Below are 57,137 nucleotides of genomic sequence, written 5' to 3'. Positions count from 1 at the left end.
GCCACCGGGGGCAGCGACAGCGAGGCGGTGCGCCGCGCCGCCGTGGACTCCGTCCACGCCGCGGGCTACCCCGACTGCACCGAGAAGCGGCTGCTCGACCTGTGCACGGCCCTGCGCGCCGACACCTCGGCCGAGTGCGGCGTCGGCGTCGAGATCGAACTGCACGCGACCCTGGGCCCGTTGGTGCCGCACCTGGCGGAGCCCGGCCGCGTCGGCCTGCTGTTGCAGGGCGCCCGCATCGCCCTCGCCGACGGGCCTTACGTCCCGGCCGAGCGGGCCGTGCTCTCCGCCCTCGGCAGCGCGCTCGACTTCACCGCGGAAGAGACGCAGCGGCTGCTCGCCGCCGCCCCCGAGCGGAGCTGAGCCCACCCGCGGGCACGGCTCCCACCGCCTGACGGCAGGCCCCGGGTGCCGTTCAGAAGCCCAGGCGGCGGAGCTGCTTCGGGTCCCGCTGCCAGTCCTTGGCGACCTTCACATGCAGGTCGAGGAAGACGGGGGTGCCCAGCAGCGCCTCGATGTGCTTGCGCGAGCGGCTGCCGACCTCCTTGAGCCGCTTGCCGCCCGGGCCGATGACGATGCCCTTCTGGCTGGGCCGCTCGATGAACAGGTTGGCGTGGATGTCCAGCAACGGCTTGTCGGCGGGGCGGTCCTCGCGCGGCAGCATCTCCTCGACGACGACGGCGATGGAGTGCGGCAGTTCGTCGCGTACCCCCTCCAGCGCGGCCTCCCGGATCAGCTCGGCGACCATGACCTGCTCCGGCTCGTCCGTGAGATCGCCGTCGGGGTAGAGCGGCGGGCTCTCCGGCAGCATCGGCGCCAGCAGATCCGCCAGCAGCGAGACCTGGCTGCCCGCCGTGGCCGAGACCGGCACGATCTCGGCCCACTCGATGCCCAGCTCCCGGCCCAGCCGGTCGACGGCCACGAGCTGGGCCGCCAGCGTCTTGGAGTCCACCAGGTCCGTCTTCGTGACCACCGCGACCTTGGGAGTGCGCTTGAGCTTGGCCAGCTCGGCGGCGATGAAGCGGTCACCCGGGCCGGTCTTCTGATCGGCCGGGAGGCAGAACCCGATGACGTCCACCTCGGCCCAGGTGGTGCGGACGACGTCGTTGAGCCGCTCCCCCAACAGCGTGCGCGGCTTGTGCAGCCCGGGGGTGTCGACGAGGACGAGCTGCGCGTCCTCGCGGTGCACGATGCCGCGCACGGTGTGCCGGGTGGTCTGGGGCCGGTTCGAGGTGATGGCGACCTTCGTGCCCACGAGTGCGTTGGTCAGGGTCGACTTGCCGGCGTTGGGGCGGCCGACGAAGCAGGCGAAGCCGGCACGGTGCGGCGGGCGGGAAGGGCTGGTCATCCCCCCATTGTCCCTCCTCTCCGAGCTGGGTTCGCCGCCGGGTGCTGTGACCCGGCGGCGACACGCGTCGACACCGGCGCGCCCGTCGGCTCGCTCGCCTCGGGCGTCTCGGCCGCCGGCAGGCTCACCGGCCCGGGAGGCGAGGCCGGTCAGCCCGCGGTGAGTGTGGCGCTCAGGGTGCCGTCGGGGGCGGCCAGCAGGACCGGCGTCGTTCCGCCCAGGTCGGCGACGGCGGCGAGGTCGGTGCCGGGCAGCGTGCCGGCGTCGGAGACGACCGCGGCGGCCTCCAGGGACCGCGCGCCGGAGGCCACGGCCATCGCGACGGCGGTCTGGAGCGCCGTCAGCTCCAGCGAGGGCAGCGTCACCGTGCTGGCGACGTAGGTGCGGCCGGTCTCGTCGCGGACGGCGGCACCCTCGGGGACGGAGTTGCGGGCGCGGGCGCTGCGCGCCAGCGTGATGATCTTGCGGTCCTCGGGATCGATGGCCTGGGCGTCAGTCATGACCTTGAGCTTACTGGGGCCGTGGACGGCCCCGGCTTGCCGGTGAGCGGAGGCACGGCCCGCCCACCGCCGGGCCCGCCGGGGCGCTCACAGCCGGGTCGCGCCCGGGAAGGAGCCGGCGGGTGAGGGCGTGCCGCCCGCGGCGACGGTGCGCAGCTTCTCCAGCGCCAGCCGGGCGAGGGGCACGATGCCGCGGGCGTCGGAGTCCTCCCGCCCCGCGCGGGCGAGGTGCACGGTGTGGGCGCCGAGACGGGCGTAGACGGCCTCGGAGACGACGGTGCCCGCGCGGCTCCCGGACTCCGTCCGCACGAAGCGCACGACCACGCTCTCGTCCCCGAGCCGCGGCGCGTCCAGCGTCTCGGCGTGGTACATGACCTCGCGGCCGCCCGCGTCCGGGCCCTCGGTGACCGGGAAGGCGGGACACTGCCCCGCGGCGGCGCGGAAGGAGGCGAGGGCGTTCCGGGCGTCGTCGACCCCCGCGTGCGTGCCGGTGCGCGCGACGACGAACGGGCCGACCTCGGTACGGGCGAACCGGGCCAGGCCGCCGGTGCCGGGCGGGTCCCGGAAGAGGGCCCGGCAGGGCCCCTCCGCGGGCTCGGGCACGCCGATGCCGCGCCTCCGGGCGGCGTCGGGGGTGTCGGCGGCCCAGCCGGCGGGCAGGTCGGCGAGGCTCAGCACGGCGAGCCGCAGCCGCTCCTCGCTCAGCGGTCCCGCCGCGAGGCCCGGTGTGCCCGGCTGTCCGCCGGGACCGGTGCTCCCCGCGCAACCGGCCGCCAGCGAGCCCGGCCCGGCCAACAGGGCCAGGACGAGCGCGGCGCGGATCGGGCCCGAACGAAGGTGCCGCAGGTACGCGTGCATGGGTCCATGGCGGCACGCGGGCGCGGCCGCGGCCAGGGGCGTTCACCCGGCCGGGTGAAGGGTGGCGCTCCGGGCTACTCCCCGTCGTCGTCCGGCTGCTCGGCGTCGACACGCTCGACCAGGACACGGTCGATGCGGTTGCGCCGGCCCGCCGTGGACTCCGCGGTGAGCCGGAGCCCGGCGAGCCGCGGGTCGGCGGGCTCCTCGGAGAGGTCGACCACCACCGCGGCGCCCGCGATGGGCACCCGGCCGAGGAGCTTGGCCAGCAGACCGCCGACCGTCTCCACGTCCTCGTCGTCGAGGTCCGGCAGGCCGTAGAGCTCGCCCAGGTCGCCGATGTCCAGGCGGGCGGTGACGCGGAACCGGCCGTCGCCCAGCTCCTCGACGGGCGGCAGCTCGCGGTCGTACTCGTCGGTGATCTCGCCGACGATCTCCTCAAGGATGTCCTCGATGGTGACGATCCCGGCCGTGGAGCCGTACTCGTCGATGACGACGGCCACGTGATTGCGCTCGGTCTGCATCTCCCGCAGCAGGTCCCCGGCGTTCTTCGTGTCCGGGACGAACGCGGCCGGGCGCATCGCCGTGGACACCAGCTCGGACTCGGCCTCACGGCTGATGTGGACCTTGCGGGCCAGGTCCTTCAGGTACACCATCCCGACGACGTCGTCCTCGTTCTCGCCCGTGACGGGGATGCGCGAGAAGCCGGAGCGCAGAGCCAGGGTGAGGGCCTGCCGGATGGTCTTGAACCGCTCGATGGACACCAGGTCGGTGCGCGGGACCATGACCTCCCGCACGAGGGTGTCGCCGAGCTGGAAGACGGAGTGCACCATGCGGCGCTCCTCGTCCTCGATCAGCGACTCCGACTCGGCCAGGTCCACCATGGCCCGCAGCTCGGCCTCCGAGGCGAACGGCCCCTTGCGGAAGCCCTTGCCGGGGGTGAGCGCGTTGCCCAGGAGGATCAGCAGCTGGGGCAGCGGGCCGAGTACCCGGGCGAGCGGCAGCAGCACGTAGGCGGCGGCCGTGGCGGTGTTCAGCGGATGCTGGATGCCGATCGTGCGCGGGGAGACGCCGACGGCCACGAAGGAGACGAGCACCATGACGCCCATGGCGACCACGAGCGCCTGCCAGGGCTCGGCGAAGTAGCGCAGGCAGGCGTAGGTGACGAGGACGCCGGCGGCCATCTCGGAGGCCACCCGCAGCAGCATGGCCAGGTTCAGGTAGCGGACCGGGTCGGCGGCGACGGCGGCCAGCCGGTCGCTGCCGCGCCGGCCGCTGCGCACCGCCTGCTCGGCCCGGAAGCCCGTCGCCCGGGAGAGCCCGGCCTCGGCGCAGGCGGCCAGCCAGGCGAGCACGGTCAGGGTGACCGCGACGGTGAGGATCTCGGCCATCGTCCGCCCGGCCTCAGGTGAAGGTGGGGGCCGGTGAGGGCCCGGTGAGGCCCCGCTCCGCCCGCCAGCCGTCCACGATGGCCTGCTGGAGGCCGAACATCTCGGCCTTCTCCCCGGGCGCCTCGTGGTCGTACCCGAGCAGGTGCAGCACGCCGTGCACGGTGAGGAGCTGGAGCTCCTCGTCCGTGGTGTGCCCCGTCGGGGCCTGCTCGGCCTGGCGCGCCGCGACCTCGGGGCACAGCACGATGTCGCCGAGCAGCCCCTGGGGGGCCTCCTCCTCGTCCTTCGCGGGCGGACGCAGCTCGTCCATCGGGAAGGACATGACGTCCGTCGGCCCCGGAAGGTCCATCCACTGCACGTGGAGGCGCTCCATGGCGGCGGAGTCCACCACGATCACCGACAGCTCGGACAACGGATGGATGCGCATCCGGGCGAGGGCGTACCGGGCGATGTCGAGGAGCGCCTCCTCGTCGACGTCCTGCCCGGACTCGTTGTTCACGTCGATGGACATGTGCTCGCTGATGCTCTCCGTCGTCTCGGTCTGCGGTGCGCGCAGCTTACCGAGCGCCCCCGCCAGCGGGCCCGCCGCCGTTGTTGCGGACGTCGTAGCGCTCGTAGGCGTCCACGATACGGCCCACCAGCTTGTGCCGGACAACGTCCGTGCTGGTCAGCTCGGCGAAGTGCACGTCGTCCACACCCTGGAGGATCTCCCGCACCTGGCGCAGGCCGGACTTCGTGCCGCCCGGCAGGTCGACCTGCGTGACGTCACCGGTGATGACGACCTTCGAGTCGAAGCCGAGCCGCGTCAGGAACATCTTCATCTGTTCCGGGTTGGTGTTCTGCGCCTCGTCCAGAATGATGAAGGCGTCGTTGAGCGTGCGGCCACGCATGTAGGCGAGCGGTGCCACCTCGATCGTCCCGGCCGCCATGAGCCGCGGGATCGAGTCCGGGTCGAGCATGTCGTGCAGGGCGTCGTACAGCGGACGCAGATACGGGTCGATCTTCTCGTACAGCGTGCCGGGCAGGAAGCCGAGCCGCTCGCCCGCCTCGACCGCGGGCCGGGTCAGGATGATGCGGTTGACCTGCTTGGACTGCAACGCCTGGACGGCCTTGGCCATCGCCAGATAGGTCTTGCCCGTGCCCGCCGGGCCGATGCCGAAGACGACGGTGTGCTGGTCTATGGCGTCGACGTAGCGCTTCTGGTTGAGCGTCTTGGGACGGATGGTGCGCCCGCGGTTGGAGAGGATGTTCTGCGTGAGCACCTGGGCGGGCGTCTCGCTCAGGGCGCCGTCGCGCTCCTCGCGGAGCATCGCGATCGAACGCTCCACCGCGTCCTCGGTCATGGGCTGACCGGTGCGCAGGACGAGCATCATCTCGTCGAAGAGGCGCTGGACGAGGGCCACCTCGGCCTCGTCACCGGTGGCACTGATCTCGTTGCCGCGCACGTGGATGTCGGTCGCCGGGAAGGCTTCCTCGATGACGCGGAGAAGTCGGTCGCCGGAGCCGAGCACCGTCACCATCGGATGCTTGGCGGGAACGGCGAAGCGTGCCTGTGCCTGAGATGCCTGGGAAATGGATGTCTGCGTCATGGGCCGGCTCTGGGCCTTGCTCATCCCTCTCTGTCGCGGCGATGCGTTGCGCTACCCAGGTTACGCCGACGGGGCGGCACGCCCACCCGATTTACCGGCTCTATCGTTACGGGGTGCGTGTACTGCTGGTCGAGGACGACGACGATCTCCGCTTCGGTGTGGCCGCGGCCCTGCGCAGCGGGGGCCTGGCCGTCGACGAGGCATCCGACCTGCCCGGAGCCGACGAGGCGCTCTTCGTGACCGCCTACGACTGCGCGGTGTTCGACCGGATGCTGCCGTCCGGCGACGCGGCGGCCTACGTGGAATCGTTGCGGCGTGACGGGCGGTCCGTACCGGTGCTGTTCCTCACCGCGCGCGACACGGTGGACGACCGGGTGGAGGGCTTCGCCCGCGGGGGCGACGACTACCTGGTCAAACCGTTCGCCGTGCCCGAACTCGTCGCCCGGGTACGCAGCCTGTGCCGCCGTTCGCAGGCCGTGCGGCCAGCGCTCCAGTGTGTCGCCGACCTGGAGGTGGACACCGCCCGACGGCAGGTGCGACGCGCGGGCGTCCTGCTGTCGCTCACCCCGCGCGAGTTCGCGGTAGCCGAGCTGCTGGCCTCCCGGGCCGACCAGGCCGTCTCCCGGACCGAGCTGATAGAGCGGTGCTGGGACGAGATGGCGGAGCCGCGGTCCAACGTCGTGGAGGTGCTCGTGTCCCAACTGCGGCGCAAGCTGGGCGAGCCTCCCCTCATCCACACCGTCCGCGGAGTCGGCTACCGCTTGGCTCCGCCGGGCACGTGAAACGGCCTCTGGACGCCCGCCTGCGACGGGTGCGCACTCCGACACCCGCCCAGCGAGTGCGGCGCCTGCGGCGCCGCATCACCCTGGTGTTCGCGCTCACCAGCGCCGCCGGCCTCGTCGCGATGGCCGTTTTCGCCGTGCGCGGCGACGACGCGCGGTGGCGCGAACAACTCGACCACACGATGAACGCCGATCTCAGCTGGGCCCTGGGGCTGCTGGAGGCCGACGAGGCGGGCGGGCTCGACGTCGGCGTCCTCCTCGACACCATGGGCACCACGTGCCCGCCGCTGACGGTGTTCACCGCCGAGGGCTGGTCGGCGGACGCGGACGCCGACGCCCCCGAGGTGGAACTGTCCGTCGAGCACGCCCCGGACCAGCCCTGCCTGTCCGTGGCCAGCCCGGACCTGCGGGAGGTCGCGACGTCCGCCGTGCGCGTCGGGGACGTCGCGGGAGCCGACCGGCACGCGTCCGACGGCGCGCCCGTACGGGTGTTCGCCCTGGCGTTCTACGCGCTGGAGGAGGAGTACGAGCAGCCGCAGGGCGCCCTCGTGATGGTCTCCGAGGCCACCGCCCAGCGGGCGGACCACGAACGGTTCACCCGGTCGGTGGCGGCCGGCTGCGCCGTGCTCGTGTGCCTGTCGGCCGCCGTCGGCCACATGCTGTCCGGACGCGCCGTACGCCCCGCGCTGACGGCACTCAGCCGGCAGGAGACCTTCCTCGCCGATGCGGCTCACGACCTGCGCACCCCGGCCGCCTCCCTGCGCACGCTCGCCGAGACCGCGCTCCGCGGCGACACGGACCCCACGGAAGTGCTGCGGCGCTCCCATCGGCTGGCGAAGTCGATGGGCGACCTGGTGGACGGGCTGCTCACTCGTGCCCGGCTGATGACCGGCGTCGTGACCCCCGACCGGGAGCCGCTGCGGCTGGACCAGTTGGTGGAGGCCGTGGTCGCCGAGGCGCCCACGGAGAGACATCGGGTGACGGTACGGGCGCAGGAGACCATCGTCGTGGCGGATCCCGAGCTTCTACGGCGCGCGGTGGCGAACCTGCTGGACAACGCCCTCACCCACGGCCACGCGCCGGGCGAGGGCGCCGACGTGCTGGTCGACGTCCGCCAGGACGGCACGGTGACCGTCGAGGACTCCGGTCCCGGACTGCCACCCCAGGTCGGGGACGACACCCTGTTCGAACGGTTCCGCAGCGGGTCCGGCTCCACCGGGCTCGGGCTGTCCATCGCCTCGTGGGTGGCCCATGCGCACGGCGGTCGCCTCATCGCGGCCCGGCCGGAGCACGGGGGTGCCCGATTCGTGCTCCGGCTCCCCCGGAACGGCTGACGGGCGGGGCCTTTCCTCACCGAATCCTCAGCATGGCGCGGCGATGCTCTGGTCGACCGACCGACAGCTCGAAGGAGCGTCTCGTTGAACCGTGCCATCCGCCGCCGGGGCCTCGCCGTCACCGCGGCCCTGAGCGTCCTCGTCCCCCTCTCACTGTCCGGCTGCACCTCGGCGTCCCCGGACCGCCCGGACCGGCCCCGGTCCTCGGCGGCCCCCGACCCCGCCGACCGGCCGGAGCTCGCGTCGTTCTACCGCCAGAAGCTGGACTGGACCGAATGCGGCACGTACCAGTGCGCGCAGCTGACGGTCCCGATGGACTACGCGCACCCGCAGGACGGCCGGACGTTCGTCCTGCCGGTGGCGCGGGCGGCCACGGCCGACCCGGACAGGCGCGTCGGCGCCCTCGTGGTCAACCCGGGCGGCCCCGGCGCCTCCGGCGTGGCCAGCCTGCTGGAGGAGGGAACGGCCGAGTCCCTGGGCGCCTCGACGCGCGAGCACTTCGATGTCGTCTCCTTCGATCCGCGGGGTGTCGGGGCGAGCTCCCCGGCTCTGACCTGCGAGGGGAAGGAGGGCGACAGCGGCGGGGCGGTGGACGAGGATGATTTTCCGGCCGGAACGCAGGCGCTGTACCCGAGGACGGCGGAGGAGCAGGCGGCGGCCGTCTCGGCTGCACAGGCCGAAGCCGAGGCGTGCCGGAAGCACAGCGGCGACATCCTGCCGCACGTGGGCACCGCAGACGTCGCACGCGACCTGGACGTGCTGCGGGCCGCACTCGGTGAGAAGAAGCTCAACTACCTCGGCTGGTCGTACGGCACCAGCCTGGGCACCTCGTACGCCGAGCAGTTCCCGCACCGGGTCCGCGCCATGGTGCTGGACGGGGCCGTCGACCCGTCGCTCGACTGGGAGGAACGTGCGACGAGCCAGTCTCTCGGCTTCCGGAGGGCCGTCGAGGACTACGCCGAGCGCTGCGCCGATCTCGTCGGAGACTCCTGTCCCGCCGCGACGCCCGCGGGCATACGGAATCTGGTCAACGGGCTGTACGAGCGGGCCGCCCACAGCCCCCTGCCCGTGGACGGCGGCGACATCGGGCTCGACGCCACCGGGGTACTGAACGTGGTCACGCTGGCCATGTACAACCCGGAGAGCCAGTGGGAGGGCCTCTCCGAGGCCCTGTCCGCGGCGGCGTCGGGAGACGGGACGATGCTGGCCGCTCTGCAGTACGAGGAGGCCGAGGAAGCCGAGCCCGGGGAAACCGAGCCCGGGGAGGCCGAAGCCGGGGAGGCCGAAGCCGGGGACGGGGCGACGGCCTCGACGGACGGCGACGGCGACGGGGCCCCCGTCGACCCGGTGCCCGGTGACAACGAGTACGCGGCCCTGACAGCCGTCAACTGCCTGGACGTCCCTCACCCGCGTGACGACCGGGCTTACTGGGACGCGCTGGAGGACGCGCACGACGCGGCCGGTCTCTACGGCACCTCGGGGGTGCTGACGGAGCTGACCTGCAAGAGCTGGCCCTCCGGGACCGGACGCCCGCACAAGGTACGGGCGGAGGGCGTTCCCCCGGTGCTCGTGGTCGGGACCACGGGGGACCCGGCGACCCCATACGAGGAGGCCGTCAGTCTGGCCGAGCAGTTCCCCGGCGGCATGCTGCTGACCTACGAGGGGCTCGGGCACACCGCCTACGGACGCAGTGGCACGTGCGTCACGCGGAACGTCGACCGGTACCTCGTCGCGTTGCGTCCCGTGCCCGCCGGCACGGTGTGCTGAGCCGGACGCTCACCGACGCGGGAACCCGATCGTGGGGACCGCGCGGCGCAGCGGAGCGACGCCCTCACCGTCGGTGAGCAGTCGACGGAGGAAGGCGTAGCGGCACGCCGTGCCGGAGTCGGTGGCGGGGCAGGCGTGGACGCGGTGGCACCAGGCCGCGATCTCCGCCCAGCTCGGCGCGGACAGTGAACCGCCGAAGTGCCGCACCGACAGGGCGGCCGCGAGCCCGGCGAAGGCGAGCCGGTCGGCGAGGGGCCACTCGGCGAGGGAGGCCATGACGAACCCGGCCACGAACACGTCGCCCGCGCCCGTGGTGTCCAGGGCCTCCACCGCGATGCCCGGCACCTCGGCCGTCTCCCCCGTCCGCCCGTCGGCCGCGTAGGCGCCCTCGGGGCCCAGCGTCACCACGGCGAGCGGCACGTGCTCGGCCAGTGCCCGGGCGGCGGCGCGCGGGCAGGTGGTGCGGGTGTAGCGGACGGCCTCCTCCGCGTTGGGCAGGAAGGCCTCGCAGTACCGGAGGTCGGGGAGGGCTGCGAGGTCCCAGCGGCCGGTGCCGTCCCAGCCGACGTCGGCGAAGACCCGGGCGCCCCGCTCCGCCGCCCGGGCGATCCACGCCTGGCCGACGCCCGGCGTCAGCGAGGCCACCGCCGCGCGGGTCGGCGGCGGGTCGACGGGCGGCGCCTGCCGGGGCGGTGCCTCGTGCCCGTGCGAGACCATCGTGCGCTCGCCCTCGTACGCCATGGACACGGTCACCGGGGAGTGCCAGCCCGGCACCGTGCGCGACAGGGAGAGGTCCACGCCCTCGCCCTGGCTCAGCTCCTCCCAGCAGTACGCGCCGTACACATCGTCGCCGAAGGCCGCCGAGAGCCAGGTGCGCAGGCCCAGGCGGGCGAGCGCGGTGGCCATGTTCGCGACGCCGCCGGGGCTGGACCCCATGCCGCGCGCCCAGGACTCGGTGCCCCGCACCGGCGCGGAGTCCAGGCCGGTGAAGACGATGTCCAGGAAGACGGTCCCGGTCAGATACACGTCGCAGGCCGGGTCCTGCGGAGTCCGCACGGCGGCGAGTGGATCGAGCATGCCGCCAGTGTGCCGGACGGCCGGTACCGTCCGTCCCATGCGACTTTCCATTCTGGGCGGTGGCGGATTCCGGGTCCCGCTGGTGTACGCGGCGCTGGCCCGTGAGCGGAGCGGGATCGAGGAGGTCGTGCTCCACGACACCGACCCTGGGCGGGTCGGGGTCATCCGCTCGGTGCTCACCGGGATCGACGGCGGCCCCCGGGTCCGGGTCGCCGAGGGGCTGGACGAGGCCGTGCGCGGCGCCGCCTTCGTCTTCTCCGCCATCCGCGTCGGCGGCACGGCCGGACGGGTGCGGGACGAACGGACCGCGCTGGCCGAGGGCGTCCTGGGCCAGGAGACCGTGGGGGCGGGCGGGCTGCTGTACGGACTGCGCACCGTACCCGTCGCCCGGGAGATCGCCCGGCGCGTGCGGGCGCTGGCCCCGGACGCCTGGGTCGTCAACTTCACCAATCCGGCCGGGGTGGTGACGGAGGCGATGTCCGCCGTCCTCGGCGACCGGGTCATCGGCATCTGCGACTCGCCGGTGGGACTCGTGCGCCGGGCGGCCCGCGCGGCCGGGGCCGACCCCGACGCCGTCGGCTACGACTACCTCGGCCTCAACCACCTGGGCTGGTTGCGTTCCCTGACCCGGGGCGGGCGGGAGCTGCTGCCCGGGCTGCTCGCGGACCCCGAGGCGCTGAACTCCTTCGAGGAGGGGCGGCTGTTCGGGGCCCCCTGGCTGGCCGCGCTCGGTGTGCTCCCCAACGAGTACCTGCACTACTACTACTTCCGCCGGGAGACGCTCGCGGCGGCCCGCGCGGCCGGGGAGACCCGCGGCGCGTTCCTGGCCCGGCAGCAGGACGCGTTCTTCACCCGGGCCGCCCGGGACCCGGCGGCGGCCCCCCGGCTGTGGGAGGCCGCGCGCCGGGAGCGGGAGGAGACCTACCTGGCCGAGGCGCGCGCCGCCTCCGGCGGCTGGCAGCGCGACACCCGCGACCTCGACGGCGGCGGCTACGACCGCGTGGCCCTCGCGCTGATGCGGGCCATCGCCGAGGACCGTCCCCGCAGGCTGATCCTCAACGTGCGCAACGCGGGCACGGTGGCGGCCCTGCCGGACGAGGCCGTCGTGGAGACCGTGTGCGAGGTGGACGCGCGCGGCGCCCGGCCGCTGCCGAGCGCCCCGCCCGGCGCCGCCGAGCTGGGGCTCATGCTCCAGGTGAAGGCCAGCGAGCAGGGAGTGATCACCGCTGCCACGGACGGCTCCCGCCGCACCGCGCTGCGCGCGCTCGCGCTGCACCCCCTGGTGGACTCCCCCGCCGTCGCCGACCGCCTGCTGGCCCGCGTCCGGTGGCCGTGAGCGCACGCGCACCCGCCGGGCGGACGGCCTACCCGCGGCGCAGACGTGGCCCGGAAGCCCGAACAGGACCCGCGGGACCGACCGGCACGCCGCAGGCCTCCTGGCGCCCCGGCACACCGGTGCGGCGCGCTGCGGGGGAACGCGTCAGCGGAGTCGGCCGAGGTGGATCACACTGACGCGGGCCTGGCGGTCACTGACCTCACACATGTGCACACTTATGCGCACCACTGGCGTCAACGTCGGCGCGGCAGCGGGACGCGCAGGAGGTCGCGGGCGACCGTCAGTTCGCCGGTGAAGCCCGCGGCGCGGGCCTGGTCGGCGAAGGCGGACACGTCCGGGTAGCGCTGGGAGAAGTGCGTCAGGACGAGGTGCCGGACGCCGGACTCGGCCGCCAAGCGGCCCGCCTGACCGGCCGTCAGATGGCCGTGCTCCGTGGCCAGGGCCTCGTCCCCGTCGGCGAAGGTGGACTCGACGACCAGCAGGTCGCACCCCTCGGCCAGGGCGAACGCGCCGTCGCACAGCCGGGTGTCCATGATGAAGGCGAACCGCTGGCCGCGCCGGAGCTCGCTGACGTCGTCCAGGTGGACGCCGCGCAGCGTCCCCTCGCGCTGGAGCCGGCCCACGTCGGGGCCGGAGATGCCGTGGGCGGCCAGCCTCCCGGGCAGCATCCGGCGGCCGTCGGGCTCGACGAGCCGGTAGCCGAAGGACTCCACGGGATGGGAGAGGCGGGCCGCCGAGAGGGTGTAGGACGCGGTGCGGGCCAGGACACCATCGGCCGCCACGGGCTCCTCCCGCAGCGGCACCGTCTCGCGGTAGGCGGTCGCGTAGCGCAACCGGTCGAAGAACCGCTGCCCGCTCGCCGGGTAGTGCGCGGTCACCGGGTGCGGGACGCCGTCCAGGTTGACGCGCTGGATGACGCCGGCGAGGCCGAGGCAGTGGTCGCCGTGGAAGTGGGTGACGCAGAGCCGGTTCAGGTCGTGCGCGGCGACCCCGGCACGCAGCATCTGGCGCTGGGTGCCCTCGCCGGGATCGAAGAGCAGCCCTTCACCGTCCCACAGCAGCACGTAGCCGTTGTGGTTGCGGTGCCGGGTCGGGACCTGGCTGGCGGTGCCGAGCACCACCAGTTCACGTACGGACATGCGGGATGGCGACCGATCAGCCGGGCGGCCACTGCAGACCGCGGCCCGCCAGGACGTGCGCGTGGGCGTGGAAGACGGTCTGCCCTGCGCCCGAGCCGGTGTTGAACACGACCCGGTAGGACTCGGCGTTGTCCTCCGAGGCCACCTCACCGGCCTCCCGCAGCACGTCGGCGGCGAGGCCGGGGGCGGCGGAGGCGAGGGTGGCGGCATCCGCGTAGTGGGCCTTGGGGATCACCAGGACGTGGGTGGGTGCCTGGGGGTTGATGTCCCGGAAGGCGACGGTCGTCTCGGTCTCACGCACGACCGTCGCCGGCACCTCACCCGCGACGATCTTGCAGAACAGGCAGTCCGCCTGCGGTTCTCCAGCCATGCCCGGACTCTACCGCGCCCCGAAGGGGCGCGGGGAACTGCGCGACCAGCCACGACGCACCGCCAGGCAGCGGCGCGCGGGCCCCGGCAGGGCCCCCGGGGTGCCGGGGGCAGAGCCCCTGGCACCGGCAAGGGGCGGGACAGGGGGTCAGTCCCAGCGGCCGGTACGGCCCAGCAGCAGGGCCGCCGCCGCGGTGCCGGCGGTGGAGGTGCGCAGGACGCTCGGGCCGAGCCGGTAGGGCCGGGCCCCCGCCTCCGCGAAGGCCGCCAGCTCCTCCGGGCTGACCCCGCCCTCGGGACCGACGACGAGGACGATGCCGCCCTCGGCCGGCAGCCCGGCACGCGCCAGCGGGCTGCCGCCCTCCTCGTGCAGCACGGCCGCGAACGCGGCCTCGGCGAGCAACGGCGCGAGCTGGCGGGTCGTCATGGGCTCCGTGACGTGCGGGAAGCGCAGCCGCCGCGCCTGCTTACCGGCCTCGCGTGCGGTGGCCCGCCACTTGGCCAGGGACTTGGCGCCGCGCTCGCCCTTCCACTGGGTGATGCAGCGGGACGCCGTCCAGGGCACGATGACGTCGACGCCGGTCTCCGTCATCGTCTCGACGGCCAACTCGCCCCGGTCGCCCTTGGGCAGGGCCTGGACGACGGTGAGCGCGGGCCGCGGCTCCGGCTCGGTGCGCAGCTCCCGGACGTCGACCTCCAGCCGGTCCTTCCCGGTGGCGGCCGTCACCGTGCCGAGGCCGCCCGTTCCGGCGCCGTCGGTCAGCACGACCTCCTCGCCCGCTCGCAGCCGCCGCACCGAGACGGCGTGCCGCCCCTCGGGCCCCTCCAGGACCACGGGGCCGGTGCGCAGGCACCCGGCGTCGACGACGAAGACGGGGGCCGTCACGCCAGGCCCCCCGGTGCGGGCTTCTTCCCGGCGGGCGGCCCGGCGCACGCGGCGTCCAGCTCCTCGGCCAGGAGGGCGACGAGCCGGGCCGCGGGCAGTTCGCGGGCGAGCCGGTGGCCCTGGCCCGCCCACAGCGCCATGCCCTGCGGGTCCCCGGCGGCGGCCGCGGCCCTGCGCAGGGGCGCGGTGAGGTGGTGGACCTGTGGGTAGGCGGCCGGGGCGTAGGGGCCGTGCTCCCGCAGGAAGCGGTTGACCAGGCCGCGCGCCGGGCGGCCCGAGAAGGCCCGGGTCAGCTCCGTGCGGGTGTAGAGCGCGCTCGTCAGCGCGGCCTTGTGCAGCGGGTGGGCCCCGGACTCGGGGCAGGCCAGGAACGCGGTGCCCAGCTGTGCGGCGCTGGCCCCGGCCGCGAGGACGGCCGCGATCTGGGCGCCCCGCATGATGCCGCCCGCCGCGATGAGGGGCAGCGGCACCGTCTCCGCGACCTCGGCCAGGAGCGGCAGCAGGGCCCGCCCGGCACCGGGGGCGTCGGCGTGCGGATCGTCGTGGTGGACGCCCAGGTGTCCGCCCGCCTCGACGCCCTGCACGCACAGGGCAGCGGCTCCGGCCCGGTGGGCGGCCCGCGCCTCGGCGGGCGAGGTGACGGTGACGACGGTGAGCGTCCCGACGGCGGCCAGCCGCTCCAGCACCGCGGGGTCCGGGCAGCCGAACGTGAAGCCGACCACCGGCACCGGGTCGTCCAGCAAAACGGCGAGCTTGCCCTCGTAGCCGTCGTCGGTCCCCTGCTCCGGATCGCCCAGCTCCGTCTCGTACCACTCGGCCTCACCGGCGAGCTGCTCGGCGTAGACGGCGATCCGCGCCGAGGCGTCCTTGCCCGGCACGCCGGGGGCACCCGTCGGGCTGGGCGTCTCCGGCTGCCCCGGCACCGGCGCGGGCTGCGGGACGAACACGTTGACGCCGAAGGGGCGCGCGGTGAGCCGCCGCAGCTCCCGGATCTCCGCGTACACGGCCTCGGGCGTCTTGTACCCGGCGGCGAGGAAACCGAGACCGCCGGCCTCGCTCACGGCGGCCGCCAGCTCGGGCCGGGAGCCGCCGCCCGCCATCGGCGCCTGCACGACCGGATGGTCGTACAGGGCACCGAGTGGGGGCGGGGAGACGGTCACCGGCCGGTCACCGGCCGCTCCAGGCGTCCTTCAGCCGGGAGAACAGGCCCTGCTGGCCCGGCTGGAACTGCCCCGTGGGCCGCTCTTCTCCGCGCAGCTTGGCCAGCTTGCGCAGCAGCTCCTCCTGCTCGGCGTCGAGCTTGTTCGGCGTCTGCACCTCGACGTGCACGATCAGGTCGCCGCGCCCGCTCCCGCGCAGGTGCGTCACGCCCCGCCCGTGCAGCGGGATGGACTGGCCGGACTGGGTGCCGGGACGGATGTCGACGTCCTCCAGGCCGTCGAGCGTCTCCAGCGGGCACTTGGTGCCCAGGGCCGCCGCCGTCATCGGGATGGTGACGGTGCAGTGGAGGTCGTCGCCGCGGCGCTGGAAGACGGGGTGCGGCTTCTCGCGGATCTCGACGTAGAGGTCGCCCGCGGGGCCGCCGCCCGGGCCGACCTCGCCCTCTCCGGCGAGCTGGATGCGGGTGCCGTTGTCCACGCCCGGCGGGATCTTGACCGTCAGGGTGCGGCGGGAGCGGACGCGCCCGTCGCCCGCGCACTCCGGGCACGGGGAGGGCACGACCGTGCCGAAGCCCTGGCACTGCGGACACGGCCTGGATGTCATGACCTGGCCGAGGAAGGAGCGGGTGACCTGGGAGACCTCCCCCCGGCCGCGACACATGTCACACGTCTGGGCCGAGGTGCCGGGCGCGGCACCCTCGCCGCTGCACGTCGTGCAGACGGTGGCGGTGTCGACCTGGATCTCCTTGGTGGTGCCGAACGTGGCCTCCTCCAGATCGATCTCCAGCCGGATCATGGCGTCCTGGCCGCGGCGGGTGCGCGAGCGCGGTCCGCGCTGCGCGGCGCCGCCGAAGAAGGCGTCCATGATGTCGGAGAAGTTGCCGAAGCCGCCGCCCGCGCCGAAGCCACCGGCGGCACCGCCCGCCGGGTCCCCGCCCAGGTCGTACATCTGCTTCTTCTGCGGGTCCGAGAGGACCTCGTAGGCGGTGTTGATCTCCTTGAACCGCTCCTGGGTCTTCGGGTCCGGATTCACATCCGGATGCAGCTCCCTCGCCAGGCGGCGGAACGCCTTCTTGATCTCGTCCTGTGATGCGTCGCGCTGCACGCCCAGGATCGCGTAGTAGTCCGTCGCCACTTACGACTCCGCGAGAAACTGTCCGACGTAACGTGCCACTGCGCGTACCGCTCCCATCGTTCCGGGGTAGTCCATGCGGGTCGGTCCGACCACGCCGAGCTTGGCGACCGTCTGGTCGCCGGAACCGTAACCGACCGAGACGACGGACGTGGAATTGAGCCCCTCGTGCTCGTTCTCGTGCCCGATCCGCACGGTGACACCGGGGTCGGTTGCCTCACCGAGCAGTTTGAGCAGGACGACCTGCTCCTCCAGCGCCTCCAGTACCGGCCGGATCGTGAGCGGGAAGTCGTGGCCGAAGCGCGTCAGGTTGGCGGTGCCGCCGATGACCAGACGTTCCTCGGTCTCCTCCACCAGGGTCTCCAGCAGCGTCGCGACGACGGCGGCGACCGCGCCGCGGTCCTCCCCGTCGAAGGAGTCCACGAGGTCCTGGACCAGCCGCGGCACCTCGGTGAAGCGCTGCCCCGCCACCCGGCTGTTCAGCCGGGCCCGCAGGTCGGCGACCGACGCCTCGCTCACCGGATCCGGGCAGTCCACCATGCGCTGCTCGACCCGGCCCGTGTCGGTGATCAGCACGAGCATGACGCGGGCCGGGGCCAGCGACAGCAGCTCCACGTGCCGCACCGAGGAACGGGTCAGCGACGGGTACTGCACCACGGCCACCTGCCGGGTGAGCTGCGCCAGCAGCCGCACGGTGCGCCCGACGACGTCGTCCAGGTCCACCGCGCCGTCCAGGAAGTGCTGCACGGCGCGCCGCTCGGGCACCGACATCGGCTTGACGCCCGCCAGCCGGTCCACGAACAGCCGGTAGCCCTTGTCCGTGGGGATACGGCCCGCGCTGGTGTGCGGCTGGGCGATGTACCCCTCGTCCTCCAGCGCGGCCATGTCGTTGCGCACGGTGGCCGGGGAGACGTTGAGGTTGTGCCGCTCGGTGAGCGCCTTGGAACCCACCGGCTCCTCCGTGCCCACGTAGTCCTGGACGATGGCACGCAGCACCTGGAGTCGGCGTTCGCTGAGCATGGTGGCGCACCTCCCGTCCGGCCGTGACCGGGTCTCTTGCTGGGTCTTCCCTGGCTCTTTCCCGCCCCTGGCACTCGGCATCCCTGAGTGCCAATCCGGGACCAGTGTACGGCCGGGTACCACGACCCGGGCAAGGGCGGCCGGACCCGAAGGTACCCCGCGTCGGGCGAAGTGGCGCCGGTACGACTAGCGTCGGCCCTATGACGGCACAGGGAAACGCGCTGTGGGAGGAGCTCGCCCCCGGCGTCGTGCGCCGCCGCATGCCCGGCTGGGACGAGACGGTCGGCGCCGTGCGCGGACGGGACGGGGTGCTCGTCGTCGACACCGGCGCGTCGCTCCGCGCGGGAGCCGAGATCCGGCGGCAGCTGCGCGACCTCTTCGGCCTCCCCGTCACCCACGTCGTCCTCACCCACCCGCACTTCGACCACGTCCTCGGCACCGCCGCCTTCGCCGGGGTGGAGGTCTACGGGGCCGTCGGCCTGACGACGCGGCTCCCCCACCTCGCCGACGAGCTGCGCGCGGATGCCGTCCGGCACGGCCTCGCCCCCGAGGAGGCGGCGGACGCCGTCGACCTCCTGGTGGCCCCGCACCACCAGGTCTGCGGCGAGCTCACGCTGTCGCTGGGCGGCGGACGCCGGGTCATGCTGGCCAACGTCGGCCCGGGCCACACCGGGCACGACCTCGCGGTCCTCGTCCCCGGCCAGGCTCCCGGCGAGCCGGAGGTCGTGTTCTGCGGCGACCTGGTGGAGGAGTCCGGCGAGCCCCAGGCGGGCCCCGACGCCCACCCCGCCGTGTGGCCCGACGCCCTCGACCGGCTCCTCGCCCTCGGCGGCGAGGACGCCCTGTACGTGCCCGGCCACGGTGCCGTCGTCGACGCCGCCTTCGTCGCCGCCCAGCGCGACCAGCTCCGCCGCCGCCCGGCCCCGCCCCCGGCACCCGGCCCGGCGCTCGGCTGAGCCCGCCTGCGGGCAGAATGCGCGCATGCGCAGCGACAATCGTTACGACAACGTGGACTTCACCGCGCCGTGGAAGCGGCGCACGGCCGCTCCCGAGGTGCCGGCCGACGCCGGGCTCGTCGTCGAGGAAGCCGCCACCGGCTTCTGCGGCGCCGTCGTCCGCTGGGAGAAGACGGCCGAGGGGCCGACGGTCACGCTGGAGGACCGCTTCGGCAAGCTCCGCGTGTTCCCCACGACACCGAGCGGGTTCCTCGTCGACGGCGCGCCCGTGACCCTCGTCGGCCCGCGGCGGACCGCTCCGGCCTCCCCGGCCGCCGGGCCCCGGCGCACGGCCTCCGGTTCGATCGCGGTGCCCGGAGCCCGGGCCCGGGTCGCCCGGGCGGGCCGGATCTACGTCGAGGGGCGGCACGACGCGGAGCTCGTCGAGCGGGTGTGGGGCGACGACCTGCGTGTCGAGGGCGTCGTCGTGGAGTACCTGGAGGGCGTCGACGACCTGCCCGCCGTCGTCGAGCGCTTCGGCCCGAGCGCCGACGCCCGCCTCGGCGTGCTCGTCGACCACCTGGTGCCGGGCTCGAAGGAGTCCCGGATCGCCGCGTCGGTGAGCGGCCCCCACGTCCTCGTCGTCGGCCACCCCTTCGTGGACGTCTGGGCCGCCGTGAAGCCCGCCTCGCTGGGCATCGAACGCTGGCCGGAGGTGCCGCGCGGCCAGGACTGGAAGACCGGTGTGTGCCGGGCGCTCGGCTGGCCGCCGAACACCGGCGCCGCCTGGCAGCGCGTCCTGGCCGCCGTGCGCTCCTACCGCGACCTGGAGCCCGAGCTCCTCGGCCCGGTCGAGCGGCTCATCGACCACGTCACGGTCGGTGGCCCGACGGGCTGACCGACGCGACACCGCCGGGCCGGCCGACGGCCGAACCACACGCGGCCCGACGAGCCGGCCCGATCACGGACAATGGACGCATGCCCTCCGCACTCCCCGACGGCGAAGCCGTGCCCGAGGACGGCGCCCTGCCCGCCGCCGCCCTGGCCGACGGCGCCGACCGCCCCCTCGGCTTCTACCTGCACGTCCCCTACTGCGCCACCCGCTGCGGCTACTGCGACTTCAACACCTACACCGCGAGCGAGCTGCGCGGCTCCGGCGGCGTGCTGGCCTCCCGCGACAACTACGCCGCGACGCTCGCCGACGAGATCCATCTCGCCCGCAAGGTCCTGGGCGACGACCCGCGCCCCGTCCAGACCGTCTTCGTCGGCGGCGGCACCCCCACCCTGCTGCCCGCCGCGGACCTCGGCCGCATGCTCGCCACCGTCCGCGACACCTTCGGGCTGACGGACGACGCGGAGGTCACCACCGAGGCCAACCCCGAGTCCGTGGACGCCGCCTACCTGGCCGAGCTGCGCGCCGCCGGTTTCAACCGCGTCTCCTTCGGCATGCAGAGCGCCAGGGACCACGTCCTGCGCGTCCTCGACCGCACCCACACGCCGGGCCGCCCCGAAGCGTGCGTCGCCGAGGCCCGCGCCGCCGGCTTCGAGCACGTCAACCTGGACCTCATCTACGGCACCCCCGGCGAGTCGGACGACGACTGGCGCGCCTCCCTGGACGCCGCGATCGGCGCCGAGCCCGACCACGTCTCCGCCTACGCCCTGATCGTCGAGGAGGGCACCGGGCTCGCCCGGCGCATCCGCCGCGGCGAGGTCCCGATGACGGACGACGATGTCCACGCCGACCGCTACCTCATCGCCGACGAGGCCCTCGCCGCCGCCGGTTACGCCTGGTACGAGGTCTCCAACTGGGCCCGCACCCCGGCCGCCCGCTGCCGCCACAACGAGCTGTACTGGACGGGCGCCGACTGGTGGGGCGCCGGACCCGGAGCACACAGCCACGTCGGCGGGGTGCGGTGGTGGAACGTCAAGCACCCCGGCGCCTACGCCCAGGCCCTCGCCGAGGGCCGCTCCCCCGGCGCCGGCCGCGAACTGCTCACCGACGAGGACCGGCGCGTGGAGCGCATCCTCCTGGAGCTGCGCCTGGAGGCCGGCTGCCCCCTCGACCTCCTGGCCCCCGCGGGCGCGGCCGCGGCCCGCCGCGCCCTGGCCGACGGTCTGCTCCGCGAGGACGCCTACGCCACGGGCCGCGCCGCCCTCACCCGCCGCGGCCGCCTCCTGGCCGACGCCGTCGTCCGCGACCTCGTCGACTGACGCCCACGCGAGCCGAGGGCGGCCCGAGCCGGCCCGGGCGGCGTTCAACGCTCCAGGAACGCGAAAAGCTGCTCCCAACGGTCGGTGATGGCCTGGGGCGAGTACCGCTGCACGTTGGCGCGTGCCGCGTCGCCCATGCTGTCCCGCAGATCGGCGTCGGCCATGAGACGGCTCATCTGCCGGGCGAGCTCAGAGGTGTTGCCGGGACGGGCTAGCAACCCGTCCACACCGTCCTGGATGATCTCGTGTACCCCGGGAGCGCAGTCGAACGCCGCGCATGGGACGCCGCAGGCCATGGCTTCGAGCAGGGCCAGGGGGAAGCCCTCGCCTCGGGAGGACTGTACGAAGACCGAGGAGCCGTGCAGCGCTCCCACGACGTCGCTGGTCTGGCCGGCCCATTCAACCGAGTCGTCCAAACCCAGGCCGGTGCACTGGGCTTTGAGAGCCGCTTCGTCCGGCCCTGAGCCGTAGATGCGCAGCCGCCATCCGGGGTTGTCGGGCGCTGCCTCGGCCCAGGCGTCGAGCAGCATGTCGATCGCCTTCTCGTGTCCAAGGCGGCCGATGCTGCACACGACCTTCTCCGTCCGCGGGGAGGCGGACTCCGGCATCACCGGCAGCGGATTCGCCATGAACCCCGTGTTGTTGAGCCCCTTGCCCACCCAGAGGTCCGCGTCTTCCTGGGTCAGAACGAGAAGGCGGTCAACGTCCTTGTAGTACTTCTGCACGCGCTGGAAACGGGATGACTGGCGGGTGGACTCATAGGACTCATGGCTCATTCCGATGACCGGATGCCCGGCCGTGTCCGCCAGCGCAACCCACTCCATCGCCCAGACCTGGGTGACGATGATCATCGCGCCGGCGGGGGCCGCCCGGAAGAGGCCCGACAGACGATGAGCGGCTTCCCGCATGCCCGCTACCCTCGCGGCCTCGCGCTGTCGGGCCACGATGTTGGCCCGGTCTCGAAGCGTGCGGGCCTGCCACCGGGCGGGGGGACGGACGTCGTACAACGTCACGGTGTCAAACAGCGGGTTGTCGCCCAGGTCCATCGGGGCCTCGGGCGGGGCGATCCCGATGACGGTCACCCGGTGCCCGCGCTCGGCGAACAAGCGGGCCATCTGAGTCTGCCAACGGGCGACGCCGCCCAGTTCGTTGACCTCGTTCGCCACGAAGTAGATGTCACGCTGAGTCATCGAGCGCCCCCCACCCGGCCGAAGAACCGGTCCACGATCTGCGCGGCGGCATCGCCGCGGTCGTACTCGCCGTACTTGTCAAGGAATTCCTTCAGTGGCACCGCGTACCGCACGCCGATGCCCTCGAGGTCGGACAGTGCCTCGAAGAGCTCGGTCTCGGTGCGGACCACCGGACCAGGGGCCTCACTGGGAAGATGGAAATACGTGCCGCGAATGTCTTGGGCGTACTCCTCCCAGTCGTAAGCAAAGAAGATCATGGGCCGCTGGAGCAGCGAGTAATCGAACATGACAGACGAGTAATCCGTGATCAGGGCATCGGCAAGGATCAGGAGGGGAGAAACGTCCGGCTCCTTGCTCACGTTGATGACACGCCCCTCAACGGACGGCGGAAGCGTCACCGAGTTGAGGTAGTGGGAGCGGATGAGAAGCGTGTAGCGATCGCCGAATCTTTCGACGAACTCCTCAACGTCGAAGGGGCACTGGAACTTCCGCACCTTGCCGTTGCTCTGCGCGCGAAAGGTCGGGGCGTAGAGCAGGACTGGGCGGTCCAGTTTGATGCCGAGTCGCTCCGCCGTCCGGACCGCCTCGGGGTCGGATGCCTTCCTGTCCCGCGCCCTGACGAGAGCGTCGTTGCGCGGGTAACCGACTCGCAGCAGCTTCTCCTCAGGAATGCGGTACGCGCGGGCGAGAGTGCGTACGTCATGCTCACCGCGGACAACAAAGTAGTCGAACCTGTCCAGCGCCTCCTGATAGGCGCGTTGCTCATGTTCGGGCAGCATCCGGTATCCGGGCTCGTGAAAGCCCATCTTCTTCAAGGGCGTTCCATGCCAAGTCTGGATGTAGGTGGTCTCCGGCCTCTTGGGCAGCTTGAGGGGGAACCCCTGGTTGTCGATCCAGTATTCGGCTTGTGCCAACGCCCGCAGGTACTGCCATGACCAGCGGCGGACGAGCTCCACTCCCTCCGGGACGTCCTCCGGGCGCGCACCGGCGTACGACCAGATCGGCGTAATCGGCACGCCACGGCGCCGCAGCTCCTCGAGGATGGCCCGCGGACTGTCGCTGTACTGCTTGCCGAGGTGGCTTTCGAAGACGATCGTGCCCTTGCGAACGGGCAGCAGGCGCAGCATCCGACGGTAACCCTGGATCTTGCGCTGTCCGGAGTTCAGATCCTTGCGGACCGCCTGAACCTTCCTCACCACGGACTTGGCAGCGTTCGCGGGGGTACCGTGCAGATTCCGGCCGACCAGTTCCCTGGTACGTTGCGCGACCCTGGTTTGTTGGCTGAGGCGGAACGCGAGGTGGCCGTTGGCCGAGACATGCGGTTCTATGTGGTCGGCCACGATCCGGCTCAGGCGCGGGCGGACACGGGAGCCTACGGAATCTTCGAGTTCGGCCCCTTCAGCCGTCAGGCGACTCGTCGTACGCCGCCCGTCCACCGTGAGGTGCATCCGAACGTCCCACACCTCGTCCACGACTCCGAGAGGGCGCAAACGGTGCCCCAGGGGCACCGCGGCCCGCCACGTTACGAAGTCACCGGTGTGGACAAGCCGCCGCACCGGGAAGCGGAACGTCTGGAGGCTTCGGCGGCGAGCACGGAACTCCAACTCGGCCGCAATATCCGCGCCTTCCGGTATCACGCCCAGCGGATTAACGACCTCTCCTTCGAGGATGATGCCGGCCGGCCGCTCCGCGTACCCGGTCAGGCGGTTGCGCAAGAACATCCGGTCGACGGACCTGCTGTGGTACCCGAGGTCCGTCACGTCAAGGACCTCGCGGGCATGCGCGTCCTCCAGATGCTCCGGGCACCAGTAGACACGGCCGTCCCGCTTGACGAGGGGCGAGGAGATTTTCCGCTTGTTGATGAGGGTGTCGATTGCCGGCATGAGGTTCTTCCAGTCCTCCCGGAGCAGGAGGCAGGCGCAAAGCGCGTGGATCGGACTCAACGCGTCGTATGCCTCTTTGGAGAACCCCTCGACGTATTCCCGGGCCATCTCGGCGAATCGGTGGCGGTAGTCGTCATCCAGGAACGGAAGGTCTCGCAGGTACAACACCAGGTCGTGCTTCAGGAACTTGCGATCCTTGTGCAGCTTCAGACCGTCGAGGCCCCGGGAGGCGAGGATCGCGTCGATGCGCCGGTGAATCTCGATTCTGTCTGCGAAATTGTTGATCTCGTGACGCCGGTTGCTGATCGACTTCTGCTCCGCCTTCTCCGCGACGTTCCAGAAGTAGACCGTGTTGGGTATCAACGTGATACGAGAGGCAGCGAGATACGCTTCGGCGGAGAAGAGCAAATCCTCATAGTGGATGCCACGGGGAAACGTGAGCCCCTTCTCCAGCAGCCATTCACGTCGGTAGCACTTGTTGGTGGACAGCGTGTCGAAGACCATCAGGTCCGGGAGGTCGGAGATGGACTCCAGCGTGCGGGTCTGACGGTACAGCCACTGGTACCACTTAGCGGTCTTGCCCGTGCGACTGTCAACGTGCACGCGTGTGCACAGACCTGAGACGAGATCGGCTCCCGTCCGGTCAGCCGCCTCCAACATGTTGCGGCAGGCGTTCACCTCGAGGGTGTCGTCGCTGTCCAGGAACATCACGTAACGACCACGGGCAATGGCCACACCTTGGTTCCGGGGCTCACCGCAGCCGCCACTGTTCTCCGGCAGTTGGATCGCCCGTACTCTGGGGTGCTCTGCGGCGATCGCCTGGGCGACCTCGTACGAGCCGTCTGTGGAGCAGTCGTCGGCGATGACGACCTCGACGTTCTGCAGGGTCTGATCGAGCACGGAGTGCACTGCCGTCGGAAGACGCGCGGCATCGTTGAACACGATCACGACGACGCTGATGTCCGGCGTACCGTCGTTGGCATAGGGCACTGACACAGTTACCTCTGACTCGAATCCGTGGCTGTCCGGGCGCTTGGTGTGCTGGCGTCTTCGCAGGCACGGTGCGCCGAGCCCCGGATCGGCAGAGCCGTGGGGCATCAAGGCGTACCGTCCATCCGAGCGCCGGTGAGGCATCCCTCCATGCTGGGACCGCAGAGTGCAGGGGCCCCGGGGTCACCGGTGAGCCGGCGCTCTACGGACAGCCTGGGCCGCCCCGCCGCGCTCAGGGCAGGCTCGACGAGCATGAAGCGCGGCAAAACCCTCCCCTTGATCTGCTAGTACGCCACATGAGGGCACGCTCGGTGATTCCTCACTGAAGAGACGACACCCGACGGCAAACAGTTGCCGAGCGTTATCCATTCGTGATCTAATCGACCCCTGAAGTGGGGCACTTAACCTTCCCGAAACGCGGCAGCACATGGTATCGCACCACTGCTGGGCCCTGCTCTCCACGCCGACCACCACCCCAGCGCGGCGACGTGGACACAGCACACGGGCAGCGCCGACGAGAACGTCAGCTGAACATGGGACGTTCACCTGAATCGGCGTGAAGGTCGCCCCCGAGGCCCGTCTGGACGCATGCGGAAGGCCCCGCGTTCCCTGGGGAGGGAGGCGGGGCCTTCGGGTGGTGCTGGTGCGCCGCACCCGCGTGGCGAACGCAGGCCGCGTGCGGCGCGAGTCGTGCTTCCGCCGGTGACCCGGAGCGGGCGGCTGATGAGAGGGCAGCCGGGGTCCGTCACCGGAACAGGGCGGAGGGGGCCGCCGAGGCGGCCGGGATCACTTCTGCAGAGCGGAGACCTGCTGGGCGAGCGCCGACTTCTTGTTGGCGGCGTTGTTCTTGTGCAGAACGCCCTTGCTGACGGCCTTGTCCAGCTTGCGGCCGGCCACGGCGACGGCGGCGGTGGCCTTCTCGGCCTCACCGGCGGCGACGGCCTCGCGCACGCGGCGGATGGCGGTCTTCAGCTCGGACTTGACGGCCTTGTTGCGCTGGCGGGCCTTCTCGTTGGTCTTGATCCGCTTGATCTGGGACTTGATGTTCGCCACGAAGGAGCCTTTTCAGGATCGGAGATGTCTCTTCCGTGCTTGCTGGCCGGTGGACCGGCCCGCGGGTCCGCCGGTGAAGAGGGCACGCGGCGGCACGAAGCACAGTCGTCCACACTAGCAGTCGGGCTCCGCCCCTCCCTAATCGGACCAGGGCCGACGGACATGGGACGATGGGGGACGACGTACCGATCCGCAAGCCATGACCCCGACAGGACCCCGCGTGCCCGCGACCCCCTCGAACGTGCCCGAGCCGCGTCGTACCGACCCGGCGCTGATCCGCAACTTCTGCATCATCGCGCACATCGACCACGGCAAGTCCACGCTCGCCGACCGGATGCTCCAGCTCACCGGCATCGTCGAAGAGCGCCAGATGCGCGCGCAGTACCTCGACCGCATGGACATCGAGCGTGAACGCGGCATCACGATCAAGTCCCAGGCCGTGCGGATGCCGTGGGCCCCCACCTCGGGGGACGACTCGGGGACCGCGCACATCCTGAACATGATCGACACCCCGGGCCACGTTGACTTCACCTACGAGGTCTCCCGTTCGCTGGCGGCGTGCGAGGGGTGCATCCTGCTCGTGGACGCGGCCCAGGGCATCGAGGCGCAGACCCTCGCCAACCTCTACCTGGCGATGGAGAACGACCTCACGATCATCCCGGTCCTGAACAAGATCGACCTGCCGGCCGCGCAGCCGGAGAAGTTCGCCGCCGAGCTGGCCCACCTGATCGGCTGCGAGCCCGAGGAGGTCCTGCGCGTCTCCGCCAAGACGGGCGAGGGCGTGGGGGAGCTGCTCGACGAGGTCGTGCGGCTGGTCCCCGCGCCGGTCGGCGTCAAGGACGCCCCCGCCCGTGCGATGATCTTCGACTCCGTCTACGACGCCTACCGGGGCGTCGTGACCTACGTGAAGGTCGTCGACGGCGAGCTGGGCCGCCGCGAGCGCATCCGCATGATGTCCACCGGCGCCGCCCACGAGCTGCTGGAGATCGGCACCAACTCCCCGGAGATGAAGGCCGCCGACGGCCTGGGCGTGGGCGAGGTCGGCTATCTGATCACCGGTGTGAAGGACGTGCGGCAGTCCAAGGTCGGTGACACGATCACGCAGTTCCACAAGGGCGCCGAAGTGGCGCTGCCCGGGTACAAGGACCCCAAGCCCATGGTGTTCTCGGGGCTGTACCCGTTGGACGGCTCCGACTACCCGGAGCTGCGGGACGCGCTCGACAAGCTCCAGCTGAACGACGCCGCGCTCGTCTACGAGCCGGAGACGTCGGCGGCCCTGGGCTTCGGCTTCCGCGTGGGCTTCCTCGGCCTGCTGCATCTGGAGGTCATCCGCGAGCGGCTGGAGCGCGAGTTCGGGCTGGACCTGATCGCCACGGCGCCGAACGTCGTCTACCAGGTCGTCATGGAGGACGGCACGGAGCACGTCGTCACGAACCCGAGCGAGTTCCCCGCGGGCAAGGTGGACCGGGTACACGAGCCGGTCGTGCGGGCGACGCTCCTGGCGCCCAGCGAGTACGTCGGCGCGATCATGGAGCTGTGCCAGACCCGCCGGGGCAACCTCCAGGGCATGGACTACCTCTCCGAGGACCGCGTCGAGCTGCGGTACACGCTGCCGCTGGCGGAGATCGTGTTCGACTTCTTCGACGCGCTGAAGTCGAAGACCCGCGGCTACGCCTCGCTGGACTACGAGCCCACCGGCGAGCAGAGCGCCGACCTGGTGAAGGTCGACATCCTGCTGAACGGCGACAAGGTGGACGCCTTCTCCGCGATCGTCCACAAGGACAAGGCCTACGCCTACGGCGTCCGCATGGCCGGGAAGCTGCGCGAGCTGATCCCGCGGCAGCACTTCGAGGTGCCGATCCAGGCGGCCGTCGGCTCCCGGGTCATCGCCCGCGAGACGGTCCGGGCGATCCGCAAGGACGTGCTGGCCAAGTGCTACGGCGGTGACATCTCCCGGAAGCGCAAGCTGCTGGAGAAGCAGAAGGAAGGCAAGAAGCGCATGAAGATGGTGGGCAGCGTGGAGGTCCCCAAGGAGGCCTTCATCTCCGCCCTCTCCAGCGACGAGGCCGGAGACAAGAGCAAGAAGTAAAGCCCCCGGATGACGCAGCGGGAGTGCGCCGGTTTTCCCCGGCGCACTCCCGTTTTTCCGACACCCCGGCAGTGCCCGGAATTCGGACCACCCCATCGCGAGAACGAACCTGGGGGCGCGACATGATCCGATTTCGACGCTTCGTGCCCGTTGACCGACCCTCCGAAGCGGCGGCGGACACGTGGGGGGACACCCGGTGACAGGCGCACCGAAGGGTGCAAATCCCCAGGTGACGGGCCTCCCGGCAACGTATCCAGGGGTAACGAAAGCGTTGCCGCGCTCCCGAAGTCTTTCCCCGGAGGGCCATCGCCCCTAGGCTGATCAGCGCTTCAGTTACTCGTGAGTCACCCCCCAGCACAACGCGGGCCACGGAGGATGTCGTGAGCGACACGCAATCCCTGATCGAAAACCGGCCGCCCTCCGTGGCGGCGCTCTTTCTCGAGCGCATCAAGGCCACCCCGGACGACGAGGCATACCGCTATCCGGTACCCCCGGCCTCCGGCACGGGGCCGGACGACTGGAAGTCCTACACCTGGGCGGAGGCCGCCGACCGCGTCTTCGCCGTCGCCGCCGGCCTGATGGCGCTGGGCGTGGAGCCCGAGCAACGGGTCGCGATCGCTTCCAACACCAGGGTGGACTGGGTCCTGGCCGACCTGGGCATCCTGTGTGCCGGAGCGGCGACCACCACCGTCTACCCCGGCACGAACGCCGAGGAGACGGCCTTCATCCTGGCGGACTCCGAGAGCCGTGTCCTGATCGCCGAGGACGCCGTCCAGCTCGCCAAGGCCCGGGAGAAGCGCTCCGAGCTGCCGCACCTGGCCCACGTGGTCGTCATCGACCCCGCCGGTGAGCCGGTCACGGCCGAAGAGGACCCCGAGGGCTGGGCGCTGACCCTCGACGAGCTGATGGAGCGCGGCCGGGCCCACCTGGAGAAGAAGCCCGAGGCGGTCCGGGAGACGATCGAGTCCCTGCGTTCGGACCAGCTCGCGACCCTGATCTACACCTCGGGCACCACCGGTCGGCCGAAGGGCGTGCGGCTGCCGCACGACAACTGGTCCTACATGGCCAAGGCCATCGCCATGACGGGCCTGGCGCGGCAGGAGGACGTCCAGTACCTGTGGCTGCCGCTGGCCCACGTCTTCGGCAAGGTGCTGACCGCCGGACAGATCGAGGTGGGTCACGTCACCGCCATCGACGGCCGGATCGACAAGATCATCGAGAACCTGCCCGTCGTCCGGCCCACCTACATGGCCGCCGTGCCGCGGATCTTCGAGAAGGTCTACAACGGCGTCGCCACCAAGGCGAAGGCCGGCGGCGGGGCCAAGTACAAGATCTTCCTCTGGGCCGCAGAGGTGGCCCGCGAGTACGCGAAGGTCACGCAGGACAACTTCCGCCGCACCGGCACCGCCTCCGCGCCCGCCGGGCTGCGGATGAAGCACGCGCTCGCGGACCGGCTCGTCTACAAGAAGCTGCGCGACGCCTTCGGCGGGCGGCTGCGGGCCTGCGTCTCAGGCTCGGCCGCCCTCGCCCCGGACATCGGCTACTTCTTCGCCGGCGCCGGCATCCACATCCTGGAGGGCTACGGTCTGACCGAGTCCAGTGCCGCCAGCTTCGTCAACCCCGGCATGTCCTACCGCACCGGAACGGTCGGCAAGCCGTTGCCCGGCTGCGAGGTCCGGATCGCCGAGGACGGCGAGATCCTGCTGCGCGGCCCCGGCATCATGCAGGGCTACCACGGTCTGCCCGAGAAGACCGCCGAGGTCCTGGAGTCCGACGGCTGGTTCCACACAGGTGACATCGGCGAGCTGTCCGAGGACGGCTACCTGCGGATCACCGACCGCAAGAAGGACATGTTCAAGACCTCCGGCGGCAAGTACGTGGCACCGACCGAGGTCGAGGGCCAGTTCAAGGCCGTCTGCCCGTACGTCTCCACGATCCTGGTGCACGGCGCGGACCGGAACTTCTGCACCGCGCTCATCGCGCTGGACGAGCCCTCGATCCTCGGCTGGGCGGCCGAGAACGGGCAGGAGGGCCGCGGCTACGCGGAGGTCGTCGCCTCGCCCGAGGTGCGCGAGCTCATCCGCGGCTACGTGGACCAGGTCAACACCGGGCTCCAGCGCTGGCAGACCATCAAGGAGTTCCGCATCCTCCCGCGCGACCTGGACGTCGAGCACGGCGAGCTGACGCCCAGCCTGAAGCTCAAGCGCCCCGTCGTCGAGCGCGAGTTCGGCCATCTGCTGGAGGAGATGTATCAGGGGACGCGGGAGAAGTAGCCGCCGCGCACGCGCCGCGGTGGGGGCCGGAACGTCGTTCCGGCCCCCACCGCGTTTTCCTTGTTCCCTGCTCGCCAGGGCCCCGGGGAACAGGGGCTCCCGAGCCTCACACCAGCCAGACGCCGTCCCGCATCAGCAGGCGGCCCGCGAGTTCGTTCTCCTCGCGCCAGGCCCGCAGGGTGCGGGGGCGGCAGCGGAAGAACACCCAGTCGGCGCGGCCCCGCGGGTCGAAGCCCGTCCGCGCGGCGAAGGACTCCCCCTCGGCCCCGGAGAGGCCATCGGTGTCGACGGCCTCCGCCACGGCCCGGATCAGCACGACGTCACGCGTGAGTCCCACGCCGAGGGTGACCTGCCCGTCGCCGGAGAGGAGGTTGCGGGCCGTCGGCGTAGTGCGCCGCGTGCACAGGATCAGCGCGCCGTCGTGGAAGGCGAATGACAGCGGCACCATGCACGGTTGCCCGTCCCGGGAGGCCGTGGCCACCCAGACGTCGTTGTCGCGGGACAGCCGCCGCAACACGTCGCGCTTGCGCTGCTCGGCGGTGCGGGGAGGTTCGGGCTCGGTGATCGTCATACGGGCGACGCTACGGCGCGAGCCCCCTCCCGGGCATCGGACTGCGGCGCCGTCCCCACCTCTACCGCGGTCCTAGGTCCTGCGACCGCCCGGCCGGAGGCACGCCCCGGACACACGGGGCGGGACACGGGCCGGGGCGCACTCAGTCCCGCTCCAGCCAGCCCTCGTGGGCGGCGGCCAGGGCGTCGAGGGCGGCGGGCTCCCAGCGGCCGTCCGGGTCCTCCACCACGACCAGCCACTGGGCGTCCTCGGCGTCGTCCTCACCGGCCAGCGCGTCCCGGACGAGCTGCGGCTCCTCCGGCAGGCCCAGCCGCTCGGTCAGTTCCTCGGCCACCTCTTCCGCACTGTCCCGGTCGGGCAGGACGAGCAGGTGTCGTACATCGCTCACCGGGCCATTGTGCCGGGCCCCGGGCCGGGGGCGGCAGCGGTGTCCGAGCGACGTGCGATGCTGGTCGGCGATGCCCCCGAAAGCGAAGAAGCCCCCAGCGGAGCACGTCCTCGCTCCGTGCAGCGTCCTGGTCGGCCAGGAGGAGCTGCTCATCGAGCGCGCCGTGCGCGAGGTCGTCGAGGCCGCCCGTGCGGAGGACGCCGACACGGACGTACGCGAGCTCGCCCCGGGCGAGTTGCAGCCCGGCACCCTGGCGGAGCTGACCAGCCCGTCGCTCTTCGCCGAGCGCAAGGTCGTCGTCGTCCGGCAGGCGCAGGACCTCTCGGCGGACACCGTCAAGGACGTGAAGGCGTATCTGTCGGCCCCCGCCGAGGAGATCATCCTGGTGCTGGCGCACGCCGGCGGCGCCAAGGGCAAGGGGCTGCTGGACGCCGCCCGCAAGGCCGGGGCCCGCGAGGTCGCCTGCGCGAAGGTCACCAAGCCGGGGGACCGCCTGGCGTTCGTGCGGGCCGAGTTCCGGGCGCTCGGCCGCTCGGCGACCCCGGAGGCCTGCCAGTCCCTCGTGGACGCGATCGGCAGCGACCTGCGCGAGCTGGCCTCGGCCTGTGCGCAGCTCACCGCGGATGTCGACGGCACGATCGACGAGTCCGTGGTGGGCCGGTACTACACGGGCCGGGCTGAGGCGTCCAGCTTCACCGTGGCCGACCGCGCGGTGGAGGGACGCACGGCGGAGGCGCTGGAGGCGCTGCGCTGGGCGCTGGCCACGGGGGTCGCCCCGGTGCTCGTCACGAGCGCGCTGGCCCAGGGGGTGCGCGCCATCGGCAAGCTGGCCTCAGCGCCACGGGGCATGCGCCCGGCCGACCTGGCGCGGGAGCTGGGCATGCCGCCGTGGAAGGTGGACCGGGTGCGGCAGCAGATGCGCGGCTGGTCGGCGGACGGCGTCTCCGTGGCGCTGCGCGCGGTGGCGGAGGCGGACGCGGCGGTGAAGGGCGGCGGCTACGACCCGGCCTACGCGCTGGAGAAGGCCGTGGTGACGATCGCCCGCGCCGCCCGCTCACGCTGACCCGCCCGGCGGCGTCGACCGCGAGGGCGCCGTCCACGTCGGTGCGCCGGACCCGCGCCCCCGCCGCCCGCAGGGCGGCGAGCGTGACGGGGGCGGGGTGCCCGTAGTCGTTCGCCTCCCCGCACGAGACGAGGGCGACGGCCGGCGACAGCCGGTCGAGCAGGGGCCGGTGCTGGTGGGCCGAACCGTGATGGGCCACCTTGAGCACGTCAACCCGGGACAGCCCGGGGTGGCGCGCCAGCAGCCCGCGCTGCGCCGGCGGTTCCAGGTCACCGGGCAGGAGGACGGTGAGCCCGGCCGTGCGCACCAGCAGGGTGATGCTGCTGTCGTTGGCGCTGAGACCGCGCATGCCTGCGGGGGGCCACAGGACCTCCCAGCTCAGCCGCTCACCGATACGGCGGCGCTCCCCCGGGCGGGCCCGCAGCACCGGCACGCCGGCCGCCGCGGCCGTCCGGCGCACGAAACGGGCCTGCCCGGAGGCGCCGCCCGGTGCCGTCGTCTGCACCGCTCCGACGGCCCGGCCGCGCAGGGCGCCGGGCAGGCCGCGCACGTGGTCGGCGTGGAAGTGGCTGAGGACGATCAGCGGTACCCGGTCCACGCCCAGCCGCCGCAGACAGCGGTCCATGGCCGAGGGGTCGGGGCCGACGTCGACGACCAGCGCGGTACCGGATCCCGCGGCGAGCACCAGCCCGTCCCCCTGGCCGACGTCGCAGGCCACGAGCCGCCACCCCGGAGGCGGCCAGCCGGTGACGGCGCGAGTGAGCGGAACGGGACGCAGCAGCGCGACGAGGAGGAGGACGGCGGCGAGCGCGGCCAGCGAGGGCCGGTCGAGCGCCCGGCGGACGAATGCGAGGGCGGCCAGGGTGGCGACGAGCAGGAGGGCGGCGCCCGCCCAGCCGTCCGGCCAGGTCAGCTCGGCCCCGGGGAACGCCGCGCCCGTGCGGGCGACAAGGGCGATCCACCGGGCCGGCCAGCTCGCCAGCCACAACAGCCCCGCGGCCACCGGTATCGCCACCGGCCCGGCGGCCAGCGCGGCCCAGCCGAGCACCGTGACCGGGGCGAGAGCCAGCTCGGCCAACAGGTTGCACGGGATGCCCACGAGGCTGACCCGGGCGGCGAACACGGCGACCACCGGAGCGCAGACGACCTGAGTGGCGGCGGCGACCGCCACAAGCTCCGCCGGCCGCCCCGGCAGGCCGCGGCGCTGGAGCAGGCGGCTCCAGGAGGGCGCGAGCGTGAGCAGCGCCGCCGTGGCCAGGACGGAGAGCAGGAAGCCGTAGGAGCGGGCCAGGGCCGGGTCATACAGGACGAGCAGCAGGACGGCGGCCGCGAGCGCGGGGAGCAGCGAGCGGCGGCGACCGGTGGCGAGGGCCAGCAGGGTCAGGCCGCCGCAGACGGCCGCCCGCAGGACGCTCGGCCCGGGACGGCAGACGGTGACGAAGGCCAGGATCAGCCCGCAGCCCAGGACCGCGGTGCACCGCAGCGGCACCCCGAACCGGCCCGCGAGTCCGCCCCGTTCGGCCCGCGAGGCCAGCCCCGGCGAGCCGATGAGGACGGTCAGCACCACGGCGAGCTGACTGCCGCTGACCACGATCATGTGGGTCATGTCGGCCGCCTCGACCGCCTGTTGGAGGTCGGGCGGAATGCCGGAGGCATCGCCGACGATCAGGGCGGGCAGGAGCGCGCGGGCGTCGGCGGGGAGGCCTGCCGAGGCTGTTCGCAGGTCGGCCCGCACGGCGCCCGCCAGCCGCTGCACGGTGCCGGGGCCGCCGATGACCGTCGGCGGCCCCGCTCCCGACGGCCGGAGCACCGCGGTGAGTTCGCCGCCCTGGCCGGGCAGGGGCGGGGCGAGGCGGGCGGTGAGCCGGAGCCGGGTGGAGGGCAGCAGAGCGAGCCAGCCGCGCGGCGTGTCGCTCAGGGCGACCACGAGCACGGGGCTGCGCACGCCCGTCCGTCGGCCGTCGGGGGCCGTGATCCGGGTGACCTCGGCGGGGACGACGACGGGGCGCGGCCCGCCGTCCGCCCGGGGCCGGGCGAGCCGTGGGTCCCCGGTCAGGGTCACCTCCACGAGCGCCCGCGCCCGCCGCTCGGCGAGCTCGGCCACCGGCCCGGCCCGTACCGCGGCCGTGTGCAGGGCGGCGACGGCGCCGCCGGCCGCCGCGCAGAGCAGGGCCAGGGCCGCGGCGAGGAGGACGCCGCGGCAGCCGGGCCGCCGCCGGGCCGTCCGCCCGCCGCGCTTTGCGGTGACGAGCAGCCCCAGGGCGAGGAGGCAGCAGCAGCCGACTCCGACGGCCGCCGTGCGCCCGGCGGCGCCCAGGGAGAGCGCGGCCGCCGCCCAGGCCGCCAGAGCGGGCGGAACGAGTCTGAGGTCCGGTGGCGCCTCCTGCCGTGGGTGTGCGGCGCCGAGCCGGTGGCCGGACGCGGCGTGCACGGCGGCCCGTGGCCGGGCGGCCGGCGGGGCGTTCATGGCGCGACGCGGGGTTCGAGCTCGGCGAACCGGCCGTCCCCGATGCCGCTCACCTCCCGCAGCTGGCCGACGGAGCGGAAGCCGCCCCGCTCCGTGCGGTACTCCACGATCTTCCGGGCCAGGACGGGCCCGATGCCGGGCAGGCTGTCCAACTGCTCTTCCGTGGCCGCGTTGAGGCTGATCCGGCCGGCGGGGAGGCCGCCGCCGGGCGCTCCGGCACCGTGGGGGCCGAGCACCGTGCCCGGCGGGGGTGTGACGCCGACGAGGAGGTGCTCGCCGTCGACCAGTACGCGGGCCCGGTTGAGGCCCACCGTGTCCGTGCCCCGGCGGACGCCTCCCGCGGCCTCCAGGGCGTCAGCCACCCGCGCGCCCGCCGGAAGCCGGTGCACCCCCGGTTTCTCGACCTTCCCGGCGACGTCGACGAGCACTTGCCCGTCCGCCCGGGGCGGCGGCTCGCCGGGTGGGGCCGACGGCGGTCGCGGGGGTGGCCGCGAGGCCTCCGGGCCGGACGACGCGGCGGCCGCCACCGGCACCCCGACCGGCTCCGGGCGGCTGTCCCACCACGTGTGGGCCGCGAAGCCGCCCGCCACGAGCAGCACGACGAGGAGCGCGGCCAGGGCTCTGGGCTCGACGGCGCAACGGGTCTGCAGCCAGAGCGGCAGCCGTTCCCGCAGGGCACGCGAGGCCTGGCCCGGCCCGGTGGGCCGTTCGGCCGACGGCGCGGGGGCGTCCTGTCCGGAAGGCGGTGCCTCTGCCCGCGCCTCGGGCCCGGCCGCCTCCGCTTCGGACGCCCCCGCCCGGACCGCATCCGCTCGCGCCCCGGCCTTCGGGGGCGCGTCGAGGGCAGACCCGTCGTCCCCATCCGGCGACGCCGCCCGCACCCGTTCGGCACCCCGGGCAGCGCCCGGCTCCGGCGGGACGAGCTCACCCCGGTACTGGCTGGCCCGTACGGCCGATCGGGCCGCGGCGATGGCCTCGGCACGTGGCAGTGGCGCCCCGGGCGGAGGGTTCGGGGCAGCGGCGGGCGGTGGCGCGTCGAGCGGCGGCACGTCGAAGAGGGTCGCGGCGCGCGTGGCCGTCCGCCGGGCGTCGGTGACCCGCCGGGCGCGCGGCCTCCGCCCCGGTCCGACCGTGTCACGAGGAGATCGCGAAGTCATGCGCCCGACGGTAGGGAGCGAGCGAGCGCAATGTTGATCTTGATGAGATCCGGTGGATTACCCGCCGGTTGTGGATATCTCGGCCACCCTCAGGGGTGAATCCGACCCGTGGAGTTGACCGCCCGGACCCGTCACGCGCACGCCGTCGGCGCGCGCCCCGCGACCGCCGAGCCCCTCACACACCCACCACACCTCCCGCCACCGCCGAGCCCGTCAGTGCGGAGAGAGCACGGTGCCGAGGAGACCGGGGCCGGTGTGGGCACCGATGACGGCGCCGACCTCGCTCACGTGCAGCTCCCCCAGCCCCGGCACCCGCTCCCGCAGCCGCTCGGCGAGCTGCCGGGCCCGCTCCGGGGCGGCCAGGTGGTGGACCGCGATGTCCACCGGCGCCGTTCCGGCCCGGAGGACGGCCAGCTCCTCCAGCCGGGCGATCGCCCGGCTCGCCGTGCGGACCTTCTCCAGCGGCCCGATCCGCCCGTCCGCCAGCTCCAGCAGCGGCTTGACCGCGAGCGCGGAGCCCAGCAACGCCTGGGCGGCGCCGATGCGTCCGCCACGGCGCAGGTAGTCGAGGGTGTCGACGTAGAAGAAGGCGGAGGTGGCGGCGGCCCGCTTCTCGGCGGCGGCGACGGCCTCGTCCACCGAGCCGCCGGACTCCGCCGCCTCGGCGGCGGACAGGGCGCAGAAGCCCAGCGCCATGGCCACCACGCCCGAGTCCACCACGCGCACCGGCACCGGGGCGTCGGCCGCAGCCAGGACGGCGGCGTCGTAGGTGCCGGAGAACTCGGCGGACAGGTGCAGCGAGACGATGGCGTCCGCCCCGGCATCGGCCGCGTCCCGGTACGCGGCGGCGAAGGTCTCCGGGCTCGGCCGGGAGGTGGTGACCGGCCGGTGCCGCCGCAGCGCCTCCGCCAGGGAGCGGGCGGAGATCTCGGTCCCCTCTTCCAGCGGCTCGCCGTCCACGACCACGGTCAGGGGCACCGAGGTGATGCGGTGCCGCCGCAGCGCCTCCTGCGGCAGGTACGCCGTGGAATCGGTGATGATCGCGACATGACGGGCCATGGCCCGGAGATTACTGCGTCCCGAGGTCCCTCGGCAGCCTGGTCTCCGAGGTCGTAAGCCGGCGAGACGACGCCGCGCCGCCCGGCGTCAGGGCGCGGGCTCGCCGGAGGGCGGCGCGTCCCGCTTCTCGGGCGCCTGTGCCGGGGGCTGCTCCCAGTGCCGCAGGGCACCGGACTCCAGGGCGATCTGCTCGCGCAGGGAGCCCAGTTCCTCGGCCTGGTGGCGGCGCGCCCGGTCCTGGGCCGCGAACCGCAGGGAGTCGGCGGACTGCCGGATCTCCTCCGCGCGGCCCCGCAGCTCGGGCAGGCGGGCGGCGATGCGCGCACGGTCGGGTTCGCGGTCCATCAGCGCGCCCATCTCGCGGTCCAGCCCGCGAGCATGCTCGTGCAGCCGGTCGAGCAGGGCGACGGCCTCGGCGAGGGAGGCGTCCCCGGGCTGACCGAGGGCGAGTTCGCGGCGGGTGCTCTCGATGGACGTCCGCAGTTCGAGGCGGGTGCGGGCGAGTTCGCCCGCCGGGCCGAACTGGGCGGAACGGGCCCGCAGGGCCGTGTTGTCGATGGTCTTGCGGACCTCGGTGCTCGCGCGCTCGACGCCTCGCCCCACAGCCCGCACGGCCTTGGTGGTGGCGATCACGCCGAGGGTCACGAGGACCAGGAAGATCAGGGCTCCCACCGCCACGGCGATCTCCATGGGGCACGCCTCCGTCCGTCGCCTGCCGTCCCTCCCAGCCTAAGCGCTGCGGGGGCGGCGGGGACCACTGCGTCCCCGGACCGCTCCCGCAGCACAACCCCTAGGGGGCTCCCCCGCCTCAGGCGGGGACGATGTTGACGAGCTTCGGCGCCCGGACGATCACCTTGCGGACGCCGGCACCGCCCAGCGCGGCGACGACGCCCGGCGCGGCGAGAGCCTGGGCCTCCAGCTCGGCCTCGGGGATCTCGGGCGAGACCTCCAGCCGGGCCTTGACCTTGCCCTTCACCTGGACGACGCAGGTCACCGTCTCGTCGACCACGTAGGCGGGGTCGGCGACGGGGAAGGGGTGGTGCACGACGCTGTCCTCGTGGCCCAGCCGCCGCCACAGCTCCTCCGCGATGTGCGGGGCCAGCGGGGCGATGAGCAGCACGAGGTGCTCGGCGACGGCACGCGGCACCCGGTCCAGCTTCGTCGCGTGGTTGTTCAGCTCGGTGATCTTCGCGATCGCCGTGTTGAACCGCAGGCCGTCCATGTCCTGGGTGACGCCGTCGACGGCCTTGTGCACGGCGCGCAGGGTGTCCTCGGCCGGCTCCTCGTCGACGACGGTGACCTCGCCGGTCGCCTCGTCGACGACGTTGCGCCACAGTCGCTGGAGCAGCCGGTTCTGACCGACGACGGCACGGGTGTCCCAGGGCCGGGAGACGTCCAGCGGGCCCATGGCCATCTCGTACAGCCGGAGGGTGTCGGCGCCGTACTCGGCGCAGATCTCGTCCGGGGTGACGGCGTTCTTCAGGGACTTGCCCATCTTGCCCAGCTCGCGGCTGACCCGCTCGCCCCCGTGGAAGAAGGCGCCGTCGCGCTCCTCGACCTCGGCCGCGGGGACCGGGAAGCCGCGCTCGTCCCGGTAGACGTAGGCCTGGATCATGCCCTGGTTGAACAGCTTGTGGAACGGCTCCGCCGAGGAGACGTGCCCCAGGTCGTAGAGCACCTTGGACCAGAACCGGGCGTACAGCAGGTGCAGCACGGCGTGCTCGGCGCCGCCGACATACAGGTCGACACCGCCGTGCGGGGCGCCCTCACGCGGGCCCATCCAGTACCGCTCGATCTCCGGGTCGACGAGCCGCTGTTCGTTGTGCGGGTCCAGGTAGCGCAGCTCGTACCAGCACGAACCGGCCCAGTTGGGCATCGTGTTGGTCTCGCGCCGGTAGCGCTTGGGACCGTCGCCCAGGTCCAGGGTGACGTTGACCCACTCCTCGTTGCGGGAGAGCGGTGTCTCCGGGGAGGTGTCGGCGTCCTCGGGGTCGAAGGTGCGCGGCGAGTAGTCCTCGACCTCCGGCAGCTCCAGGGGCAGCATCGACTCGGGCAGCGGATGGGCGACGCCCTGCTCGTCGTAGACGATCGGGAACGGCTCGCCCCAGTACCGCTGACGGCTGAACAGCCAGTCGCGCAGACGGTAGTTGACGGTGCCCTCGCCGATGCCGCGCTCCGCCAGCCAGCGGGTGATCTCGGCCTTGGCCTCGGGCACGTGCAGCCCGTCCAACGACACCGCGGCGGAGGTGGAGTTGACCAGCGGCGCCTCGTGGGAGTCGAACGCGTCGTCCCAGGTGGCCGGGTCGGTACCGCGGCCGTCGGTGGGCTCGACGACGCAGCGCATGGGCAGTTCGAAGGCCCGGGCGAACGCGAAGTCCCGGCTGTCGTGGGCGGGGACGGCCATGATGGCGCCCGTGCCGTAGCCCATCAGGACGTAGTCGGCGATGAAGACGGGAACGCGCTCGTCGTTGACGGGGTTGAGCGCGTAGGCACCGGTGAAGACGCCGGTCTTGTCCTTGGCCTCGGCCTGCCGCTCGACGTCCGACTTGGCGGCGGCCTGGGCGCGGTAGGCGGAGACGGCGTCGGCGGGGGTGGCGTGGCCACCCGTCCACACCTCGTGCGTGCCCTCGGGCCAGGCGTCCGGGACCAGCTCGTCGACGAGCGGGTGCTCGGGGGCCAGGACCATGTAGGTGGCGCCGAACAGGGTGTCCTGGCGGGTGGTGAAGACGGTGATGGCATGCCCGGGCTTCCCGGCGGGGAACTCGACGCGGGCGCCCTCGCTGCGGCCGATCCAGTTGCGCTGCTGCAGCTTGATGGCCTCGGGCCAGTCCAGCCCGTCCAGGTCGGTCAGCAGCCGCTCGGCGTAGGCGGTGATGCGCATGTTCCACTGGCGCAGCTTGGCCTTGAAGACGGGGAAGTTCCCGCGCTCGGAGCGGCCGTCGGCGGTGACCTCCTCGTTGGCCAGCACGGTGCCCAGGCCCGGGCACCAGTTGACCGGTGCGTCCGAGGCGTAGGCCAGCCGGTAGTCACCCAGCAGGTCGGCGCGTTCGGCGGCGGTCAGCTCCGCCCAGGGCGCCCGGCCCTCGGGGGTGGGCCGCTGACCGCTCTCGAACTCCTTGACCAGTTCGTCGATGGGGCGGGCCCGGTCGGCGTCCTCGTCGTACCAGGAGTTGAAGATCTGCAGGAAGATCCACTGGGTCCACTTGTAGTAGTCCGGGTCGATCGTGGCGAAGGACCGCCGCTGGTCGTGCCCCAGGCCCAGCCGGCGCAGCTGCGCCTTCATGTTGACGATGTTCGCCTCGGTGGAGACGCGCGGGTGGGTGCCCGTCTGCACCGCGTACTGCTCGGCCGGCAGGCCGAAGGCGTCGAAGCCCAGGGTGTGCAGGACGTTGTGGCCGGTCATCCGCTGGAACCGGGCGTAGACGTCGGTGGCGATGTACCCCAGCGGGTGGCCGACGTGCAGTCCGGCCCCGGACGGGTAGGGGAACATGTCCATGATGAACTTCTCGGGCCGTGCCACCAGCTCGGGGTCACCGGACAGGTCCCCGGTGGGGTTCGGGGCCTGATACGTGCCGTGCTTCTCCCAGAAGTCCTGCCAGCGCGCCTCGATGTCGGCGGCCAGTGCCGCCGTGTAGCGGTGCGGGGCCGCGCTCTCCGCGGGGGTGGTGGTCTGGGTCATGTCCTCAAGGCTCCATCGTCTCGTCTCTGCCCGCCGAAATGAAAAAGCCCCTCACGCATGAGGGGTAGCCGCGCCGCGTCGGCCCGTGGGAGGGCCCGTGGTCAGCGCGGCCGGCTAAGCAGAAGGCGTACGGCACGCATGCCGTCAGGGTACCGCAGCCGAGCGGCCCGGCCGGGCGCGTCCCACGGAGCGGAAGCGGCGGACGTTCCCGGTGGCGGATCGGGAGAGCGCGGGCGGAGCCCGGCCCGTCCAGGGAGCACCGAGCGGCGGAGACACGGAAGCGGACCACTCGAACGAGTGGCCCGCTTCCGGATCTGTGGAGCTAAGGAGAATTGAACTCCTGACCTCTTGCATGCCATGCAAGCGCTCTACCAACTGAGCTATAGCCCCAGGTCTGGACCTCCGCGGGTTTCCCCCGCGGCGGCGTCGCCTACTCTACACGGCCCGGGGCACCGCTTGCCAAATCCGTTTCCCGGCAGCCGTCCAGGCCCCTCGCGGACTCAGACCGTGACGAACGAGTAGAAGCGCTTGAGGGTGCAGTGCTCCTCCAGCAGGCGCCCGTAGATGGGTTCACCCTCCAGCTCGCGGTACGTCTCGATCGGATCGCCCTTGATGATCAGCGCCCTGGCGCACTCGACGCACCAGTACTGGTAACGGACGTTGAGCGGCTCCATGTCGCGCACGATGGGCGTACCGCTGCCGCACCAGTCGCACTTTCTGCTGTGGGCGCCCATTCAGGCCCCGCAGCCGGGAGTCGGTCCGAGTGCGAGCCGGCCCTCGCGTGAACGGTGGATGCGCCTGGGCACCGCGGCGTCCCTCCCCTTTCGGGTCGTCCCCCTACTGCGGATGATTCTGCCACGTCACGTCGGAACGCAGGAGTCCGCCGATGACGACCGCACGACGAAATCCCGCCCTCCGGAGGAGGACGGGATCTTGATGATTGTGGAGCTAAGGAGAATTGAACTCCTGACCTCTTGCATGCCATGCAAGCGCTCTACCAACTGAGCTATAGCCCCGCGCTCTCGGCTCTCCGGCCTGACCGGCGCGCCGTGAACGAGTAGAACTCTACCTGGTGACCTGGCGGAACGCGAAATCCGGGTCGCCGGGATCCGACGCCGTCCACAGCGAGCCCACGGGGCTCCCACCAGGGCCCGGCCGCATGACAGCGCGGATCACGGCACCGATCACGGTGCGGATCACGGCACCGTCCGGCCCGAACCGCCGGGCAGGCCTCAGTCGTCGTCGCCGAGGACGGGTTCGGGCAGACTGCCCGCGTTGTGCTCCAGCAGCCGCCAGCCGCGCAGGCTCTCACCGAGCACCGACCAGGAGCAGTTGGACAGGCCGCCCAGCGACTCCCAGGCCGCCGGGTCCAACCCGAGCAGCCGGCCGATGGTCGTCCGGATCGTCCCGCCGTGGCTGACGACGACGAGGGTGCCGCCGTCCGGAAGCTTGTCGGCGTTGCGCTCCACGACGGGCGCGGCCCGGTCGGCCACCTCCGTCTCCAGCTCACCACCGCCGCGGCGGACGGGCTCCCCGCGCTTCCACGCCGCGTACTGCTCGCCGAAGCGCTCCACGATCTCGTCGTGGGTCAGGCCCTGCCACTTCCCCGCGTACGTCTCGCGCAGGGCCTCCTCGTGCAGCACCTCGTGGCCGGTGAGGCCCGCCAGCTCGGCGGCCGTGGCCCGGGCGCGGACGAGGTCGGAGGAGACGATCGCGTCGGGCTTCAGCGCGGCGAGCAGCCGTGCGGCCCGGCGCGCCTGGTTCAGCCCCTCGGCGGTGAGCGGGATGTCCGTGGACCCCTGGAAGCGGCGCTCGAGGTTCCACGACGTCTGACCGTGCCGCCACAGGACGATCTTGCGACCGCGCATCACCGCTCCTCCGCCGCGTCCGCCTCGGCGGCCCCCTTGCCGCGGGTGGCCTTGGCGTCCTCGGGGAGCTCCAGCTCGGGGCAGTCCTTCCACAGCCGCTCCAGGGCGTAGAAGACGCGCTCCTCGCTGTGCTGGACGTGCACGACGATGTCCACGTAGTCGAGCAGCACCCAGCGGCCGTCCCGCTCGCCCTCGCGGCGCACCGGCTTGGCGCCCAGCTCCTTCAGCAGCCGCTCCTCGATGCCGTCGACGATCGACTTGACCTGGCGGTCGTTGGGCGCCGAGGCGAGCAGGAAGGCGTCGGTGATGGAGAGCACGTCGCTCACGTCGTAGGCGACGACGTCGTGCGCGAGCTTGTCGGCGGCGGCCTGCGCGGCGGCGTTGATCAGCTCCAGGGAACGGTCCGTTGCGGTCACAGGTGCATGCTTTCGGTCGGGATCACGGGGCGCGCACGACGTGCACGCCTTCCCAGGGTCTCACGGCCGCCACGGGGCCTGTGCTCGGCGCAGGGTTGACGCCCGGCCCCGCCGGTCCCGCCGCCCGGCGGGGCCGGGCGGGGTCAGCCCTCGTAGTCCTCGCCGAGCACGACGGTGACGTCGGCGTTGGCCGCGCCATCGTCCTGCCGGACGGCGTCCTCGGGCAGCCCGAGCGTCTTCGCCACCCCCGCGGCGCGCTGCGCGTCCTCCTTCTCCGCGTAGGTGACGCTGCTGGCCTCCACCGCGGTATCCGACTCCTTCGCCGGGACGACGGTGTAGCCGCCGTTGATCAGCGTGATCTGGGCCGACTGCGCGGCGTCCCCGTCGCCGGTGGCGTTGCGGACGCTGACGCGGACGGCGGCGTCCGGGTCGGAGTTCCGCACGGTGCCGCCGAGGACCTCCTTGACCAGGCCGTGGGCCGTCTCGTCGCTCAGCGTGCCGTTCTGCTCGACCGGCAGCAGCCGGGTGTCCAGCCGGTCCTTCCCGGCGTGGGCGGCCAGCTCCGCCAGGGCGCCGCCGAGCTGCCCGTCCGTGAGCGACGGGTCCGGGACCTGGCCCAGTGAGACGACGGTCCGGGTGGCGGTCGCCGGGTCGGTGGAGAGCTTGCCCAGCACCGCCACCACCACCTGGCCGAAGCGGGCGAGCTGCTTCGTCTGCTCCTCGCCCGACGCCAGGTGCGTCGCGTACCGGATGGCGGCGCCTCCGTTCAGCTCCCGGTCCGCGCCCTTCTCGACGAGGGGCGCCTCGCCCTTCTCGTCGGCGGGGATGGTGACATCGGCGTCGAGCGTGACGCCCCCGACGGAGTCGACCAGGTTCTCCAGGAACGGGGTGTCCAGCCGCCAGGTGCCCTGGAACGTGGCGCCGAGCAGGGTGCCGAGGGCCTCGCGGGTCGCCCCGGCGCCCTGGCTGTCGAAGGACTTGCCCAGGGTGGTCGTGGAGCCGTCGGCGGTCGTCAGCGCGAGCGAGTTGGGCAGCAGCACGGCGGTCCCGCGCCCGGCCGTCTCGTTGTCGACGAGCAGCACCGTGGAGACGTTCTCGGTGTCGATGTCCCGCAGGTGGAGGACGATGACGTCGCGCTGCTCGGCGGCCTGCGTGGCGGCTTCCGTCTCCTCCCCGCCAAGGCCGGGGAGCCGCCCGGAGGACCACAGATAGCCGACGCCTCCGACGAGGACCACGACGAGCGCGACGACGAGCGCGATCATGCGGTTGCGCCCGCGCCGCTTGGCCTCCTCGCGCCGCTCGGTGCGGCTCTCGCTGAACTTCAGCCAGTCGATGACGTCCTCGGACTCCTCGTCCTCCTCCTCGATGAAGGAGAACTGCTCGGTCCGGTACTCCTCGCCGCTCTCGCCCCCGGGCTCCGACCCTGCCGTGGTGGCGGACTCCGCGTCGTGACCTCCGGCGGCCTCCCCCGCCGGCCGCCCGGCCTCCGGCTCGTACAGCGGCTCCGGCGTGTACGGCGCCGCCGGCTCGTACGGGGCATCCGGCTCGTACGGCGCCGCGTTCGCGTAGGGGGACGCCGTTCCCTGGTCCGGGTACGGGTACGGGTACGGGTCAGGGTCCGGGTACGGCGAGGACTGCGGGTACGACGGGCCCGCTCCCTGGTCCGGGTAGGACGACGGAGCCGGGTAGGCCTCCTCGGGCTGGGGCTGCTGCGGTACCCAGGCCGTCACGTCCTGCTGACCGGCGTAGGGGTCGTAGCCGTAGCCCTGCTGCCCGTAGCCGTCGGGGGCCGGGTACCCGTAGTCGTGGCCGTAGCTCTGCGGGACGGCCGGAGCCTCGGGCTCGGAACGCGTGTCGACGCCGTCGGGACCCTGGGCGTAGGGGTCGCGGTAGAGCGGCCGACCGTACTCGTCGTACCCGGTGAACTGCTGCTGCCCGTACGGGTCCTGTCGGTCGTTCACGGCTGCCGCCCCTCTAGCTGTTCGGTGCGGACGGGTCCCGGTAGAGCCGGCGCTTGGCGATGTACCGCACCACACCGTCCGGCACGAGATACCAGACCGGGTCGCCGTTCGCCACCCGGGCGCGGCAGTCGGTGGAGGAGATCGCCAGCGCAGGCACCTCGATGAGGGACACCCCGCCGTCCGGGAGCCCGGGGTCGGTGAGGTGGTGTCCGGGCCGGGTGACGCCGATGAAGTGGGCGAGCGAGAACAGCTCGTCCGCGTTGCGCCAGGTGAGGATCTGGGAGAGCGCGTCGGCACCGGTGATGAAGAACAGGTCGTCCGTGGGGTGCTCGGCCCGCAGCTCCCGCAGGGTGTCGATGGTGTACGTCTTGCCGCCGCGGTCGATGTCCAGGCGGCTGACGGAGAACTGCGGGTTGGACGCGGTCGCGATGACCGTCATCAGGTAGCGGTCCTCGGCGGGCGACACCCGCTGGTGGCTCTTCTGCCACGGCTGGCCCGTCGGCACGAAGATGACCTCGTCGAGGTCGAACCGCGCCGCGACCTCGCTGGCCGCGACCAGGTGGCCGTGGTGGATCGGGTCGAACGTCCCGCCCATCACACCGAGCCGCCGTTTGCCCGGCTCCGGCTGCGGCCTTATGTGCTCTGCCATGCGCTGACCCTAACCGCTGTCCCGCCCGCCGATCGCCGGGCTCAGCGGTCCCGGTTGAAGCGGGTGGTGATCCACAGCAGGAGCAGGAGCATGAGCAGGCCGGAGGCGCCGATGAGCCACGGGTTCAGGCTCGCGTGTGCGCCACCGTGTTCCTCGGAGCCCGAGGCGAGCAGCGAGAGAGCGGGAGCGGAGCTGAGGATATTCATCGTCATCTGGACCTTGTCCGGGAGGGAAACGGGCAGGAGGTTCAGCACATCGTAAGCGGACGGGTTTCTCGCGGCTGGTGCACCCACCCCGTAGGCTGGGCCGAACCGGCCGGGGAGGCCGGCGAGCAGGGCCTGTGAGGGGACGGGCCGCCACAGACTCGACACAGGGGGCCGAATGAGCGACAGCCAGGGCAACACCGAAAATCTTCCGGGGCGCAGCCGGCGGCGCTTTCCGGGGATCTCCTCCCGCGCCTACGAGCACCCTGCCGACCGCTCGGCGCTGGTGGCGCTGCGCAAGCTGAGCGGCTTCGACACCGTCTTCAAGACGCTCAGCGGTCTGCTGCCGGAGCGGAGCCTGCGGCTGCTCTTCCTCTCGGACTCGGTGCGGGTCAGCGAGCAGCAGTTCCCGCACCTCAACGACATGCTGCGGGACGCCTGTCACATCCTGGACCTGGAGAAGGTCCCGTCGATGTACGTGACGCAGAACCCGCAGCCCAACGCGATGTGCATCGGGCTGGATGAGCCGATCATCGTCCTGACCACCGGTCTGGTGGAGCTGATGGACGAGAAGGAGATGCGGGCGGTCATCGGGCACGAGGTCGGGCACGCGCTGTCCGGGCACGCCCTCTACCGCACGATCCTGCTCTTCCTGACGAACTTCGCCGTCAAGGTCGCCTGGATCCCGCTGGGGAACGTCGCGATCATGGCCCTGGTGACAGCGCTGCGCGAGTGGTTCCGCAAGTCGGAGCTGTCGGCGGACCGGGCGGGGCTGCTCGTCGGGCAGGACCTGGAGGCCTCCCTGCGCGGGCTGATGAAGCTCGCCGGCGGGCACCACCTGCACGAGATGAACATAGACGCGTTCCTCGCCCAGGCCGAGGAGTACGAGCACGCCGGCGGGGACCTGCGGGACTCCGTGCTGAAGATCCTCCAGGTGCTGCCGCGCACGCACCCGTTCACCACGGTGCGCGCGGCCGAGCTGGGCAAGTGGGCGCGCACCCGGGACTACCAGCGGCTGATGGACGGCCACTACCCGCGCCGCTCGGAGGACGGCGACGCCTCGGTGTCGGACTCCGTGCGGGACTCGGCGAACCACTACCGGGAGTCGGTGAAGCAGAGCAAGGACCCGCTCATGGGGCTCATCCGGGACGTCGCGGGCGGCGCCGGGGATCTGGGCGGCAAGCTGCGGGACTTCGCGACGGGCGGCGGCCGGCGGCCGAACGATTCCGGGAGCGGCGCCGGGACGGCAGCGGGCGAGAGCGGTTCGGGCGGCAACTAGACCCGAGCGGCCACGAGCTGAGTGTGCGAGGCCCGGAGCCCCGGCTACGGCCCCGGCACCGCGGCCTCGCGCGTGGCGCGGCTCAGCCGCCGGGCGGGCCCGGCTGCGCCGTGTCGGCCAGTACACCGCAGAGCGGGGAGCCCACCGGCCGGTCGGCGAACGGGTCCGTTCCGGTGACCTCGGTGGCGTCGGCTGACTCCCCCGCCGTCAGCGGCCGCAGCAGGTCGGAGTGGGCGGTGCCGCAGGCCAGCGGGCCCGCCTGCATCACCACGTGCTGCACCGAGAGGCGCTTGTCCAGCAGGTCGCCCCGCTCCATCAGCAGCCGCACCTGGCGGCGCACGGTGACCAGCGACGAGCGGTCGGTGTCGGCCTCTCCGGCGGGCCGGACGGCGTAGACGAAAACGTGGTCGGCCGTGACCTCGAGCGCGCTCTCGTCGCGCTGGGTGACGGTCATCGCGCCCCGGACCCGCACGCCGGCGTCGGACACCGTCACCCGCTGGCTGTCGAAGCGCACGAGCCAGCCGGTGGCGGGCGGGACGGTGTCGGGGTCCCCCGCACCGGTGACGTCCTCGGGGGCGGGCTCCCGCAGGCTGCGGTCGAGCCGGGTGCGCTGGTCGGCGACGAGGAGCTCGCGCACCGGCGTCGCGGTGCTGCCGCTGATGACGCGAGAGTCCACGGCGGAGGCGACCACGTAGTCCTTGGCCAGGGTGAGGGCCGTCATCACCTGGGTGTCGCTGAAGTCCCGGGTGGCGATCGGCGAGGGCAGCGTCACCCCCGCGGCGCCCACCGGGAAGTCGGCCGCGGGGCTCTCGGCGAACAGGGCCTCGGGCGCGCCCTCGGGCACCGGGCTCCTGGGGCTGAGCGGGACGACGGTGGCGCGCAGCGGCTGGTCCCCGGCGGTGGAGGGCTGCTGGTAGGGGCTGGTGATGCCCAGGTAGATGGCGGTGGCGAAGGCGAGCACCACGAGCGCGACCAGCACGATCCCCTGTTTGGCCGAGGAGCCGGGACCGAGGACGGCCATGCGCCGGGGCAGGCTCCGCACCGGGTGCTCCCGGTGTTCCGGGTCGTCGAGGCGCTCCTGCGCCGAGTACTCCTGCAGCCGCGCCTCGCGTACGAACGACTCGTCGAAGACCGTCGAGCCGAACTCGTCGTCACCGCGTCCCTCGGGCTTGCCGTCGGGAGGGTCTGCACGCCCGGTCATACCAACAGGGTAGGCCCCGGCGTCGCGGAGTAAACGCCCTGGCCTGGGACGAGTTCAGGCCGTCGGGGAGGTGGGGGGGCCGGCCGCGGCGGCGGCTCCGGAAGCCGGTGGGGCGGGTGCGCCGAGCGAGCCCTCCGGTTCGCTGCTGGCCGGTGGGCGGCGGGGCTCCTCACGCTGCCCCGAGCCGGCCCGCTGCACGGCGGCGAAGGCCGTGGCGACCAGGCCGATGCCCATGACCAGGGCGAGCAGCCAGGCGACCGGACGGTACCAGCGGACGGGCCCCCGGCCATCAGCCCGGCGGCCCCGGGCCCACTGGGCGTAGGCGCCGTCGTCCCGCGCATGGCGGCCCGAGGCCGCCGGGCCCCAGGGCTCGTCGTGTCCGTGGCGCTCGTCGTGTCCGTGGCCGCCGGGGCCACCGTAGCCCGGCTTCTCGGCGCCGGGGCCGGTCTCGGGGTAGCCGTCCTCGCGGGACGCCGCCGCCTCGGCCTCGGCGCGGGCCGCGGCGAGCCGCCGCTCGGCCGCGGTGGGCTCGTGCACGGGTGCCGCTCGGATGAAGTCCTCGTCGAACACCACGGAGGCGAAGGCATCCTCCGCCGCTCCGTGGTCTCGGTCGTCGGGCTCGCCGCTCTCGTGGGGCGGGCGACCCGTGGCCTCGTCCGACACCCCTTCAGAGTAGACGGGTTCGGACCGCGGAGGCGACGGATCGGCGGATTCGCGCCGCCTCCGCGCCGGACCGCAACCCGCTCCGGGCGCCCCCGGAACCGGCCGGGGACGCCCGGGCGCCGGCTCAGCCGCGCACGTGCCCGTCGCCGGTGACGACGTACTTGGTGGAGGTGAGCTCCGGCAGCCCCATCGGGCCGCGGGCGTGCAGCTTCTGGGTGGAGATGCCGATCTCGGCGCCGAAGCCGAACTGGCTGCCGTCGGTGAACCGGGTGGAGGCGTTGACCATGACGGCCGTGGAGTCCACCAGGGCCACGAAGCGGCGGGCCGCGGCGGTGTCACGGGTGATGATGGCCTCGGTGTGCCCGGAGCTGTAGCGGCGGATGTGGGCGACGGCGGTGTCCAGGTCGGGCACGACGGCGGCGGCGATGTCGTGGGAGAGGTACTCGTTCTCCCAGTCCTCCTCGGTGGCCGCGACGACGTCCGGACCGGCCTGCTGCCAGGCGGCGTCGCCGTGGACGGTCACCCCGGCCTCGGCCAGCGCCTTGAGCGCGCTGGGGAGGAAGGCGTCGGCCACATCCCGGTGGACGAGGACGGTCTCGGCCGCGTTGCACACGCTCGGCCGCTGGGCCTTGGCGTTGACGAGGATCTCCACGGCCATGTCCACATCGGCGTGCTCGTCGACGTAGACGTGGCAGTTGCCGGTGCCCGTCTCGATCACGGGGACGGTGGAGCCCTCGACGACGGTCTTGATCAGTGAGGCGCCGCCGCGCGGGATGAGGACGTCGACGAGGCCCCGTGCGGTCATCAGCTCGGTGACGCTGTCCCGGCTCTGCCCGGGCACGAGCTGGACGGCGTCGGCGGGGAGCCCGGCGGAGGCCACGGCGTCGCGCAGGACGGCGACGAGCGCGGTGTTGGAGGCGTAGGCGGACGACGAGCCGCGCAGCAGCACGGCGTTGCCGGACTTCAGGCACAGGGCCGCGGCGTCCACGGTGACGTTGGGCCGGGCCTCGTAGATGATGCCCACGACGCCGAGGGGCACCCGGATCTGCCGCAGCTCCAGACCGTTGGGCAGCGTCGAACCGCGGACAACCTCACCGACCGGGTCGGGCAGGGCGACGACGTCGCGCACGTCGGCGGCGATGGCGGCGACACGCTCCGGGGTCAGGGTGAGCCGGTCGACGATGCCCTCGGCGGTGCCGGCCTCGCGGGCCCGGGCGACGTCCTCCGCGTTGGCGGCGGTGATCTCCTCGGTACGGGCCACGAGGGCGTCCGCGATGGCGAGCAGGGCAGCGTCCCGGGCCGTGCGCGGCAGGGGCGCGAGGAGGGCGGCGGCCTCCCGGGCACGGTGGGCGGTCTCCAGCACGGGAGAGCCCGCGGCGGGCGCGGTGGCGGTGGCGGACCCGGAGGAGCCCGAGGACCCAGAGGACATCGAAGCGCTGGTCATGCGGCCAGCGTATGACAGGTGGGGCGGCGTGCCCACGCGGTCGTCCACGGTGCGAGACATGGCACTGTCCCCCTCGGCTCGGCTGCCGCCCGGTGGTGGCGCGGCCACGCGCCGCGGCCTCCACCGGGCCTAGAACGGGTGGACGCCGACCGGGGACGCGGGCGGCGGGCCGTAGCCCTCGGCGATGCGCTGGCGGTACGTCTCCCGGTCGATGACCTCCAGACCGACGATCTCCCAGGGCGGTAGCTGCGCGCTCGCGCGGTGCTCGCCCCACAGTCGCAGCGCGACCGCCGCGGCGTCCCGCAGGTCGCGGGCCTCCTCCCAGTACCGGATCTCGGCATGGTCGTTGGCGTAGCGGCTGGTCATGAGGAAGGGATGGTCGTGGGCGAGCTGTTCCAGGCTCCGGCGGACCTCACCGAGCGGTACCTCGCGCCCGGAGACGCTGAGCGTGACGTGCCACAACCGGGCCGCGTCCGGGTCGACGGTCCGCTCCTCACCGGACACGGCCTGCTGCGGGGGCACGGTGGCCTGCGGCGCGGTGTGCTGCCCCGAAGAGACGTCACCGACGCTGGCCAGTCGTCTCACGGCGGCCTCCTTGTGCGTGCGGGTGCTGGCTTTGGTGCCGGGCTCCGCCGGCTCTCGCCGGGAGGCCCGGGCGGCCGTACTGCCGACCGCCGCACCACAGTTGACCAGTCCTCGGCCGCTCGCGTGGCCTTTTTCCCGAAGGTGTCCGTGGAAAGGCTGACGTCGCGGGGCCGTCGGGAACCGCGGAGGCGCGGGGTGGCGCGGACGGGTCAGGGGCGCAGCAACACCAGGTCATCGCGGTGGACGATCTCCCGCTCGTACTCCGGTCCGAGGTCGCGGGCGAGCTCCCGGGTGGATCGGCCGAGCAACTGGGGGATCTCCTTGGCGTCGAAGTTGACGAGCCCGCGGGCGACGGGGCGCCCCTGGCCGTCCCGCAGCTCCACCGGGTCGCCGGCGGAGAAGTCGCCCTCGACCCGCTGCACCCCGGCGGGCAGCAGCGAGGTGCGCCGCTGGACGACGGCGTCGACGGCCCCGGCGTCGAGGACGAGGGCGCCGCGCGGGCTGGAGGCGTGGGCGAGCCACAGCAGCCGGTCCGCGCTGCGCCGGCCGGTCCGGTGGAAGAACGTGCCGGTCACCCGGCCGGCGAGGGCGTCGGCGGCGTGGCTGGCCGAGGTGAGGACGACGGGGATGCCGGCCCCGGCCGCGATCCGGGCGGCGTCCACCTTGGTGACCATGCCGCCCGTGCCCACGCCGGCCGAGCCGACGCTGCCCAGGGAGATGTCGGCGAGGTCGGCGGGGCCGTGCACTTCCGCTATGCGGGTGGTGCCGGGGGTGCTCGGGTCACCGTCGTAGAGGCCGTCGACGTCGGAGAGCAGGACGAGCAGGTCGGCGCGGACGAGGTGGGCGACGAGGGCGGCGAGCCGGTCGTTGTCGCCGAAGCGGATCTCGTCGGTGGCGATGGTGTCGTTCTCGTTGACCACCGGGACAGCGCCCATGGCGAGCAGCTGCTCCAGGGTGCGGAAGGCGTTGCGGTAGTGGCCGCGCCTGCTGGTGTCGTCCGAGGTCAGCAGCACCTGCCCGACGCGGCGCCCGTAGCGGGCGAAGGAGGCGGTGTAGCGGGCCACCAGGAGGCCCTGGCCGACGCTGGCGGCCGCCTGCTGGCGGGCCAGGTCGCGCGGGCGGCGGCGGAGGCCGAGGGGAGCGAGCCCGGCGGCGATGGCGCCGGAGGAGACGAGTACGACGTCCCGGTCGCCGTGCTTGGCGAGGACGTCGACGAGGGCGTCGACGCGGTCGGCGTCCAGCCCGCCCGCGGCCGTCGTCAGGGAGGAGGAGCCGACCTTGACCACGATTCTCCGGGCGCGCTCGACCTCGGGCCGGACGGCTTCGTCGCGTGCCTCGGCTGCCGCTGTCACGGAGACCCCCATGTGTGCGTCTGTCGGATGCGCGTGCTGCTCGCGCTCTACGGCCGCAATGTACGTCAGGTCGCTCTTGCCCCGCTCGTGCGGTCCATGGGACGGACGGCTCGTCCGGGGCGCGGAACCGCCCCCGGACGGATGAGCGAGAACCCACCGGCGCGCGGCGTGGTGCGAGGGGAGCGCTTACCGGAAAAACCCGCGCACCGTGGTTCACCGGGAATTGTCAGCGGTTGTGGTTCGGATTAGGGTCGTGGAGCCATCGGCTCCACGGTGGTCATCCTTTGGCCCCCACAGCCGCTGTCCCGCGTCCCCCGCTTCCCCCCATCCCCTCAGTCCCCCGCATCCCCATGCATTCGCACCCTTCCGCATCCCTCCGCGTCCCGTCGGCGGAGCCGGACCCGCGTCCGCCCTCCGCCGACGCCCCGTACGCCCCTCCAGGAGCTTGACCCGTGCCTTCCGCCGGACTCCTCGCACACCGCAAGGGGCAGCTCTGCGCGCTCCTCGCCCTTCTGGGCCTGTACGCCGCCCAGCTCGTCGGCGCACTGCTGCCGCAGGTGCCGCTACTGATCGTGGCCTCCGCTGGCTGCCTCGGCCTCGATCTCCTCGTGCAGCAGCTGCGCCCCGGGCTGCTGTCGTTCCTCGGCCGCGTCCGGTTCGACGTCACCGCCCGGCAGCTCGTGCGCGACCTGATCGTGCTCGTCGGCCTGCTGCGCCTGGCGGAGCCGGGCCGCTGGGAGCAGGCGGCGCTGGTCGGGGGCCTGCTGGCCGCCTACGTCACGCACTTCGCCTGCCAGCTCGTCGCCCTGCTGGTACGGCGTGACCGGGCGCTGCCGGTCCTCACCCGCAACGTGGACGCCTCCGCGCTCGGGCTGAGCCCCGCACCCCCGCGCATCCTGGCGCGCCAGCCGGGGCGACGGCTGCTGACGTTCATGGTGCCCGCGACGGCGGGGATGCTGACGGCCACGGCGACACGGGAGCCGCTGTGGGCGGTGGGCGGCGTCGCACTCACCCTCACGGCTCTCGTCCTCGGCACCGGCCGACTGGCCCAGTGGCTGCTGGGCGGCCGACGGGCGCCGGACGAGCGGACGGTGCTCGCGTGGCTGGAAGCCTGGCTCGCCGCGTACCGGCCGACCCACGCGATGTACTTCTCCGGCGGGTCCTCGTCCGCCTACCAGGCCAACATGTGGCTGGGCACCCTGGCGGCCGTGCACGGGCGACCGCTGATCGTGCTGCGCGAGCGGTTCATGATGCAGAAGATCGCGGCGACGGACGTGCCCGTCGTGTGTCTGCCCAAGGTGGCGCACCTGATGGTGCTCGAACGCTCCCCGCTGAAGATCATGATCCACCCGGCCAACTCCGGGAAGACGTCCCAGGTGCTGCGCATCCCCTCCCTCATGCACACCTTCGTCAACCACGGCGAGAGCGACAAGCTGTCGAGCTGCAACCCCTACGCGAAGGCGTACGACGAGGTCTGGGTCGCGGGCCAGGCCGCGCGGGAGCGCTACCAGCTGGCCGACATCGGCGTGGACGACCGGGACGTGGTGGAGGTCGGGCGCCCCCAGCTCGCCCCCATCCGCCCCGCCGCGGGCCCGCCCGCCGGACCGTACGTGACCGTCCTCTACGCCCCCACCTGGGAGGGCTGGACGGACGACCCGGGCAACACGTCGATCATGCTGGCCGGGGAGCGGATCGTCCGCGCCCTGCTGGCCGACCCCGGGGTCCGCCTCGTCTACAAGCCGCACCCCATGACCGGCTCGGTCGACCCCCGCGCGGGTGCGGCCGACGTCCGGATCAGGGCGCTCATCGCCGAGGCGAACGCGGCCCGCGCGGCCGAGCCGGGCCGCCGCCGCCCGGGGCCGGAGACACGGGCCGAGCTGGCCCGGCGCACCGCGGAGCTGGACCGGCTGGCCGACGGCGTCTTCCGGCCGGACGCGGACGACGTCGAGCGGATGCTCGTGCAGTCGGTCCCCGAGCCGGGCCGGGCCGAGGCCGTGGAGCGGGCGCAGGATGCCTGTGAGGCGGCGTACTGGGCCGCGGTGCCCGAGTGGGAGCACCAGGTGGTCGACGGGGCCATCCCCGGGCTGTACGCGTGCTTCAACGAGACCCACCTGCTGGTCAGCGACGTGTCCAGCGTCGTGTCCGACTACCTGGCCAGCGAGAAGCCCTACGCCGTGGTGAACACCTCGGGGCTGGGCGAGGAGGAGTTCCGGGCCGCCTTCCCCACCGTCCACGCGGCCACCGTCCTGCCGCCGGACGGCGAGGGGCTCGCCGAGCTGCTGGCCGCCGTCCGCGACCCGGCGCGGGACACCCTCGCCGAGGCCCGGGCCGAGCTGAAGACGCGGCTGCTGGGGCCCGACGAGCCGCCCTCCCTGGACCGCTTCGACGCGGCGGTGCAGGCCCTGTGCGCCCGCGCCGAGGAGCGGCGCACCCGACGTCCCGCGGACCCCGCCGACGCGACCGGGCCGAAGGCTGACGTGGACGGGCAGGCCGGGAACGCGGCGCAGGCCGGGAGCTCTCCGGGCTCCCGGGCCGAAGGGCCCGCGAGCCCGGAGAGCTCCGTCACCGCCTGAGCGGCCGCGGCTCAGGCGAACGGGTCGAAGTCGTCGTACTCGCGCTGGGAGGAGTCGCCGCGCTCCGCCTCCCGGTCGCGGCGGCGCTGCGCGGCGGGGCGGGCCACGTCCATGCGGTGGTCCTCACCGCGCCGGCCCAGCATCTCGGCTCCGGCCATGACGGTGGGCTCCCAGTCGAAGACGACGGCGTTCTCCTCGTCCCCGATCGCCACGCCGTCGCCCTCCCGGGCCCCGGCCTTCAGCAGCTCCTCCTCGACCCCGAGGCGGTTGAGCCGGTCGGCGAGGTAGCCGACGGCCTCGTCGTTGTTGAAGTCCGTCTGCCGCACCCAGCGCTCGGGCTTCTCCCCGCGCACGCGGAAGAGGCCCTCGGTCTCGCGGGTCACGGTGAACCCCGCGTCGTCCACGGCCTGCGGCCGGATGACGATGCGCGTGGCCTCCTGCCTGGGGCGAGCCGCCCTGGCCTCCTCGACGATGCCGGCCAGCGCGAAGGACAGCTCCTTCAGCCCCTCCCGGCTGAGCGCGGACACCTCGAACACCCGGTAGCCGCGGGCCTCCAGGTCCGGACGGACCAGATCGGCCAGGTCCCGCCCGTCGGGGATGTCCACCTTGTTGAGCACCACGAGCCGCGGCCGGTCCTCCAGCCCCCGCCCGTACTGGGCGAGCTCCTGCTCGATGACGTCCAGGTCGGAGGCGGGATCGCGGTCGGACTCCAGCGTCGCCGTGTCGAGGACGTGGACGAGGACCGCGCAGCGCTCGACGTGCCGGAGGAACTCCAGGCCCAGGCCCTTGCCCTCGCTCGCACCGGGGATCAGCCCGGGGACGTCGGCGACGGTGTAGACGGTCGATCCGGCGGTCACGACGCCCAGGTTGGGGACGAGCGTCGTGAAGGGATAGTCGGCGATCTTGGGCTTGGCCGCGGAGAGTACCGAGATCAGCGAGGACTTGCCCGCCGAGGGGTACCCGACCAGCGCCACGTCGGCGACGGTCTTCAGCTCCAGCACGATGTCGCGCGTCTCGCCGGGCACGCCCAGCAGCGCGAAGCCGGGGGCCTTGCGGCGGGCGGAGGCCAGCGCCGCGTTGCCCAGCCCGCCACGACCGCCCTCACCGGCGACGAAGCTGGTTCCCTCGCCCACGAGGTCGGCCAGCACGTTGCCCCGCTTGTCCAGGACGACCGTGCCGTCCGGCACCGGCAGGACCAGGTCCTCGCCGTTCGCGCCCATCCGGTTGCCGCCCGCCCCCGGCTTGCCGTTGGTGGCCTTGCGGTGCGGGCTGTGGTGGTACTCCAGCAGCGTCGTCACGCTCTGGTCGACGACGAGGACGACGTCCCCGCCGCGGCCGCCGTTGCCTCCGTCCGGGCCGCCCAGCGGCTTGAACTTCTCCCGGTGCACGGAGGCGCAGCCGTGGCCTCCGTTACCCGCGGCGATGTGCAGCTCGACGCGGTCCACGAAGGTGGTCATGACGGATGCCTCCCGGCTGGTTCGATGCCCGTGCGACCGCACGGGGTGCTCACAGGCTTGGTAACACGCCGAGGGCGGAACCGCTTCCCCGCGCTGCGCGCGTGAGGCGGTCCGCCCTCGGCAGAGTGCTGCTGGCCGTGCTCGTGTGCGACGGGGAGTGGTTACTCGCCGACCGGCACGATGTTGACGACCTTGCGGCCACGGGCCGTGCCGAACTGCACGGCACCGGCGTCCAGCGCGAACAGCGTGTCGTCGCCGCCGCGGCCGACACCCGCGCCCGGGTGGAAGTGGGTGCCACGCTGGCGGACGAGGATCTCGCCGGCGCTCACGACCTGACCGCCGAACCGCTTCACGCCGAGGCGCTTCGCGTTGGAGTCACGACCGTTCCGAGTGGACGATGCGCCCTTCTTGTGTGCCATCTGTTCTCAGTCCCTTACTTCGCCGGGGCGGGGATGCCGGTGATCTTCAGCGCGGTGTGCAGCTGACGGTGACCGATGCGCTTCTTGTAACCGGTCTTGTTCTTGTACTTCTGGATGTCGATCTTGACGCCCTTGTGGTGGTCCACGACCTCGGCCTGGACCTTCACGCCGGCCAGCACCCACGGGTCGCTGGTGACGGCGTCCCCGTCGACCACGAGCACGGTCGAGAGCTCGACGGTGTCGCCGACCTTGCTGCTGGACATACGGTCAACCTCGATGACGTCGCCGACAGCAACCTTCTGCTGACGGCCGCCGGTGCGCACGATCGCGTACACGCGGAACTCTCTCTCGCTCGTTGTTGGAAACCCCTGATG

The 57,137-nt window shown here is 73.0% G+C and carries 49 protein-coding genes, 2 tRNA genes and 1 pseudogene (1 of these 52 running past the window's edge); 13 read left to right on the top strand and 39 right to left on the bottom strand.

Annotated elements, in window-relative coordinates:
• Positions 1-363, top strand: partial view of a TerB family tellurite resistance protein gene (locus HPT28_RS15005; protein ID WP_374226965.1) — the 3' portion only. It extends 351 nt beyond the left edge of the window; the window shows 363 of its 714 coding nt (coding positions 352-714); the start codon falls outside the window, past its left edge; the stop codon is at positions 361-363.
• Positions 364-415: 52 nt separating this feature from the next.
• Here the strand turns inward: HPT28_RS15005 and era are convergent, their stop codons facing one another.
• From era to HPT28_RS14975, 6 genes are all read right to left on the bottom strand, one after another.
• A complete protein-coding gene (gene era / locus HPT28_RS15000; protein ID WP_219091576.1) occupies positions 416-1,348 on the bottom strand; it encodes a GTPase Era in 933 nt (310 codons plus the stop codon).
• Positions 1,349-1,497: 149 nt separating this feature from the next.
• Positions 1,498-1,848 carry a cytidine deaminase gene (locus HPT28_RS14995; RefSeq protein WP_219091575.1) on the bottom strand — a complete coding sequence of 117 codons (351 nt, stop codon included), beginning with the start codon at positions 1,846-1,848 and terminating at the stop codon, positions 1,498-1,500.
• Between the two features lie 87 nt (positions 1,849-1,935).
• Entirely contained in the window at positions 1,936-2,706 is a 771-nt protein-coding gene (locus HPT28_RS14990; protein WP_219091574.1) for a hypothetical protein, read from the bottom strand.
• A 74-nt stretch (positions 2,707-2,780) separates the two neighbouring features.
• A complete protein-coding gene (locus HPT28_RS14985; protein ID WP_219091573.1) occupies positions 2,781-4,094 on the bottom strand; it encodes a hemolysin family protein in 1,314 nt (437 codons plus the stop codon).
• A gap of 13 nt (positions 4,095-4,107) precedes the next feature.
• The gene (ybeY, locus tag HPT28_RS14980; RefSeq protein WP_219091572.1) at positions 4,108-4,605 is read right to left on the bottom strand and encodes an rRNA maturation RNase YbeY; all 498 of its coding nucleotides are present in this window, start codon (positions 4,603-4,605) and stop codon (positions 4,108-4,110) included.
• 46 nt (positions 4,606-4,651) lie between these two features.
• Complete coding sequence (locus HPT28_RS14975; protein WP_219091571.1) at positions 4,652-5,683, bottom strand: PhoH family protein; 1,032 nt, start codon at positions 5,681-5,683, stop codon at positions 4,652-4,654.
• Positions 5,684-5,796: 113 nt separating this feature from the next.
• Here HPT28_RS14975 and HPT28_RS14970 point away from each other — a divergent pair, with 113 nt between their 5' ends.
• The 3 genes from HPT28_RS14970 to HPT28_RS14960 all read left to right on the top strand — a co-directional run bounded on the left by HPT28_RS14970 (position 5,797) and on the right by HPT28_RS14960 (position 9,566).
• Positions 5,797-6,465, top strand: a complete 669-nt coding sequence (locus tag HPT28_RS14970) for a response regulator transcription factor (RefSeq protein WP_308119252.1) — start codon at positions 5,797-5,799, stop codon at positions 6,463-6,465.
• A gap of 29 nt (positions 6,466-6,494) precedes the next feature.
• Complete coding sequence (locus HPT28_RS14965) at positions 6,495-7,799, top strand: HAMP domain-containing sensor histidine kinase (RefSeq protein ID WP_308119251.1); 1,305 nt, start codon at positions 6,495-6,497, stop codon at positions 7,797-7,799.
• A gap of 84 nt (positions 7,800-7,883) precedes the next feature.
• Entirely contained in the window at positions 7,884-9,566 is a 1,683-nt protein-coding gene (locus tag HPT28_RS14960; RefSeq protein WP_219091569.1) for an alpha/beta hydrolase, read from the top strand.
• A 9-nt stretch (positions 9,567-9,575) separates the two neighbouring features.
• Here the strand turns inward: HPT28_RS14960 and HPT28_RS14955 are convergent, their stop codons facing one another.
• Positions 9,576-10,694 carry a PfkB family carbohydrate kinase gene (locus tag HPT28_RS14955; RefSeq protein WP_219091568.1) on the bottom strand — a complete coding sequence of 373 codons (1,119 nt, stop codon included), beginning with the start codon at positions 10,692-10,694 and terminating at the stop codon, positions 9,576-9,578.
• On the opposite strand from HPT28_RS14955, the gene HPT28_RS14950 reads away from it, so the two are divergent.
• Complete coding sequence (locus HPT28_RS14950) at positions 10,681-11,979, top strand: 6-phospho-beta-glucosidase (protein ID WP_219091567.1); 1,299 nt, start codon at positions 10,681-10,683, stop codon at positions 11,977-11,979. The genes HPT28_RS14955 and HPT28_RS14950 overlap by 14 nt on opposite strands.
• 233 nt (positions 11,980-12,212) lie before the next feature.
• Here HPT28_RS14950 and HPT28_RS14945 read toward each other — a convergent pair whose 3' ends face one another.
• From HPT28_RS14945 to hrcA, 6 genes are all read right to left on the bottom strand, one after another.
• The gene (locus HPT28_RS14945) at positions 12,213-13,118 is read right to left on the bottom strand and encodes a ribonuclease Z (protein ID WP_219091566.1); all 906 of its coding nucleotides are present in this window, start codon (positions 13,116-13,118) and stop codon (positions 12,213-12,215) included.
• Positions 13,119-13,134: 16 nt separating this feature from the next.
• Positions 13,135-13,488: a histidine triad nucleotide-binding protein gene (locus tag HPT28_RS14940; RefSeq protein WP_219091565.1), complete on the bottom strand. Its 354-nt coding sequence runs from the start codon at positions 13,486-13,488 to the stop codon at positions 13,135-13,137.
• A gap of 147 nt (positions 13,489-13,635) precedes the next feature.
• A complete protein-coding gene (locus tag HPT28_RS14935) occupies positions 13,636-14,373 on the bottom strand; it encodes a 16S rRNA (uracil(1498)-N(3))-methyltransferase (RefSeq protein WP_219091564.1) in 738 nt (245 codons plus the stop codon).
• The gene (locus HPT28_RS14930) at positions 14,370-15,473 is read right to left on the bottom strand and encodes a nitronate monooxygenase (RefSeq protein WP_219091604.1); all 1,104 of its coding nucleotides are present in this window, start codon (positions 15,471-15,473) and stop codon (positions 14,370-14,372) included. Before HPT28_RS14930 ends, HPT28_RS14935 begins: the two co-directional genes overlap by 4 nt.
• Before the next feature lie 67 nt (positions 15,474-15,540).
• Positions 15,541-16,668, bottom strand: coding sequence for a molecular chaperone DnaJ (gene dnaJ, locus HPT28_RS14925; RefSeq protein ID WP_219091563.1), 1,128 nt, complete (start codon positions 16,666-16,668; stop codon positions 15,541-15,543).
• Positions 16,669-17,685: a heat-inducible transcriptional repressor HrcA gene (gene hrcA, locus HPT28_RS14920; protein ID WP_219091562.1), complete on the bottom strand. Its 1,017-nt coding sequence runs from the start codon at positions 17,683-17,685 to the stop codon at positions 16,669-16,671. It lies immediately after the preceding gene.
• A gap of 200 nt (positions 17,686-17,885) precedes the next feature.
• On the opposite strand from hrcA, the gene HPT28_RS14915 reads away from it, so the two are divergent.
• From HPT28_RS14915 to hemW, 3 genes are all read left to right on the top strand, one after another.
• Entirely contained in the window at positions 17,886-18,641 is a 756-nt protein-coding gene (locus HPT28_RS14915; protein ID WP_219091561.1) for an MBL fold metallo-hydrolase, read from the top strand.
• 25 nt (positions 18,642-18,666) lie between these two features.
• A complete protein-coding gene (locus tag HPT28_RS14910; protein ID WP_219091560.1) occupies positions 18,667-19,518 on the top strand; it encodes a DUF3097 domain-containing protein in 852 nt (283 codons plus the stop codon).
• 80 nt (positions 19,519-19,598) lie between these two features.
• Entirely contained in the window at positions 19,599-20,831 is a 1,233-nt protein-coding gene (gene hemW, locus HPT28_RS14905; protein ID WP_219091559.1) for a radical SAM family heme chaperone HemW, read from the top strand.
• A gap of 44 nt (positions 20,832-20,875) precedes the next feature.
• Here the strand turns inward: hemW and HPT28_RS14900 are convergent, their stop codons facing one another.
• The 3 genes from HPT28_RS14900 to rpsT form a co-directional block, all read right to left on the bottom strand.
• A complete protein-coding gene (locus HPT28_RS14900; RefSeq protein ID WP_219091558.1) occupies positions 20,876-22,021 on the bottom strand; it encodes a glycosyltransferase in 1,146 nt (381 codons plus the stop codon).
• Entirely contained in the window at positions 22,018-24,894 is a 2,877-nt protein-coding gene (locus tag HPT28_RS14895) for a bifunctional glycosyltransferase family 2 protein/CDP-glycerol:glycerophosphate glycerophosphotransferase (protein WP_308119248.1), read from the bottom strand. Before HPT28_RS14895 ends, HPT28_RS14900 begins: the two co-directional genes overlap by 4 nt.
• A gap of 786 nt (positions 24,895-25,680) precedes the next feature.
• Entirely contained in the window at positions 25,681-25,947 is a 267-nt protein-coding gene (gene rpsT / locus HPT28_RS14890; RefSeq protein ID WP_219091556.1) for a 30S ribosomal protein S20, read from the bottom strand.
• Positions 25,948-26,167: 220 nt separating this feature from the next.
• On the opposite strand from rpsT, the gene lepA reads away from it, so the two are divergent.
• Together lepA and HPT28_RS14880 are read left to right on the top strand one after the other, a co-directional pair.
• Positions 26,168-28,036, top strand: coding sequence for a translation elongation factor 4 (gene lepA / locus HPT28_RS14885; protein WP_219091555.1), 1,869 nt, complete (start codon positions 26,168-26,170; stop codon positions 28,034-28,036).
• Between the two features lie 380 nt (positions 28,037-28,416).
• On the top strand, positions 28,417-30,309 hold the full coding sequence (locus HPT28_RS14880; RefSeq protein ID WP_219091554.1) for a long-chain fatty acid--CoA ligase: 1,893 nt from the start codon (positions 28,417-28,419) through the stop codon (positions 30,307-30,309).
• A 106-nt stretch (positions 30,310-30,415) separates the two neighbouring features.
• Here HPT28_RS14880 and HPT28_RS14875 read toward each other — a convergent pair whose 3' ends face one another.
• Complete coding sequence (locus HPT28_RS14875; protein ID WP_219091553.1) at positions 30,416-30,880, bottom strand: pyridoxamine 5'-phosphate oxidase family protein; 465 nt, start codon at positions 30,878-30,880, stop codon at positions 30,416-30,418.
• Positions 30,881-31,022: 142 nt separating this feature from the next.
• Positions 31,023-31,268 carry a hypothetical protein gene (locus HPT28_RS14870; protein ID WP_219091552.1) on the bottom strand — a complete coding sequence of 82 codons (246 nt, stop codon included), beginning with the start codon at positions 31,266-31,268 and terminating at the stop codon, positions 31,023-31,025.
• Positions 31,269-31,338: 70 nt separating this feature from the next.
• Between HPT28_RS14870 and holA the strand changes: the two genes are divergently transcribed.
• Positions 31,339-32,331, top strand: coding sequence for a DNA polymerase III subunit delta (gene holA, locus HPT28_RS14865; protein ID WP_219091551.1), 993 nt, complete (start codon positions 31,339-31,341; stop codon positions 32,329-32,331).
• A gap of 4 nt (positions 32,332-32,335) precedes the next feature.
• Here the strand turns inward: holA and HPT28_RS14860 are convergent.
• The 13 genes and pseudogenes from HPT28_RS14860 to HPT28_RS14800 form a co-directional block, all read right to left on the bottom strand.
• Positions 32,336-34,798, bottom strand: a pseudogene (locus HPT28_RS14860) (ComEC/Rec2 family competence protein); the annotation flags it as partial.
• Entirely contained in the window at positions 34,795-35,955 is a 1,161-nt protein-coding gene (locus tag HPT28_RS14855; RefSeq protein WP_219091550.1) for a ComEA family DNA-binding protein, read from the bottom strand. The gene HPT28_RS14855 and the pseudogene HPT28_RS14860, both read right to left, overlap by 4 nt.
• A 213-nt stretch (positions 35,956-36,168) precedes the next feature.
• Entirely contained in the window at positions 36,169-37,014 is an 846-nt protein-coding gene (locus HPT28_RS14850) for a DegV family protein (RefSeq protein WP_219091549.1), read from the bottom strand.
• Positions 37,015-37,101: 87 nt separating this feature from the next.
• Positions 37,102-37,704, bottom strand: a complete 603-nt coding sequence (locus tag HPT28_RS14845; RefSeq protein ID WP_219091548.1) for a hypothetical protein — start codon at positions 37,702-37,704, stop codon at positions 37,102-37,104.
• A 118-nt stretch (positions 37,705-37,822) separates the two neighbouring features.
• Positions 37,823-40,693, bottom strand: a complete 2,871-nt coding sequence (leuS, locus tag HPT28_RS14840) for a leucine--tRNA ligase (protein WP_219091547.1) — start codon at positions 40,691-40,693, stop codon at positions 37,823-37,825.
• A 317-nt stretch (positions 40,694-41,010) separates the two neighbouring features.
• Positions 41,011-41,083 (bottom strand) — tRNA-Ala (locus HPT28_RS14835).
• Between the two features lie 110 nt (positions 41,084-41,193).
• Positions 41,194-41,427: a hypothetical protein gene (locus HPT28_RS14830; protein WP_219091546.1), complete on the bottom strand. Its 234-nt coding sequence runs from the start codon at positions 41,425-41,427 to the stop codon at positions 41,194-41,196.
• 209 nt (positions 41,428-41,636) lie between these two features.
• A tRNA-Ala gene (locus HPT28_RS14825) sits at positions 41,637-41,709 on the bottom strand.
• Positions 41,710-41,925: 216 nt separating this feature from the next.
• Positions 41,926-42,561 (bottom strand): histidine phosphatase family protein, encoded by a 636-nt coding sequence (locus tag HPT28_RS14820; protein ID WP_219091545.1) that lies wholly within the window; start codon positions 42,559-42,561, stop codon positions 41,926-41,928.
• Positions 42,561-42,977 carry a ribosome silencing factor gene (rsfS, locus tag HPT28_RS14815; protein ID WP_219091544.1) on the bottom strand — a complete coding sequence of 139 codons (417 nt, stop codon included), beginning with the start codon at positions 42,975-42,977 and terminating at the stop codon, positions 42,561-42,563. Before rsfS ends, HPT28_RS14820 begins: the two co-directional genes overlap by 1 nt.
• Positions 42,978-43,120: 143 nt before the next feature.
• Positions 43,121-44,938, bottom strand: coding sequence for a LytR C-terminal domain-containing protein (locus HPT28_RS27635; RefSeq protein WP_308119247.1), 1,818 nt, complete (start codon positions 44,936-44,938; stop codon positions 43,121-43,123).
• A gap of 13 nt (positions 44,939-44,951) precedes the next feature.
• The gene (gene nadD, locus HPT28_RS14805) at positions 44,952-45,587 is read right to left on the bottom strand and encodes a nicotinate-nucleotide adenylyltransferase (RefSeq protein WP_219091542.1); all 636 of its coding nucleotides are present in this window, start codon (positions 45,585-45,587) and stop codon (positions 44,952-44,954) included.
• A gap of 41 nt (positions 45,588-45,628) precedes the next feature.
• On the bottom strand, positions 45,629-45,799 hold the full coding sequence (locus HPT28_RS14800; RefSeq protein ID WP_219091608.1) for a hypothetical protein: 171 nt from the start codon (positions 45,797-45,799) through the stop codon (positions 45,629-45,631).
• Positions 45,800-45,968: 169 nt separating this feature from the next.
• Here HPT28_RS14800 and HPT28_RS14795 point away from each other — a divergent pair, with 169 nt between their 5' ends.
• Entirely contained in the window at positions 45,969-47,069 is a 1,101-nt protein-coding gene (locus tag HPT28_RS14795; protein WP_219091541.1) for a M48 family metallopeptidase, read from the top strand.
• Between the two features lie 82 nt (positions 47,070-47,151).
• Here the strand turns inward: HPT28_RS14795 and HPT28_RS14790 are convergent, their stop codons facing one another.
• The 5 genes from HPT28_RS14790 to proB all read right to left on the bottom strand — a co-directional run bounded on the left by HPT28_RS14790 (position 47,152) and on the right by proB (position 52,314).
• The gene (locus HPT28_RS14790) at positions 47,152-48,270 is read right to left on the bottom strand and encodes a hypothetical protein (protein WP_219091540.1); all 1,119 of its coding nucleotides are present in this window, start codon (positions 48,268-48,270) and stop codon (positions 47,152-47,154) included.
• Positions 48,271-48,324: 54 nt separating this feature from the next.
• Complete coding sequence (locus HPT28_RS14785; protein WP_219091539.1) at positions 48,325-48,933, bottom strand: hypothetical protein; 609 nt, start codon at positions 48,931-48,933, stop codon at positions 48,325-48,327.
• 124 nt (positions 48,934-49,057) lie between these two features.
• Positions 49,058-50,362 carry a glutamate-5-semialdehyde dehydrogenase gene (locus HPT28_RS14780; protein ID WP_219091603.1) on the bottom strand — a complete coding sequence of 435 codons (1,305 nt, stop codon included), beginning with the start codon at positions 50,360-50,362 and terminating at the stop codon, positions 49,058-49,060.
• Positions 50,363-50,506: 144 nt separating this feature from the next.
• Positions 50,507-50,899, bottom strand: coding sequence for a hypothetical protein (locus tag HPT28_RS14775; RefSeq protein WP_308119255.1), 393 nt, complete (start codon positions 50,897-50,899; stop codon positions 50,507-50,509).
• A 272-nt stretch (positions 50,900-51,171) separates the two neighbouring features.
• A complete protein-coding gene (proB, locus tag HPT28_RS14770; RefSeq protein WP_308119245.1) occupies positions 51,172-52,314 on the bottom strand; it encodes a glutamate 5-kinase in 1,143 nt (380 codons plus the stop codon).
• Positions 52,315-52,766: 452 nt separating this feature from the next.
• On the opposite strand from proB, the gene HPT28_RS14765 reads away from it, so the two are divergent.
• Positions 52,767-54,887, top strand: coding sequence for a hypothetical protein (locus HPT28_RS14765; protein WP_219091537.1), 2,121 nt, complete (start codon positions 52,767-52,769; stop codon positions 54,885-54,887).
• 11 nt (positions 54,888-54,898) lie between these two features.
• On the opposite strand, the gene obgE is transcribed toward HPT28_RS14765, so the two are convergent.
• From obgE to rplU, 3 genes are all read right to left on the bottom strand, one after another.
• Positions 54,899-56,344: a GTPase ObgE gene (gene obgE, locus HPT28_RS14760; protein ID WP_219091536.1), complete on the bottom strand. Its 1,446-nt coding sequence runs from the start codon at positions 56,342-56,344 to the stop codon at positions 54,899-54,901.
• Positions 56,345-56,505: 161 nt separating this feature from the next.
• Positions 56,506-56,763, bottom strand: coding sequence for a 50S ribosomal protein L27 (gene rpmA, locus HPT28_RS14755; RefSeq protein WP_219091535.1), 258 nt, complete (start codon positions 56,761-56,763; stop codon positions 56,506-56,508).
• 14 nt (positions 56,764-56,777) lie between these two features.
• A complete protein-coding gene (gene rplU / locus HPT28_RS14750) occupies positions 56,778-57,098 on the bottom strand; it encodes a 50S ribosomal protein L21 (protein WP_191207956.1) in 321 nt (106 codons plus the stop codon).
• Between the last annotated feature and the right edge of the window lie 39 nt (positions 57,099-57,137).

Origin of the sequence: Streptomyces sp. JJ38 (assembly GCF_019303475.1) — a bacterium.
GTDB lineage: Bacteria > Actinomycetota > Actinomycetes > Streptomycetales > Streptomycetaceae > Streptomyces.
Note: the sequence above shows the minus strand (reverse complement) of the source record. Positions and strands in the feature narration are given on the sequence as shown.

Excerpts from the sequence above, each read along its gene's own strand:
- era (WP_219091576.1), bottom strand. The coding sequence starts at position 1,348 with ATGACCAGCCCTTCCCGCCCGCCGCACCGTGCCGGCTTCGCCTGCTTC.
- HPT28_RS14995 (WP_219091575.1), bottom strand. The coding sequence starts at position 1,848 with ATGACTGACGCCCAGGCCATCGATCCCGAGGACCGCAAGATCATCACG.
- HPT28_RS14990 (WP_219091574.1), bottom strand. The coding sequence starts at position 2,706 with ATGCACGCGTACCTGCGGCACCTTCGTTCGGGCCCGATCCGCGCCGCG.
- HPT28_RS14985 (WP_219091573.1), bottom strand. The coding sequence starts at position 4,094 with ATGGCCGAGATCCTCACCGTCGCGGTCACCCTGACCGTGCTCGCCTGG.
- ybeY (WP_219091572.1), bottom strand. The coding sequence starts at position 4,605 with ATGTCCATCGACGTGAACAACGAGTCCGGGCAGGACGTCGACGAGGAG.
- HPT28_RS14975 (WP_219091571.1), bottom strand. The coding sequence starts at position 5,683 with ATGACGCAGACATCCATTTCCCAGGCATCTCAGGCACAGGCACGCTTC.
- HPT28_RS14950 (WP_219091567.1), top strand. The coding sequence starts at position 10,681 with ATGCGACTTTCCATTCTGGGCGGTGGCGGATTCCGGGTCCCGCTGGTG.
- HPT28_RS14955 (WP_219091568.1), bottom strand. The coding sequence starts at position 10,694 with ATGGAAAGTCGCATGGGACGGACGGTACCGGCCGTCCGGCACACTGGC.
- HPT28_RS14945 (WP_219091566.1), bottom strand. The coding sequence starts at position 13,118 with ATGTCCGTACGTGAACTGGTGGTGCTCGGCACCGCCAGCCAGGTCCCG.
- HPT28_RS14940 (WP_219091565.1), bottom strand. The coding sequence starts at position 13,488 with ATGGCTGGAGAACCGCAGGCGGACTGCCTGTTCTGCAAGATCGTCGCG.
- HPT28_RS14930 (WP_219091604.1), bottom strand. The coding sequence starts at position 15,473 with ATGGCGGGCGGCGGCTCCCGGCCCGAGCTGGCGGCCGCCGTGAGCGAG.
- hrcA (WP_219091562.1), bottom strand. The coding sequence starts at position 17,685 with ATGCTCAGCGAACGCCGACTCCAGGTGCTGCGTGCCATCGTCCAGGAC.
- HPT28_RS14915 (WP_219091561.1), top strand. The coding sequence starts at position 17,886 with ATGACGGCACAGGGAAACGCGCTGTGGGAGGAGCTCGCCCCCGGCGTC.
- HPT28_RS14910 (WP_219091560.1), top strand. The coding sequence starts at position 18,667 with ATGCGCAGCGACAATCGTTACGACAACGTGGACTTCACCGCGCCGTGG.
- hemW (WP_219091559.1), top strand. The coding sequence starts at position 19,599 with ATGCCCTCCGCACTCCCCGACGGCGAAGCCGTGCCCGAGGACGGCGCC.
- HPT28_RS14900 (WP_219091558.1), bottom strand. The coding sequence starts at position 22,021 with ATGACTCAGCGTGACATCTACTTCGTGGCGAACGAGGTCAACGAACTG.
- HPT28_RS14875 (WP_219091553.1), bottom strand. The coding sequence starts at position 30,880 with ATGACGATCACCGAGCCCGAACCTCCCCGCACCGCCGAGCAGCGCAAG.
- holA (WP_219091551.1), top strand. The coding sequence starts at position 31,339 with ATGCCCCCGAAAGCGAAGAAGCCCCCAGCGGAGCACGTCCTCGCTCCG.
- HPT28_RS14855 (WP_219091550.1), bottom strand. The coding sequence starts at position 35,955 with ATGACTTCGCGATCTCCTCGTGACACGGTCGGACCGGGGCGGAGGCCG.
- HPT28_RS14850 (WP_219091549.1), bottom strand. The coding sequence starts at position 37,014 with ATGGCCCGTCATGTCGCGATCATCACCGATTCCACGGCGTACCTGCCG.
- HPT28_RS14845 (WP_219091548.1), bottom strand. The coding sequence starts at position 37,704 with ATGGAGATCGCCGTGGCGGTGGGAGCCCTGATCTTCCTGGTCCTCGTG.
- leuS (WP_219091547.1), bottom strand. The coding sequence starts at position 40,693 with ATGACCCAGACCACCACCCCCGCGGAGAGCGCGGCCCCGCACCGCTAC.
- HPT28_RS14830 (WP_219091546.1), bottom strand. The coding sequence starts at position 41,427 with ATGGGCGCCCACAGCAGAAAGTGCGACTGGTGCGGCAGCGGTACGCCC.
- HPT28_RS14820 (WP_219091545.1), bottom strand. The coding sequence starts at position 42,561 with ATGCGCGGTCGCAAGATCGTCCTGTGGCGGCACGGTCAGACGTCGTGG.
- nadD (WP_219091542.1), bottom strand. The coding sequence starts at position 45,587 with ATGGCAGAGCACATAAGGCCGCAGCCGGAGCCGGGCAAACGGCGGCTC.
- HPT28_RS14800 (WP_219091608.1), bottom strand. The coding sequence starts at position 45,799 with ATGACGATGAATATCCTCAGCTCCGCTCCCGCTCTCTCGCTGCTCGCC.
- HPT28_RS14795 (WP_219091541.1), top strand. The coding sequence starts at position 45,969 with ATGAGCGACAGCCAGGGCAACACCGAAAATCTTCCGGGGCGCAGCCGG.
- HPT28_RS14790 (WP_219091540.1), bottom strand. The coding sequence starts at position 48,270 with ATGACCGGGCGTGCAGACCCTCCCGACGGCAAGCCCGAGGGACGCGGT.
- HPT28_RS14780 (WP_219091603.1), bottom strand. The coding sequence starts at position 50,362 with ATGTCCTCTGGGTCCTCGGGCTCCTCCGGGTCCGCCACCGCCACCGCG.
- obgE (WP_219091536.1), bottom strand. The coding sequence starts at position 56,344 with ATGACCACCTTCGTGGACCGCGTCGAGCTGCACATCGCCGCGGGTAAC.
- rpmA (WP_219091535.1), bottom strand. The coding sequence starts at position 56,763 with ATGGCACACAAGAAGGGCGCATCGTCCACTCGGAACGGTCGTGACTCC.